The organism is Streptomyces sp. CB02959 (genome assembly GCF_002803155.1).
GTDB lineage: Bacteria > Actinomycetota > Actinomycetes > Streptomycetales > Streptomycetaceae > Streptomyces.
In genome coordinates, this window is sequence record NZ_NNBP01000046.1 from 1 (window position 1) to 55,870 (window position 55,870).

Annotated in this window: 52 protein-coding genes and 4 pseudogenes (1 of these 56 cut by a window edge); 34 read left to right on the top strand and 22 right to left on the bottom strand. The window is 71.4% G+C overall.

What is annotated here, in order from left to right; all coding sequences use genetic code 11:
* Positions 1-88: 88 nt before the first annotated feature.
* Both CG747_RS43375 and CG747_RS43380 read right to left on the bottom strand, forming a co-directional pair.
* Positions 89-964, bottom strand: a complete 876-nt coding sequence (locus CG747_RS43375; protein ID WP_100607434.1) for a universal stress protein — start codon at positions 962-964, stop codon at positions 89-91.
* A 108-nt stretch (positions 965-1,072) separates the two neighbouring features.
* A complete protein-coding gene (locus CG747_RS43380; protein ID WP_100607394.1) occupies positions 1,073-1,570 on the bottom strand; it encodes an AAA family ATPase in 498 nt (165 codons plus the stop codon).
* A 930-nt stretch (positions 1,571-2,500) separates the two neighbouring features.
* On the opposite strand from CG747_RS43380, the gene CG747_RS43385 reads away from it, so the two are divergent.
* The 7 genes from CG747_RS43385 (at position 2,501) to CG747_RS43415 (ending at position 10,422) form a co-directional block, all read left to right on the top strand.
* Positions 2,501-3,172 (top strand): CBS domain-containing protein, encoded by a 672-nt coding sequence (locus CG747_RS43385; RefSeq protein ID WP_100607395.1) that lies wholly within the window; start codon positions 2,501-2,503, stop codon positions 3,170-3,172.
* A gap of 559 nt (positions 3,173-3,731) precedes the next feature.
* On the top strand, positions 3,732-4,787 hold the full coding sequence (locus CG747_RS43390; protein ID WP_100607396.1) for an NAD-dependent epimerase/dehydratase family protein: 1,056 nt from the start codon (positions 3,732-3,734) through the stop codon (positions 4,785-4,787).
* A 117-nt stretch (positions 4,788-4,904) separates the two neighbouring features.
* Entirely contained in the window at positions 4,905-7,730 is a 2,826-nt protein-coding gene (locus tag CG747_RS43395; RefSeq protein ID WP_100607397.1) for a cation-transporting P-type ATPase, read from the top strand.
* Positions 7,727-8,386, top strand: a complete 660-nt coding sequence (locus CG747_RS43400) for a TrkA family potassium uptake protein (protein WP_100607398.1) — start codon at positions 7,727-7,729, stop codon at positions 8,384-8,386. The genes CG747_RS43395 and CG747_RS43400 overlap by 4 nt, the downstream gene beginning before the upstream one ends.
* A complete protein-coding gene (locus CG747_RS43405; RefSeq protein ID WP_100607399.1) occupies positions 8,383-9,039 on the top strand; it encodes a TrkA family potassium uptake protein in 657 nt (218 codons plus the stop codon). Before CG747_RS43400 ends, CG747_RS43405 begins: the two co-directional genes overlap by 4 nt.
* A 219-nt stretch (positions 9,040-9,258) precedes the next feature.
* Positions 9,259-9,849: a cyclic nucleotide-binding/CBS domain-containing protein gene (locus CG747_RS43410; RefSeq protein WP_257981144.1), complete on the top strand. Its 591-nt coding sequence runs from the start codon at positions 9,259-9,261 to the stop codon at positions 9,847-9,849.
* 216 nt (positions 9,850-10,065) lie between these two features.
* A complete protein-coding gene (locus CG747_RS43415) occupies positions 10,066-10,422 on the top strand; it encodes an MBL fold metallo-hydrolase RNA specificity domain-containing protein (protein ID WP_257981145.1) in 357 nt (118 codons plus the stop codon).
* Positions 10,423-10,516: 94 nt separating this feature from the next.
* Here the strand turns inward: CG747_RS43415 and CG747_RS43420 are convergent, their stop codons facing one another.
* A complete protein-coding gene (locus CG747_RS43420) occupies positions 10,517-11,920 on the bottom strand; it encodes an ArsR family transcriptional regulator (RefSeq protein WP_308303849.1) in 1,404 nt (467 codons plus the stop codon).
* A 499-nt stretch (positions 11,921-12,419) separates the two neighbouring features.
* Here CG747_RS43420 and CG747_RS43425 point away from each other — a divergent pair, with 499 nt between their 5' ends.
* Positions 12,420-12,857, top strand: a complete 438-nt coding sequence (locus CG747_RS43425) for an archease (RefSeq protein ID WP_100607401.1) — start codon at positions 12,420-12,422, stop codon at positions 12,855-12,857.
* Positions 12,858-13,190: 333 nt separating this feature from the next.
* Here the strand turns inward: CG747_RS43425 and CG747_RS43430 are convergent, their stop codons facing one another.
* Positions 13,191-14,603 (bottom strand): RtcB family protein, encoded by a 1,413-nt coding sequence (locus CG747_RS43430; protein ID WP_308303850.1) that lies wholly within the window; start codon positions 14,601-14,603, stop codon positions 13,191-13,193.
* A 468-nt stretch (positions 14,604-15,071) separates the two neighbouring features.
* Here CG747_RS43430 and CG747_RS50430 point away from each other — a divergent pair, with 468 nt between their 5' ends.
* A complete protein-coding gene (locus tag CG747_RS50430; protein WP_257981146.1) occupies positions 15,072-15,365 on the top strand; it encodes a hypothetical protein in 294 nt (97 codons plus the stop codon).
* Positions 15,366-16,375: 1,010 nt separating this feature from the next.
* The gene (locus tag CG747_RS43440; RefSeq protein WP_100607436.1) at positions 16,376-18,868 is read left to right on the top strand and encodes a DUF4118 domain-containing protein; all 2,493 of its coding nucleotides are present in this window, start codon (positions 16,376-16,378) and stop codon (positions 18,866-18,868) included.
* 120 nt (positions 18,869-18,988) lie between these two features.
* On the opposite strand, the gene CG747_RS43445 is transcribed toward CG747_RS43440, so the two are convergent.
* On the bottom strand, positions 18,989-19,702 hold the full coding sequence (locus tag CG747_RS43445) for a universal stress protein (RefSeq protein ID WP_308303851.1): 714 nt from the start codon (positions 19,700-19,702) through the stop codon (positions 18,989-18,991).
* Positions 19,675-19,899: a universal stress protein gene (locus CG747_RS50855; RefSeq protein WP_308303852.1), complete on the bottom strand. Its 225-nt coding sequence runs from the start codon at positions 19,897-19,899 to the stop codon at positions 19,675-19,677. The genes CG747_RS43445 and CG747_RS50855 overlap by 28 nt, the downstream gene beginning before the upstream one ends.
* A gap of 172 nt (positions 19,900-20,071) precedes the next feature.
* Between CG747_RS50855 and CG747_RS43450 the strand changes: the two genes are divergently transcribed.
* The 8 genes and pseudogenes from CG747_RS43450 (at position 20,072) to CG747_RS43475 (ending at position 24,844) form a co-directional block, all read left to right on the top strand.
* Entirely contained in the window at positions 20,072-20,530 is a 459-nt protein-coding gene (locus CG747_RS43450) for a pyridoxamine 5'-phosphate oxidase family protein (RefSeq protein ID WP_100607404.1), read from the top strand.
* Positions 20,531-20,776: 246 nt separating this feature from the next.
* A pseudogene (locus tag CG747_RS43455) lies at positions 20,777-21,906 on the top strand (AMP-binding protein); the annotation flags it as partial.
* 225 nt (positions 21,907-22,131) lie between these two features.
* Positions 22,132-22,428 carry a hypothetical protein gene (locus CG747_RS50860; RefSeq protein WP_308303855.1) on the top strand — a complete coding sequence of 99 codons (297 nt, stop codon included), beginning with the start codon at positions 22,132-22,134 and terminating at the stop codon, positions 22,426-22,428.
* Positions 22,429-22,520: 92 nt separating this feature from the next.
* Positions 22,521-22,937: pseudogene (locus CG747_RS50435) on the top strand (thiamine pyrophosphate-dependent enzyme); the annotation flags it as partial.
* Between the two features lie 71 nt (positions 22,938-23,008).
* On the top strand, positions 23,009-23,455 hold the full coding sequence (locus CG747_RS50440) for a thiamine pyrophosphate-dependent enzyme (RefSeq protein ID WP_257981148.1): 447 nt from the start codon (positions 23,009-23,011) through the stop codon (positions 23,453-23,455).
* A gap of 2 nt (positions 23,456-23,457) precedes the next feature.
* Positions 23,458-24,453, top strand: coding sequence for an alpha-ketoacid dehydrogenase subunit beta (locus CG747_RS43465; protein ID WP_100607405.1), 996 nt, complete (start codon positions 23,458-23,460; stop codon positions 24,451-24,453).
* A 2-nt stretch (positions 24,454-24,455) separates the two neighbouring features.
* A complete protein-coding gene (locus tag CG747_RS43470; RefSeq protein ID WP_257981149.1) occupies positions 24,456-24,731 on the top strand; it encodes a biotin/lipoyl-containing protein in 276 nt (91 codons plus the stop codon).
* A complete protein-coding gene (locus CG747_RS43475; RefSeq protein WP_100607406.1) occupies positions 24,710-24,844 on the top strand; it encodes a hypothetical protein in 135 nt (44 codons plus the stop codon). Before CG747_RS43470 ends, CG747_RS43475 begins: the two co-directional genes overlap by 22 nt.
* Positions 24,845-24,967: 123 nt before the next feature.
* Here the strand turns inward: CG747_RS43475 and CG747_RS43480 are convergent, their stop codons facing one another.
* From CG747_RS43480 to CG747_RS43490, 3 genes are all read right to left on the bottom strand, one after another.
* Positions 24,968-26,389: an MBL fold metallo-hydrolase RNA specificity domain-containing protein gene (locus CG747_RS43480; RefSeq protein WP_100607407.1), complete on the bottom strand. Its 1,422-nt coding sequence runs from the start codon at positions 26,387-26,389 to the stop codon at positions 24,968-24,970.
* An 8-nt stretch (positions 26,390-26,397) separates the two neighbouring features.
* Positions 26,398-27,258, bottom strand: a complete 861-nt coding sequence (locus tag CG747_RS43485) for a universal stress protein (protein WP_100607408.1) — start codon at positions 27,256-27,258, stop codon at positions 26,398-26,400.
* A 179-nt stretch (positions 27,259-27,437) separates the two neighbouring features.
* Complete coding sequence (locus CG747_RS43490; protein WP_100607437.1) at positions 27,438-28,229, bottom strand: slipin family protein; 792 nt, start codon at positions 28,227-28,229, stop codon at positions 27,438-27,440.
* A gap of 221 nt (positions 28,230-28,450) precedes the next feature.
* On the opposite strand from CG747_RS43490, the gene CG747_RS43495 reads away from it, so the two are divergent.
* Entirely contained in the window at positions 28,451-28,906 is a 456-nt protein-coding gene (locus CG747_RS43495) for an STAS/SEC14 domain-containing protein (RefSeq protein ID WP_100607409.1), read from the top strand.
* A gap of 178 nt (positions 28,907-29,084) precedes the next feature.
* On the opposite strand, the gene CG747_RS43500 is transcribed toward CG747_RS43495, so the two are convergent.
* Positions 29,085-29,573, bottom strand: coding sequence for a CBS domain-containing protein (locus CG747_RS43500; RefSeq protein WP_308303853.1), 489 nt, complete (start codon positions 29,571-29,573; stop codon positions 29,085-29,087).
* Between the two features lie 172 nt (positions 29,574-29,745).
* On the opposite strand from CG747_RS43500, the gene CG747_RS43505 reads away from it, so the two are divergent.
* Positions 29,746-30,636 (top strand): universal stress protein, encoded by an 891-nt coding sequence (locus CG747_RS43505; protein WP_100607438.1) that lies wholly within the window; start codon positions 29,746-29,748, stop codon positions 30,634-30,636.
* Positions 30,637-30,689: 53 nt separating this feature from the next.
* On the opposite strand, the pseudogene CG747_RS43510 reads toward CG747_RS43505, so the two are convergent.
* A pseudogene (locus tag CG747_RS43510) lies at positions 30,690-31,131 on the bottom strand (universal stress protein).
* 241 nt (positions 31,132-31,372) lie between these two features.
* Here CG747_RS43510 and CG747_RS43515 point away from each other — a divergent pair.
* Entirely contained in the window at positions 31,373-32,233 is an 861-nt protein-coding gene (locus CG747_RS43515) for a universal stress protein (protein WP_180985987.1), read from the top strand.
* A gap of 471 nt (positions 32,234-32,704) precedes the next feature.
* A complete protein-coding gene (locus CG747_RS43520; protein WP_100607411.1) occupies positions 32,705-35,023 on the top strand; it encodes a heavy metal translocating P-type ATPase in 2,319 nt (772 codons plus the stop codon).
* A gap of 117 nt (positions 35,024-35,140) precedes the next feature.
* Here CG747_RS43520 and CG747_RS43525 read toward each other — a convergent pair whose 3' ends face one another.
* Positions 35,141-36,412, bottom strand: coding sequence for an APC family permease (locus CG747_RS43525; protein ID WP_374701897.1), 1,272 nt, complete (start codon positions 36,410-36,412; stop codon positions 35,141-35,143).
* Between the two features lie 330 nt (positions 36,413-36,742).
* Positions 36,743-37,735, bottom strand: coding sequence for a nitroreductase (locus CG747_RS43530; protein WP_100607413.1), 993 nt, complete (start codon positions 37,733-37,735; stop codon positions 36,743-36,745).
* 252 nt (positions 37,736-37,987) lie between these two features.
* Between CG747_RS43530 and CG747_RS43535 the strand changes: the two genes are divergently transcribed.
* The 3 genes from CG747_RS43535 to CG747_RS43545 are packed head-to-tail and all read left to right on the top strand — an operon-like array spanning position 37,988 to position 40,334.
* Positions 37,988-38,695, top strand: a complete 708-nt coding sequence (locus CG747_RS43535; RefSeq protein WP_100607414.1) for a CBS domain-containing protein — start codon at positions 37,988-37,990, stop codon at positions 38,693-38,695.
* A complete protein-coding gene (locus CG747_RS43540) occupies positions 38,692-39,555 on the top strand; it encodes a universal stress protein (RefSeq protein ID WP_100607415.1) in 864 nt (287 codons plus the stop codon). The genes CG747_RS43535 and CG747_RS43540 overlap by 4 nt, the downstream gene beginning before the upstream one ends.
* A 50-nt stretch (positions 39,556-39,605) precedes the next feature.
* Positions 39,606-40,334 (top strand): pyridoxamine 5'-phosphate oxidase family protein, encoded by a 729-nt coding sequence (locus tag CG747_RS43545; protein ID WP_100607416.1) that lies wholly within the window; start codon positions 39,606-39,608, stop codon positions 40,332-40,334.
* Between the two features lie 33 nt (positions 40,335-40,367).
* On the opposite strand, the gene CG747_RS43550 is transcribed toward CG747_RS43545, so the two are convergent.
* The gene (locus CG747_RS43550) at positions 40,368-40,820 is read right to left on the bottom strand and encodes a CBS domain-containing protein (RefSeq protein WP_100607417.1); all 453 of its coding nucleotides are present in this window, start codon (positions 40,818-40,820) and stop codon (positions 40,368-40,370) included.
* 304 nt (positions 40,821-41,124) lie between these two features.
* On the opposite strand from CG747_RS43550, the gene CG747_RS43555 reads away from it, so the two are divergent.
* Complete coding sequence (locus CG747_RS43555) at positions 41,125-42,489, top strand: nicotinate phosphoribosyltransferase (protein WP_100607418.1); 1,365 nt, start codon at positions 41,125-41,127, stop codon at positions 42,487-42,489.
* A 34-nt stretch (positions 42,490-42,523) separates the two neighbouring features.
* Here the strand turns inward: CG747_RS43555 and CG747_RS43560 are convergent, their stop codons facing one another.
* Positions 42,524-42,985: a cyclic nucleotide-binding domain-containing protein gene (locus CG747_RS43560; protein WP_100607419.1), complete on the bottom strand. Its 462-nt coding sequence runs from the start codon at positions 42,983-42,985 to the stop codon at positions 42,524-42,526.
* Positions 42,986-43,356: 371 nt separating this feature from the next.
* Here CG747_RS43560 and CG747_RS43565 point away from each other — a divergent pair.
* From CG747_RS43565 to CG747_RS43590, 6 genes and pseudogenes are all read left to right on the top strand, one after another.
* Positions 43,357-43,572 (top strand): annotated as a pseudogene (locus tag CG747_RS43565) (DUF1918 domain-containing protein); the annotation flags it as partial.
* A gap of 22 nt (positions 43,573-43,594) precedes the next feature.
* Positions 43,595-44,446, top strand: a complete 852-nt coding sequence (locus CG747_RS43570; protein WP_100607421.1) for a universal stress protein — start codon at positions 43,595-43,597, stop codon at positions 44,444-44,446.
* A 94-nt stretch (positions 44,447-44,540) separates the two neighbouring features.
* Entirely contained in the window at positions 44,541-44,927 is a 387-nt protein-coding gene (locus CG747_RS43575) for a hypothetical protein (RefSeq protein ID WP_100607422.1), read from the top strand.
* The gene (locus CG747_RS43580) at positions 44,915-46,663 is read left to right on the top strand and encodes a V-type ATP synthase subunit A (RefSeq protein ID WP_100607423.1); all 1,749 of its coding nucleotides are present in this window, start codon (positions 44,915-44,917) and stop codon (positions 46,661-46,663) included. The genes CG747_RS43575 and CG747_RS43580 overlap by 13 nt, the downstream gene beginning before the upstream one ends.
* A complete protein-coding gene (locus CG747_RS43585) occupies positions 46,660-48,060 on the top strand; it encodes a V-type ATP synthase subunit B (RefSeq protein ID WP_100607424.1) in 1,401 nt (466 codons plus the stop codon). The genes CG747_RS43580 and CG747_RS43585 overlap by 4 nt, the downstream gene beginning before the upstream one ends.
* Positions 48,057-48,686: a V-type ATP synthase subunit D gene (locus CG747_RS43590; RefSeq protein ID WP_100607425.1), complete on the top strand. Its 630-nt coding sequence runs from the start codon at positions 48,057-48,059 to the stop codon at positions 48,684-48,686. The genes CG747_RS43585 and CG747_RS43590 overlap by 4 nt, the downstream gene beginning before the upstream one ends.
* 49 nt (positions 48,687-48,735) lie before the next feature.
* Here CG747_RS43590 and CG747_RS43595 read toward each other — a convergent pair whose 3' ends face one another.
* The 6 genes from CG747_RS43595 to CG747_RS43620 all read right to left on the bottom strand — a co-directional run bounded on the left by CG747_RS43595 (position 48,736) and on the right by CG747_RS43620 (position 54,389).
* Entirely contained in the window at positions 48,736-49,614 is an 879-nt protein-coding gene (locus CG747_RS43595) for a universal stress protein (RefSeq protein ID WP_100607426.1), read from the bottom strand.
* Positions 49,615-49,765: 151 nt separating this feature from the next.
* Entirely contained in the window at positions 49,766-51,136 is a 1,371-nt protein-coding gene (locus CG747_RS43600) for a Ni/Fe hydrogenase subunit alpha (RefSeq protein WP_100607427.1), read from the bottom strand.
* Positions 51,133-51,936 carry an oxidoreductase gene (locus CG747_RS43605; protein ID WP_257981150.1) on the bottom strand — a complete coding sequence of 268 codons (804 nt, stop codon included), beginning with the start codon at positions 51,934-51,936 and terminating at the stop codon, positions 51,133-51,135. The genes CG747_RS43600 and CG747_RS43605 overlap by 4 nt, the downstream gene beginning before the upstream one ends.
* Position 51,937: 1 nt before the next feature.
* A complete protein-coding gene (locus CG747_RS43610) occupies positions 51,938-52,738 on the bottom strand; it encodes an FAD/NAD(P)-binding protein (protein WP_100607439.1) in 801 nt (266 codons plus the stop codon).
* Between the two features lie 20 nt (positions 52,739-52,758).
* Positions 52,759-53,238 (bottom strand): Crp/Fnr family transcriptional regulator, encoded by a 480-nt coding sequence (locus CG747_RS43615; protein ID WP_257981151.1) that lies wholly within the window; start codon positions 53,236-53,238, stop codon positions 52,759-52,761.
* Positions 53,235-54,389 (bottom strand): 4Fe-4S dicluster domain-containing protein, encoded by a 1,155-nt coding sequence (locus CG747_RS43620; RefSeq protein ID WP_100607429.1) that lies wholly within the window; start codon positions 54,387-54,389, stop codon positions 53,235-53,237. Before CG747_RS43620 ends, CG747_RS43615 begins: the two co-directional genes overlap by 4 nt.
* Positions 54,390-54,561: 172 nt before the next feature.
* On the opposite strand from CG747_RS43620, the gene CG747_RS43625 reads away from it, so the two are divergent.
* Entirely contained in the window at positions 54,562-55,065 is a 504-nt protein-coding gene (locus CG747_RS43625; protein WP_100607430.1) for a hydrogenase maturation protease, read from the top strand.
* 177 nt (positions 55,066-55,242) lie between these two features.
* Positions 55,243-55,512: a dsRBD fold-containing protein gene (locus CG747_RS43630; protein WP_100607431.1), complete on the top strand. Its 270-nt coding sequence runs from the start codon at positions 55,243-55,245 to the stop codon at positions 55,510-55,512.
* Between the two features lie 167 nt (positions 55,513-55,679).
* On the opposite strand, the gene CG747_RS43635 is transcribed toward CG747_RS43630, so the two are convergent.
* Positions 55,680-55,870: the 3' portion of an Hsp20/alpha crystallin family protein gene (locus tag CG747_RS43635; RefSeq protein ID WP_100607432.1), read on the bottom strand. Its footprint extends 247 nt past the window's final position; only the last 191 of its 438 coding nucleotides appear in the window; its start codon lies off the right edge, out of view; its stop codon occupies positions 55,680-55,682.

The window sequence follows — 55,870 nt, forward strand, 5'->3', positions numbered from 1 at the left end:
CCAACGAGCTGAAGTCAGTAGAGAGCGTTGAAGTCGACGTCCGACGGATCAGAGTCAGATGTCTCGACCGTGCCTGTCCCCTCGTCGATCAGCGTGCGGCGGACGCGTACTCATGTTCACGCGCCGGTTGTCCGGGAAGCGGCACGGCGATGACGGGGCAGCGCGCGTAGTGGAGCACACCCTGGCTCACCGAACCCAGCAGCATGCCGGTGAAGCCGCCGAGCCCCCGCGTTCCCATCACCAAGCCCAGCGCATGGGCGGACGCATTGGCGAGCTCCTCCACGGGATGGCCGGTGACAACTTCGTGGTGCACTTCCACCTCGGGCCAGGACTCGGCACGGCCGGCCACGGTCTCGGCCAGCAGGCTGCGGCATTCCTGCTCCGTCGCGAGCTCTTCCAGTACGCCGAGCCGGTGCGGATGCCTTACATACAGTGCTCGCAGGACGGCGCCATGCAGGGCGGCCTCCTGGGAAGCGACGTCGACGGCGGCCGCCGAGTGCGCACTGCCGTCGACCCCGACGACGAAATAACGGGGCTGCTGAGTGAGGTGTTCGGGTTCGGGCACCACGACCACGGGACAGCGGGCGTGCGCCATCACCGGCAGCGCGACCGAAAGCGGGCCGAACACCTCCTGGACCCGGCTCAGGTGGTAGGAGCCCAGCACCACCATGGCGGCGTCCTGAGCCTCCTCCTGAAGCACCCATGCCGGCTTCCCCTCGGCCAGCAGACTGGAGAGCTCCACCCGCGGCTGCCGCGCATGGGCAAAGGCCACCGCCTCCTTGACCACTTGATCCCCGGCCTCATTCCCATAGCCGCCGGTAGGCCCTGTCACGGCGTGGACCAGCTGCAAGGGCACCTGCCGCAGGGCCGCCTCGTCCGCTGCCCAGGCCAGAGCCATCCGCTTGGAGGTATCCGGGGCGACACCGACCACGACCGGTCGGCACGGTTCTGCTGGGGCCGTCATCATCTCCCGGCTGCACCTCCAAGTCTCGCCCCCTCCAGCATGCCCCCGCCAGCAGGGGGTGTCTCGACGTGCGGTGGGTGCAGGACGTGGTCCGGGTACGGCAGGGCGCTACCACGTTCTCAGGCCGGCACCCTGCTGCTCCACATCCCCACGCAATTCCTGGTGCAGCTCCGCCGCATCGCGCTCCTCGAAGTGCGCCCGCCCGTGCAGGATGTCGGTCTCGGTCATTGGGAACGTCTCCTCGGGGGCGGTCGCCCGGCGATGGGCGACCCGGGCGCGTTGGGACTCCTCGTTCACCGGCAGGTAGACCAGGTGCAAGCAGGCGCCTTCGGCCTCCACCAGCCAGCGGATCGCGGATCGATCGTCCCGGTACCAACAGCCGTAGTCCACCACCATGTTGGTGGCCAGCTTGACCGCCTCCAAGGCGAGCCAGAGCATGCGCCCCTCCAGTACGTCGCGCTTGCCGTCCGCCTCCGCCTTGCCGAACAGGGGAATCATCCAGTCGTCGGGCGTCAGGCGCAGCACGCCGTGCTCCTCGGCGAGCTGCCGAGCTCTCGTGGTCTTTCCGGCCTCTGGCAGGCCGACCGTCAGGAACAACATGGTCACATCCAGACCGTTTCAGGGAAGCCAGGCGAGCGACACCCGTTTTTGCGTACCTGAGCATCCCGACCACCGGCGCATCCCGACTTCCAGGCCGTGACCGCATGCGGCTGAGGGCACGTGCAGGGCAGGTGGCCTGACCATCCCCGACCTTGTCAACCGGACCAGTTCATCCCTGGTGCATCGATGGTGGGTTGGAGTGCTGTTTCGAGGACGGCTCCGGCACGTAGCCGGATGGGGTATCCCGGCTGGGTGACCATGTTGGCGAAGCTCTGCCGGCTGGGTAAGAGACGACTGCCATAGCGTCCCATCCCTGGCCTGGGTCGCCCACGAGCGGGGTGGCGCCAAGGCCGTAGTGGAGAAGCTTCGCGCCGGCCGCCTTCGGGGGCCTTCAGCCCGCCCTGCGGTTCAGTTGCCGCATTGGTTCACCGACCGGCGCAGTGCCACTCTGACCTGCACGTTCCGCCGTGGGGGGCTACGACGCAGGCGCGTCGTCGTGCGTCTCCAGGCTCGGCCGAGCCGGAGATCCCCCGCAGGCACCCCGTCAAAGCTCCAGGACGCGCAGCCGCGGTGTGATGTCAGAGCGAGCGCCACAGCGGTGGCCCGGCCGCCAGCTGCTCGGCAGGGGCACCAGTCAAATGCCTTCGTGTCATGGGTCGTTGATCCGGAACAACAGCCGGATGGCACGTCGCACCAGCAGTCGGCAATCGCGAACCGTGGCTACTTTCGCCGCGGCTGTCCGTGGACCTGCAGTTCTGGCTGCCAACCCGCTCCGAGCAATCCCCGAGCTGCTCCGATCGGTGGGACCTTCGAGGGTGTGCGCCGCGTCTTCCCTGCCTGACGTGCCCGGAAGGCGTCGGCGATGCACCGGCTCCGCACCGGGCGGACAGTGAAGGGAGAACGTGCGCCCTCAGCACGTGAGGAAGGAGCGGGCACATGCTGCACCGGAAGGTCGGAGACCTCATGACGACGGCTGTGGTGAGCGTGCGGCGTGACACGGGCTTCAAGGACATCGCCCAGCATCTCGCAGAGCACGACGTCACGGCGGTCCCGGTCGTCGACAACGAGGACCGCCCGATCGGCGTGGTGTCGGAGGCGGACCTGCTGCGCAAACAGCAGAGCCAGCCGGATCCAGGCGGGCATCAGCCCGAGGCGCACCTGCCGCCCGGGGACCGCGCCAAGGCACATGCACTGACCGCCGAGGGGCTGATGACCAGCCCGGCCATCACGGCACGGCCGCAGTGGTCGGCGGTGGAGGCGGCCCGCGCCATGGCCCGCCACCGGGTCAAACGGCTGCCCGTCGTGGACGACGCCGACCGACTGGTGGGCATCATCAGCCGGTCCGACCTGCTGCACGTCTTCCTGCGGCGGGATATCACCATCGCGGAGGAGATCAGGGCCGACGTCCTGACCCGAACCCTCGGCCTGGACCCCGCCTCGGTCACGGTCCAGGTCACGGACGGACGGGTGACGCTCGGTGGGAGGGTGCCGCACAGCAGTCTCGTTCCCATCGCGATACGTCTGTGTGAAGGCGTCGACGGCGTCGTCGACATCACGAACCACCTCGGCTTCGATGTCGATGACACGCGAGGTACGCCACAGCCATAACCCCCGCCCTGCCCCGCAACCGCGGCTGTCCGGTCTGCGGTTCTACCGGCGGGGCATCCCGAGCACACGGTGCGCTGCTGCTCTGCCTGGTCGATGGGCATGCCCGAGTGGCCCGTGGGCGGGGCCGAAGGGCCCTGGTGTCTGGGCTTGCTCCGCGCGGAAGCTGAAGGAAGAGCCGGGGAGGTGAGCACGGTGATGTACTGGGACGGTGGCGGCTGGGCCTGGATGGCTTTCACCGAGGCACCAGTGACCCCTGTGCAGGGCGCTGGCTGCCGCCGGCCGTGCTGGTGAGCGCGCTGACCGCTTCTGACACCGGGGTCCCGGCGCAGCGGCCCCGTACGGAACGGAGTGCTCTTCACTCGACAGATGCTCACGGGCTGCCGACGCGACGCGTGCCGCGAGAAAGCAAGTCGCCGCACAGGTGCGGGGCTCGGACCGCCCGCGGAGACGTGCGGCCTCCGGGGCAGATCGTGCGATGCCGGCGCTGTCGTCTTACGGTGGCGGTAAGGGGGGGGTGAGCGCGAGTTTTTCACCTCACGCCGGAAGGCGGGCGGTACCCATGGCATCTTCTGGTATGCGGGTGGTGGTCGTCGGGGCCACCGGCAACGTAGGCACGAGCGTCATCCTGGCACTCGGTGCGGAGCCGGGCATCGCATCGATCCTGGGGCTGGCCCGACGGCTCCCGCGGTGGTCTCCGACGAAGACCAGGTGGGCGAGCGTGGACATCGCGGACGACAGCACGGACCTGGCCGATCACTTCGTCGGCGCCGACGCCGTCATCCACCTGGCGTGGCTGTTCCAGCCCACGCACCACCCGGCGACGACCTGGCGCACGAACGTGCGGGGCAGCACTCGGGTCTTCGAGGCCGCGGCTGCAGTCGGCGTTCCCACCCTGATCTACGCGTCCTTCGTCGGAGCCTACTCGCCCGGACCCAAGGACCGTGCCGTGGACGAGTCCTGGCCCACCGACGGTTGGCCGGAGTCGATGCTGTGCCGGGAGAAGGCGTACGTCGAGCGTGTCCTGGACGCCTTCGAACTCCAACACCCCAAGATCCGGGTGGTGCGGTTGCGGCCCGGCTTCATGCTCAAGCGCGAATCCGCAGGCGAGCAGCACCGCCTCTTCCGCGGCCCGTTGGTGCCCAAGCACCTGACCCGTCCGGAGCGCATGCCCGCGTTCCCGGACATCCCCGGCATGCGGTACCAGGCCCTGCACACCGACGATGCGGCCGGGGCATTCCGACAGGCCACCGTGCGCACGGTCCACGGCGCGTTCAACCTGGCGGCCGAACCGGTCGTGGACGCGGCCATGTTGGGAGAGATGTTCAGCGCACGCACTTTCCCGATGCCGGGCTGGCCGGCTCGGGCCGCGGTCTCCGCCGCCTGGCGCACGCATCTACTGCGCACGCCTCCGTCCCTGTTCGACGCCGTCCTGCACTTCCCGATCATGGATACGTCGCGGGCGCAGCGGGAACTGGACTGGACGCCCCGGTACACAGCCCAAGATGCGCTGCGGGAGTGGCTGGCCGGTCTGCACGAGGACGCGAGCTTGCCCACCCCACCGCTGGCCTCCTCGGCAGAGCGCTCCCGCCGGGCCGAGACTCGGGTCGGTGCTTGATCATGAAGCCGCCGGGGGCGGCGCGGTGGGCGGAGCCGCGGGCCCGGGTGGAGACGCTGGGGGCCCGCCCCGAGTACGAGCTCACCGCCGCACGGGGACCCCGGCACCGCACACGGCATGGCCCGGCTCCTGACTCCCGGTGACGGCGGCCGGGAGTCCGTCGCCGCAACCGGCCCGGCTGGCCCCCTCCTGCAGACTGTGCCGCCGGGGGAGGTCTTCGCCGCGCTGGACACCTCGCCGCGTGGGCTCACCGCGGCTGAGGTGACGGCGAGGCGGGACCGCTACGGCCCCAACGAGCTGCCGCACGCACGCCCTCGACCCCTGTGGCAGCAGTTGGCTGCGCAGTTCACGGATCTGTTCGCGGTCGTCCTGCTCGTCGCGTCGGCGATCACTTTTCTGGCCTACGGGCTGCAACAGCCCCGGGATCCGGGCACCTTCCGACTGGCCGTGGCCATTCTCGGCGTCGTGGTGCTGAACGCGGCCATCGGTTTCGGTCAGGAGTACTCCGCCGAGCGGACCGCGCAGTCGCTGCAGGCGATGGTGCCGCACACCTGCCGGGTACTGCGCGACGGGGAGCGCTGGGAGCTGCCCGCGCGTGAACTGGTGCCGGGCGACGTCGTCGTCCTGGAGGCCGGGGACGCGGTGTCGGCGGACTGCCGCCTGGTGGAGGCGCACGAGGTCTCGGTGAACAACGCGGCGCTGACGGGCGAGAGCGACGCAGTCGGCTGCAGCGGCGACCCGGTGCGGGCCGGGCCGCTGCTGGAGGCGCGTAACTGCGTTTTCATGGGCACGGATGTCGTCGCCGGGTCCGCGAAGGCCGTGGTGTTCGCCACCGGCGCGGCGACCGAGTTCGGGCGGATCTTCCGGCTCGCCGCGGCGGCGCCGAGGCAGAAGACCCCGTTGCAACGCCAGGTGGGCTCGATGGCCCGCCGGGTGGCGGGAGTGGCACTGGCGATCGGGGCAGCCCTGTTCGCGGTACGCGTACCTGCCGGGCAGCCGTTCGTGGAAACCTTCGTGTTCGCGCTCGGGGTGATGGTCGCCTTGGTGCCGGAGGGCCTGCCCGCGACGCTGTCGGTGTCGCTGGCGATCGGCGTACGGCGCATGGCGCGGCAGCATGCTCTGGTCAAGAAACTGCTGGCGGTGGAGGCACTGGGCTCCACCACGGTCGTGTGCACCGACAAGACCGGGACGCTGACGCAGGCGGAGATGACCGTCACACAGGTGTGGGCCGACGGCGCGTCGCATCCCGTCTCGGGGGTGGGCTACGCGCCGGTCGGCGAGGTCACCGATCCGGCGCCGCCCGTGCGCGAACTGCTCCGGGTGGCGGCACTCTGCTGCAACGCCCGGCTGGTCCCGCCCTCCGGGCGCGAGGGTTGGCGGGTACTCGGCGACACCACCGAGGGGGCGTTGCTCGTCGCGGCGGGCAAGGCCGGTATCGATCCGGCCGCCGAGGAGGCGGCCGCGCCGCGCGTGACGGAGTATCCGTTCGACTCGGTCCGCAAGCTGATGAGCACCGTGCACCGGGCTCCGAACGGCGAGATCTTTCGTGTGCACGTCAAAGGCGCCCCGCAAGAACTGCTCGCCCGCTGCACCGACATCGACTGGAGGGGCGAGCGGCGACCAGCAAGAGACGAACTGCGCGCCGAAGTCATCGCGGCCAACGACGAACTGGCCTCCCAAGGACTTCGGGTGCTGGCGGTAGCGTGGCGGCCGGCGACCGACCCCGGCCCCGCGCAGGACGAGGCCGAATCCGGGCTCACGCTGCTGGGCCTGGTCGGCATGCAGGACCCGCCGCGGCCGGAGGTCAGCGACGCGGTCAACGCCTGCCGGCACGCCGGAATCCGTATCGTCATGGTCACCGGCGACCACCCGCTGACGGCCGAGGCCGTCGCCCGCCGCGTGGGTATCGTGCGGCAGGCCGCCCCCACTGTCGTCACCGGTCCCCGCCTCGACGTCCTCGACGACGGCGCGTTGGACACGCTGCTCGCCGAGTCCGGGGAACTGCTGCTGTGCCGGGTCAGCCCCGAGCACAAGATGCGGGTGGTCACTGCCTTCCAGCGGCGCGGTGAGGTGGTTGCGGTGACCGGCGACGGCGCCAACGACGCGCCGGCCCTCAAGCACGCGGACATCGGTGTGGCGATGGGAGCCTCGGGAACCGATGTCGCCAGGGAGGCGGCGGTCATGGTGCTGCTGGACGACTCGTTCGCCTCCATCGCCACGGCGGTGAGGCTCGGCCGTTCCGTCTACCAGAACATCCGCAAGTTCCTGATCTACCTCTTCAGTCACAACATCGCCGAGCTCGTCCCGATCCTGGCCGCGACGTTCGCGGGATTCCCGCTCGTTCCGATCACCGCCGTGCAGATCCTCGCAATCGACCTCGGCTCGGACGTCCTGCCTGCCCTGGCTCTGGGGGCCGAGCCGCCCGAACCCGACGTCATGGACCGCCCGCCACGCTCCCGTGACGAACGGCTGTTCGCGCCCACGGTGATGGGACGCATCCTGTTCCTCGGCGGCATCCAGGCACTCGGCGTGTGCGTCGTCTTCTTCTGGCACATCCACGCCTCCGGGATCCCTTACTCGCACTTCACCGAGCACGACGCCGTCTACCGGGAGGCGATCACCAAGGTCCAGGCCGGGATTGTGGTCAGCCAGTTCTTCAACGCTCTGGCGGTGCGCACCGACCGGCAGAGCGTCTTGCGCATCGGGCTGCTGTCCAACCCCTGGCTGCTGGCCGCGGGGTGTTTCGGCATCGGCCTCATGGCAGCGATCAGCTATCTGCCCGCGCTACAGGCCGTCTTCCACACCGCCCCGCTGGCCGCTGCCGACTGGGCGGTCCTGGCGGCTTTCGGCGCGCTGCTGCTGGCCGCCGAGGAATCCCGTAAGTGGTGGCTGCGGCAACAGCGAACCGTGAGGCCCTTGGGAGGGAAGGGAGGAGAGCGATGAGAGTAATCATCGTCGGTTGCGGACGGGTAGGAGCCAGACTGGCCGCCCAACTCGCCGTCGAAGGCCACGACGTGCGGATCATCGACCGCTCGGCCAAGGCCCACAGACTGCTGCCTGCCGGCTTCCCCGGCCGGTTCCACGAAGGAAACGGCTTCAGCCGTACGGTACTTGCGGTCGCCGGAATCGAGCATGCCGACGCGTTCGTGGCCGTCACCTCCACGGACAGCAGCAACATCGTCAGCGCGCGGACCGCCAAGGAGACCTACCGGGTTCCCCTCGTGCTCGCCCGTATCTGCGACCCGGCCCACGCCGACATCTATCGCGAACTGGGCATTCCCACCGTCGCCAGTGTCCGCTGGACGGTGCATCGGATCCACCAGATGCTGCTGCACCGCCATCTCACGCCGGAGCTCTCCTTCGGCAACGGAGAAACCCTGCTGCTCCGCTCCGAGTTGCCCGCCTACCTCACCGGGCGGCGACTGACCGAGTTCGACGTCGACGGCGAGATCCGCGTCGTGGAGGTCACCCGGGCGGGCCGCTCGCTGGTGCCCGCGCACCACACCCCCGCCGAACCTGGCGACCTGGTCACCTTCGCCGTCGCAGCCACCGCCCTCGGCCGCCTGCGCGGCTTTCTCGACAAGGAGCTCGGGACGTGAAAGCCCTCATCGCCGGCGCAGGCCGACTGGGCACCCAGATCGCCCAGGTGCTCTCCGCGGCCCAGAACGAGGTCACTCTCGTCGACCGCGACGAGGACCGCATCGCCGAACTCGTAAGCCGCCTCACCATACGCCTGGAGGCCGGGGACGCCTGCCAGGCCGATTTCCTCGAGCACGCCGGAGCCCTCACCGCCGACGTCGTCATCGCCGCCACCGGCGACGATGCGGACAACCTCCTCATCAGTCTGCTCGCCAAGCGCCGGTTCGCGGTTCCGCGGGTCGCCGCCCGCGTCAACGACACAGAGAACACCTGGCTGTTCGACCACCGCTGGGGCGTCGACGTCCCCGTACCCGCCGCAACCCCACTGATCTCCCTCATCGAGGAGGCCACCGGCGCCACCGACACCGTCGCACTGCTCCGCCTCAGCAAGGCAGGCGTCAACGTCATCGAAACCGCGATCACGACACAATCCCGTGCAGCCGGACGGACCCTCGCCGATGTGGCACTCCCCGCCGGCACCGTCATCGCCACCGTCATCCGCGAAGGCCAGCCCACCGTCCCCACCCCCGAGGTACGGCTCCGCCCCGGTGACGAGCTGCTCCTTGTCTCCCACACCGCGACCGAGCAGGAAATTCACGCGGCCTTTCAATGACGACGGGAACTGGTGCCACCCGGGGACGGGCACCGACCAGACGAGCCGGGTGCCGCCGCCCGTCCGCGCGCCGACGGCAGTTCCGCCACTGGCGTCCTCCGTCCGTTGGGCGAGGTCGCGCAGCCGCTGTTCTTGGGGACGATGCCCCCTGTTGTCCACAAGGGTCAGGGTCAGCCGTTCGTCGTGACGAGGCCGCCCTGCTCCTCAGTACATACACTGGTGGACAGCGCCGACTTCCTCGTCGCCCGCACGGGACGGGCCATGACCGAACGTGCCAGGACGCCTTCGCGCATCGTGCTCGTGGGGTACACGACCGCACGTTCCGCCAGGGAGATCGTGGTCGAAACCGAAAGGAGCCGGCCGATGGACGTCTCAAAGTTGATGAGTGCTCCGGCGGTGGCCGTTCCGGTCGGGACGCACCTGCGGGAAGTGGCCCGCCAGATGGAAGAGTACGGGGTTGGTTGCCTGGTGGTCACGGACGGCGGGAGGCTGCAAGGCATCGTCACCGACCGCGACCTCGCGGTGCGCATGCTGGCCAGGGGGCTGGACGCAGAGGAGCGGGTGGATGCGGTGATGACCCTGCCCGTGATCACGGTGGATGTGACCGACGACGTTTACGACGCATACCGGGCTTTCCGCAACTCCGGGGTTCGCCGCCTGCCCGTACTGGACGGGCACCGGCCCGTCGGCATGCTGACCGTGGACGACCTGCTCATGGACGTCTTCCAGCGGGTGGGCGATCTCCTGGGACCGGTTGCCTGGAGCATGGTGGAGGGCCCAGCCGGGTCGTGCACCACGGATCAGAGCTGAGTGCCTCCTGGGCGTGCCGGCGCACGACGGCCGCGGTAGACCCGTCCACAGCGCCGGCCATGCCGGTGACCTCCGCGTCGTTCAGCCCGGAGAGGAGTACGGGCGGTTGCTGCGGGTAATGTCCGAAGCCAGCCCGTGCACCTTCGGACGGCAGATTCCGGAGGCGGTGCGCAGTCTGGCGCGCGCGTACGGTGACCGACTTGCGGGGTGGGACCGGTGACGGTCGAGTTCGGCGAGTACCTCCCCGTAGGTGCCGAGGTGGCGAACGTGCCGCACTTCTCGGCCCACGCGGACGCAGCGCAGATCGTGGACCGGCTGCGCGCCGCCTCGCCACCCCACACCACGTACCTGGTGCAGGGCGAGCCGGACGCCTCCGTCGCGCTGCGGGACCGTATCGCCCGGGAACTGGGGTGGTGCCACGAGCAGGAGAGAACGTCCTGGTCCGCTGAGCACCGGGCGAACCTTTCCACACGCTCGCCCAACCCGGCCGGAGCCGCCGGTCGTCCGGCCATGGGACGGCGAGGTGGGGGCGGCGTAGGGCAGGAGTACGCCCACTCCTTCGTACAGCCGTAGTTGGCGCTCCATCCGGACGTCTTGCGCGCCGTGGCAACGCAGTTCATGCTTCGCCGAGTCCAGCCGTATGACCCCTTGACCGCGTTACGGTCGGTCACTCGCCGTGGTAAAGCCTGTCGACGTCGACCAGGAGGACCTCTCCCCTGGCTTCCGCGGCCCGCAGTTCCGGGCCGAACCCGACCCCGCTATAACACGCCGGCGTGGCCCCGTTGACGTCCTCGCCGGCAGCCCCGAGGACGGACAGAACGTAGCGCAGCCGTTCCAGGTGATGGATGTCCATGGTCCCGTTCCAGCGGGCGAGTCCGACCGAGAGCAGGACACCGGGCCGCCCCTCGACGTTCCCTCGTACCGCCACGTCGACATGGAGAGGGGTGTGCCCCGCAGGGCCGGAGACGGTGCCGCGCACGGCTGTCTTGAATTCCCCTCCGAAGGCGTCGGGGGCGGCGTACTGGGTGGTCCAGTCCCGGCACTGCTGGGCGAAGTGCGGCGCGGCAACCGCGGTGTCGAACGTGGGGCGGACGCGTTGCCACACAGCGGCGGCGTCCTCCTGCTCGATCAAGGCGCGATGGGGCCATGCGACGGCGTGCTCGAAGGCCAGAAGCGGCTCGACAATGCGGTAGCGCGTCAGCGCGGGCCGGAACGCGTCGGACTCTGCGCGCAGGAGACCGGTGTTCCGCAGCATGGCCAGGGTGTGGGACACGTCGGGCAGCTGAGCTCCGATGCGCTCGGCGATCCTGCCGGGTGTGGAGCGGCCGGCAGCGATCGCGACCAGTACGGAGTGGGACAGCGCCCGGTCCGCGTGGTCCGCCTCCTCCTCCAGCAGATTGCGCGCCTCCCAGAACAGGGGGACGCGTGGGTTGAGGACGGTTCTGCACACCCAGGCGTCGAAGTCATTCGGGCCGGCAGGGGCGTCGCCACACACAAGGTCGCCTCGATAGGCGGGAGTTCCGCCCACGACGGCATGTACCTGGACGGCAAGCCGTGGGGATCGGATGCCCCAGAATCGCGCCGCCTCGCGGAAGCCGAAGGGCTGAACCAGGAGTTCCAGCGAGGCGAGCCGGTGCAGGGAGGACGGGCCGGAGAAGAGTCTCCGCATCAGGGATGGAGCCCCTCCGCTGAGGATGAGACGGGCCCGGTTGCGCTGACGCACCTCGTGCAGACGGCGGTATGCACCGTGAATGACGGAGGGCAGTGCCGGGCTCGGGCCCACCAGGTCAGGGAAGTCGTCGATGATCACGGGGACCGGGCGCCGGTCGCCCAGCGCCAGAAGTGCGTCCACGGCATGCTCCCAGCGCTGCCAGCGCGGTGGACGCGTCGCCCGGGTGTGCTCCGCGAAACGTTCTGCCAGGCGGTGCAGTGTCTGGGCCTCTGCTACCGCCTGCCCGTCGAAATAGAAGCCTTCGGCGGCCTTGGCGAGGGCTTGCAGCAGGAAGGTCTTGCCCTGCCGATGCTGTCCCGAGACCAGTCCGAGCGTGGCTCCGGGGCGCGGATCACTCACGAAGTCAGCCAGAGCGGCCCACTCGACCTCGCGATCGAACACCCGATCGGGTTTCGCCGGGTGGGCTCCAGCATCCGATGGCGACACGGACCGCTCCCTCGTTCGTCGACCGACGGCGTCGCGGTACGTCCAGTACACCTCCGGCGCCCGGGCCGCGCCCAGCCGACCGGCCGGCCCGTCCGGGGTACCCGAGGGTCTGTCGGCGTGGTCGCCGGGGCGTCGCGGTGCCCGGTCGGATTCCGGACTGTGGTTTCGGCGATCGATCGATCACCTCGATGTCGCCGGTCCTGGGCTGGTGGACGTGCGGCCACTCGGTCACCGCCGTACCACTCGCCGTGGGGACGCAGCGCGTGGCATGGTGCGAGGGTCGAAGATCTCATCGTTGGTTATGGCCGGCTGCTTCCGGACGCCTTCGGCCGCAGCCCGGCGACCGCCGGCCGTCTCACCGACCCGGCCGGGTCGCCGGTCCGAGGCGGACCGTCACACGAGGGAGGCGGGAATGGTTCGGCCGGAAGACCCCGCGCAGCTCGGCGGGCACCGCGACGTTCCACACACCGCGGATCTGCGGGTCGAGGCATGGGGCCCGACTCGTGAGGTGTGCCTGGCACAGGCCGTGCGGGGCGTCTGCGAGTCCTTCCTGGACCTGGCGGGCGCGGCCGGTGTGCGCCAGCGGGACGTCGTGGTGCACGGGGACACGAACGAGGACTTGCTGGTGGCCCTGTTGGAAGAGGTCATCTACTGGCTTGACGCCCACGACGAGGTTCCGGTCGAGGTGGAGCTGACCACCGTCCGCGATGGGCTGCGGGCCCGGCTGCGCATGGCGGACATCGGATCGCTTCCGGTGACGGGGGCTGCGCCGAAAGCAGCCACCCTTCACGAGCTGGCGTTCGATCGCGGGCCGGATGGTTGGCGGTGCTCGGTCACCCTCGACGTGTGACCGCCCCGTCTCCACGCCCTTGTCGGCCTTGCCTACCGCCGCTTCGGCCGGCGGCAGACCGGTCGGATCGGCCCGCTGTGCGCCTCAGTCCGCTGAGCGCCACCCGTCCGTGCGTGACCTGGACCGCGACCGAGGCGGGGTCCGGGCCGAGGGCGCGGGTCAGGACGTCGGCCCTGGTCTCCTCGGTGATGGTGGTGTCTCGCCGCACGACGCATGCGCCGTGGCGCGGTCGCCGGCCGGCAGGTGCGCCCCGGGCGGATGCCCCCGGCGGTTTGCCGGCGCGGTGGGCAACGGTTGCCTGTCGGCGGCGCAATGCGCGCGTACCGCCTGGATTCATCCTTTGACGACGCCGAGCGGGGTCAGCCGGGCGACCAGCCGGGCCAACCCGGCGCCTTCGGTGGCGGTGGCGACCGCGTCGACGTCCTTGTACGCGGCGGGGGTCTCCTCCGCGAGACCGCGCCAGGAGGACGGCCGGACGGCGATGCCTCGGGACGCGAGTGCGTCACGCACCTGCTCCCCGCGGACTTCGCGCAGTGCCCGATGGCGGCTCCACACCCGGCCGGCGCCGTGACAGGCGGAGAAGAACGCGTCGTTGGCGGGCGTGCCGACCATGACGTACGAGGCGGTGCCCATCGTGCCGGGCACGAGGACGGGCTGGCCGACCTCGGCAAGGTCCTTCGGCAGGGCCGGGTGACCGGGCGGGAGGGCGAGGGTGGCGCCCTTGCGGTGGACGCACAGCCGGCGCGGAGCGCCGTTTACCTCGTGGGTCTCGATCTTGGCCATGTTGTGGGAGACGTCGTACACCAGGTCCACGCTCACACCGGCGGTGACGGTGAACGCACGGCGTGCGGCCTCGGTGAGCAGTTGCCGGTTGGCGCGGCCGTAGTTGGCGGCGGCGGCCATCGCCCCGAGGTAGTCGCGGCCGGGTGGGGAGACGACGGGCGCGCAGGCCAGCTGCCGGTCCGGGACCTCGATGCCGTAGGCGCGCAGTGAGCCGTCCATGACCCGGACGTGATCGGTGCACACCTGGTGCCCGAGGCCGCGGGAGCCGCAGTGGATCATCACGCAGACCTGGCCGGCCCGCAGGCCGAAGGCGGTCGCCGTCCTTGCGTCGTAGACCCGGTCCACCACCTGGACTTCCAGGAAGTGGTTGCCCGAGCCGAGGCTGCCCACCTGGTGCAGCCCACGCTCCACCGCACGCTGCCCGACCTGATCCGGGTCGGCACCCGCCAGCGCTCCATGGTCCTCGCAGCGATCCAGATCGCGCGGGACGCCGTGGCCGCGTTCCACCGCGTACCGGGCACCGCCGGTGAGCAGCTTCTCCAGCTGCGCGCGTCCGGACAACTTCCACAGCCCGCCGCGTCCCATGCCGCGCGGGGTGGTGTCCCCGAGTATGTCCATCAGTTCGCCCAGGTGAGGGGCCAGCTCGGCTTGTTGTATGCCGGCGGCCAGCAGCCGGACACCGCAGGAGATGTCGAAGCCGACGCCGCCCGGCGAGACGACTCCGCCCGCGTTGACGTCCGTGGCGGCGACCCCGCCGATGGGAAAGCCGTACCCCCAGTGCACATCAGGCATGGCGAAGGAGGCACGGACGATGCCGGGCAGCGTCGCCACGTTCACCACCTGCTCCAGCGCTCTGTCACCGGCCGCCTGGGGCAGCAGCCCACGACTGGCGAAGACGACACCGGGCACGCGCATGGCACCCCGCCCGTCGATGCGGAACCGGAAGGGGCCCTCTTCAGTCACCGTGACGTCCATGCCGTGCTCGCCGAGTCTTCCTGGCCCACCTCAGGGGCCGGCTGGAGAAGTGAGCGGCTCACGCATGCCTCGCTGCCGTACTTGACCGGGACGACGTCCGTGAGAAGTACTCCTCCGCGGACGGCCCGGGTGCCAGAAGCTCAAGACGTCTCCCGCCTGTCCTCGCACGAAGTGCACGCAGCCGGCTTTCTTCCACTGTGAACCCGCTCGGAGCGCGGCGCACGACGCGTGTGCGCGCCCGTTCCACGCTCCGACGGCCCGACTCCGGTGGCGACGCGTCATCGGGCAGCGTTCCCCTGCCCGCCTTCAGAGGGGCCGGAGTTGAACCGTCGAGACCTGGGGCACGCGGGCGTGAGCAGGCGGCGGGGGCACCGTCGACCTGGACGTCCATGCCCACGCCAGGAGGCGCCGAGCCCGGCGATTCGGCCGACATGGGCGTGGCCTTGCCGGACGGCGGTGGGTCTTGAGCTGCCGCCCCTGGTCCACCAGCTGGCCACCGATGAGCGCGACTGGCCCCTGTGGGTCGCGGCCGTCGCCTTCACCGTGCTGGCGATCCGGCTGCTGCGGGCCTTCCCGCTCTCCGCCCTGATGCGGTACCGGCGCGGCGCCCGCGACCATCACGTATACGGTCTTCCACGGACCGGAACCTTCGGGATGGCCGCGCCAGTGCACCCCAGTCCGTGCACGGTACGGAATCCCATCGATCCTCTGCCGGTGATCACACCCACCGCCTGCATGGCCCGTTGCTGACCGGCAGGAGCGGACACGGCCGCTCCCACTCGGCATCAGTCGGATCAGCCCGTCCCATGCCATGGACAACGAGCGCTCCCGCCCCGAGATCGACCGGACATCCTCATCCGCACGGCCTTGTGGTGCCGTGCGGATGATGCGGCTGCCAACCGACTCGGCCCGCCCTAGCATGGAGCTCCGGGCAGGGGAAAGGAGAAGCCACCAGGACACCAACGATGCCGAAGGGGGACTCCACCGGGTCCGGGTTGTCCTCCTTTCTGAACATCGCCGGAAGCCCTGGAGACGGACAACCGCCACCCCGCCCGCGGAGTCCTGCACACGCGGCTGCACACGTGCCGTGACAGGCCGACCGTGGCCGCGCAGTTCCCGCACCACTGCCTGAGCTGCTGCGGAGCGTTTACTAGGACGACTGGGACCCCGGTGTCGTACCGATCAAGTACGACCGCCAGGGCTACATCGGCCGCTTCGTCCGCAAGGCCAAGGTCACCACTGAGGACGTCCCCGGATCGCCGCCGCGGCCACCGGCGTCGTACGCAAGCACGTCTCACCCGGGGACCTGGAAGCGGTACTGGAACAACTCCCCCACGACATCCGTGCGTTGCTTCTCCAGCAGACTGCCTGACCGACGACACGAGACAGCGCGCATCACAACAGCCAGGGCCTGCCGGCCAACCCGGCAGGCACGCCCCTCCCGCGGTGTGCGGTCAGCTGAGGCATGGAAAGTCCGAGGAGGCACTGCTGGGTACGGTCGGTCAGCGCTACGCCCAGCACAGGCGTCCCGTCGTCATCGTCCGCCCCGGGCACCCGATGGGCCCGTCCCTCCTGATCGGCAGCGAATCCACGCGGTGCCGGAGTCCCCGAGGGATTGTTCTGCTCACTCCACCGGGCCTGTGCCGTGCCGGCTCGACTGTGCGCTTCCGTCGCCCGGGTGCTGTCGGGAGGGAGGATGGAGCTGCGGGTTCCGGTTTTCCGGTCGGGTGGTGGTCCGGTACTGGAGGAGGCGGTCGGTGGTGTCTCGCGGGCGGTTGCGGGTGTATCTGGGTGCCGCGCCGGGGGTGGGGAAGTCCTACGCCATGCTGGCAGAAGGACAGCGCCGGCGGGGGCGGGGCACGGATGTGGTGATCGGACTGGTGGAACCGCACGGGCGCCGGCTGACCGCGCAGATGGCCGAAGGGCTGGAGCTGGTTCCGCGGCGCACCCTGGCATACCGGGGGCGTGAGTTCACCGAGATGGACCTGGGAGCGGTGCTGGCGCGGCGGCCGCAGGTGGCGCTGGTGGACGAGCTGGCCCACACCAATGTTCCGGGATCACGGAATGAGAAGCGCTGGCAGGACGTCGAGGAGTTGCTGGATGCCGGCATCGACGTGGTGAGCACGTTGAACATTCAGCATCTGGCGTCGTTGAACGACGTGGTGGAGCAGATCACGGGGGTTCGGCAAGCGGAGGTGATCCCGGACGAAGTGGTGCGGCGGGCCGAGCAGGTGGAGTTGGTCGACATGACGCCGGAGGCGCTGCGGCGCCGGATGGTGCACGGGAACGTGTATCCGCCCGATCGCATCGATGTGGCGTTGACGCACTACTTCCGGCCGGGCAATTTGACGGCGTTGCGCGAGCTGGCCCTGCTGTGGGTGGCCGACCGGGTCGAGGAGGGGCTGCGGCGGTATCGCGTGGAGCACGGGATCGAGACGCCGTGGGAGACGACGGAGCGGATCGTACTCGGGCTGGCGGGGGTGCAGGGCGAGGAGTCGCTGGTGCGGCGGACGGCGCGGATCGCCGAGCGGACGCCGGGGAGTGAGTTGGTCGCGGTGCACGTGGCGTGCAATGACGGCCGTGCCGGGGCGGATACGGCGGCACTGGCCGGGTCCCGTGCCCTGGTGGAGTCGCTCGGGGGCCGCTTCCACCAGGTGGTGGGAGAGGACGTTGCGGAGGGGCTGCTGCAGTTCGCGCGGGCCGAGAACGCGACGCAGATCGTGTTGGGGGGCTCCCGGCGCGGGCGGTTGCGGGGCCTGCTGGCGGGGGACCAGGTGGTGACCAAGGTGGTCCGGCAGGCCGGCCGCATCGATGTGCACATCCTGACGCACGACCGGATGGCGCGTGGGCCGGTGGTGACGTTGCCGCCGCTGACCGGTGGCCTGAGTCCGGCCCGCGTGGTGCGGGGGGTGGCACTGGCGGCGGTGCTGCTACCGGTGCTGACGTTGCTGCTTGTGTCGGTCCGCGGCTTCGGGTTGGCGGGCGAGTTGCTGCTCTACGTGCTGGCGGTCGTGGCCACTGCTCTGGTCGGCGGCGTGTATCCGGCTCTGCTGGCCGCCTTCGTCGCGGCGGGCCTCGCCGACTACTTCTTCGTACAGCCTCTGTACTCGCTGGCCTTTGCGCACGTCGGTGACGTGGTGGTCCTACTGGTGTTCGTGATCGTCGCGCTACTGGTCAGCGGCGTGGTTGAGCGGTTGGTCCACCGTGTCCGGGAGGCGGAGCGGGCCTCGGTGGAGGTCGCGACCTTGGCCGATCTGGCGACCGGGGCGTTGCGGGGGCAGGATGATCTGCCGGCGTTGCTGGAGCGGGTGCGGGAGACGTTCGGGCTTGCCGCCGTGAGCCTGTTGGAGCAGGACCGGGCGCGTGGGCGTGGTTGGTTCGTGGTTGCCAGCGCCGGGCGCGGGGCGCCGGAGCGACCGGAGGCGGCGGATGCGGAGGTAGCGGTGTCGGAGGGGGTGGTGCTGGCCGGTCGTGGGCGGCCACTCGACGCCGGAGACCGCAGAGTCTTCCGCGCGTGCGCCACGCAGGTCGCGGCGGGGCTGGAGAGCCACATGCGCCGGCAGCAGGCGACAGAGGCGGGGGAACGAACTGCTGCGGACCGGCGACGCGCGGAGGTGTTGCAGGCGGCCGCGCGCGATCTGAAACCGGAGGTCGCGATGGCACGGCGGATGGTCGAGCAACTCCGTGACGGCGAGGGGCGGCGCACCGCCGAGGAACGCGGGGCACTGTGCGACGGCGCCGAGCACGCACTGGATCGAGTCTCAGGTGTGATCGGTGATCTGCTGGATCTGAGCCGCCTGCACACAGGCGGGTTGGATGTGCTGTTGCGCCCGGTCGATGTGGACGAGGTGCTGGCCACGGTGATCGACGATCTGGGGCCGGGCGGTCATGAGGTGGTGGTGCGGTTGCCGGACGGACTGCCGGACGTGGTGACCGATGCCTCGCTGCTCACGCGCGTGATCGCAAACCTGGTGGCCCACCTGCTGCGTTGCCGGTCCACCGGCAACCCGGTACTGATCGATGCGTTGCCCGTGGACGGAAGAATGGAGATCCGGCTGACCAGCCGGAGAGCGGTCACGTCCGAGGCGGAGACGGCGCCGACCGGGCTGGTGCCGCGTCTGTGCACGGATCTCACGGAGGCGATCGGCGGCAACCTCCGGTGGGAGGGAAACGGAACCTGCGAGCTGACCGCGGTGCTGGATCTGCCGGCAGCGCGCCCGCTCAGTGGGGCAGATCGTTCAGAACGAGATTGAGCGGGTTTCGGGCGCCGTTGATGGTCCTCGACGTTCAGGGGCCCGCGCCGAAGCAGAGGTTGCGCCGCAGCCACCTGTGGTTGGGGCGAGGCGATGAACCGTCCGCGGCTGCGGTCGTGGTCAGTCGTGCGGGACGATGACGACGGGGCACGACGCGTGATGTGCGGCGGCATGCGCGACGTTACCCAGCCGCGGTGCCAGGGGGCGGTGTTGCCTACGCCGCCCGATCACCAGCAGTTCGGCGGCTGACGCCGCTTCCACGACGGCCCGGGCCGGACTTGCCAGCACCACGTTGTCGATCACTCGTACACCGGAAAACTTGTCACGCCATGGGCGAAGTACCTGTTCCAGGCGCTGCCGGATGTCTGCTGTGATCGTTTCGCGGGCGTCGGGGCCTGCGGCCCACGGCACGTACGCCTCCACCGGCAGGCTTCTCCCGTGGACGGCGTGCAGCGGCGCATCGTGCAGGGCAGCGGCCTCGAAGGCGAACTCCAGCAGGTCGTCGCAGTTCCCGTGCAGACTGATCCCCACTACCACTGCGCCTGCACCGCGAGGGGGAACCGGGCTGGAACGGGTACCGGCGCGTACCAGAGCCACCGGGCGTTCCGCCATGGCCACGATCGTCATGCTGGTGTCGCCCAGGAAGAAGCACGCGGCGTGGGAAAGTCCCCGTGATCCGAGCACCAGCAGCCGGGATCGCGTGGACGCGTCCAGCAGTGCGGCCTCGGCATCGGAGGCGACCAGGTCCTCGGCGACGGGGAGGTCGGGGTAGAGGTCGGCCACCTCCGCGTGCACGTCGTGCACGATCAACTTCGCCCAGTAGTTCTGATCCACCTCGGGGGCGTCCCCACCGCCTCCGGCGCGAGCATGGGCCAGGCATGCAGCAGGCGGAGCGTGAGCCGGCGACGGGCGGCCTCCTCGGCTGCCCAGCGGGCGGCCGCCCGGCTCTCGGCCGAGCCGTCGAGGCCCACAGTGACGACGTCGTCCATGGTGTTCGCCTCCATCTTGCCGGGAGCCCCGAGCGGTCTCACGTTCCCAGCGTGCTGTCGCCACGCCACCGACGACAGGGCCCCTCGGCCCAAACAAGCGGGGAACGGCGGCGGCAGGGCGACATACGGCCCTCGCCACAACGGCCCGAACCACCCTACGACCGAGGACCACCGGCCCTACGCCGCATCGGCGCGGTGCGCACACGATCAGGACATGGAATGGGAGAACGGCCTTCAGGAGCTGGACCGGGCAGAGTGTCTGCGGCTGCTGACGTTGGTGCCCATAGGGCGCATCGTGTACACGCACGATGCGCTACCCGCCGTCCTGCCGGTCAACTTCTCCCTGGATCAGGATCACGCGGTCGTCTTCCGGACATCGGCCCAGTCACGTGTCGCACTGGCCGTGGACAGTGCCGTCGTGGCTTTCGAAGCAGACTGGTTCGACGAGGCCACCCAGTCTGGCTGGAGCGTCGTCGTGACCGGATGTGCCCTGCGGGTCACTGACCGAGGGGAACAGGATCGGCTGCGTGCGGTCGGGCTCCGCTCGTGGGTGACCGTGCCGGCAGACGCCTTCATACGAATCGTCCCCGAGTTGGTAACGGGTCGCCTCCTGCACGGGCACCCGCACGGCGGTGACGATCGGCGCGCGGCGTCGATGGCCGACACCCCGTGAAGGCGGCGGCTTGGGCACGTCTGCCGAGCCACCCCTGCGGCCCCTACGTGGACGGGCGGGCCGTGACGATCCTGGAGAGGGCGCGAGGCTCCGGAGGAAACCGAGATGACATGGGAGACCATTCGCAAGGACGCTCCACCGAAGGTGACGCCGCATCTCGCCGACTACGCACGGGAATGCTCCGAGTTCACCTGGCTCCGGGCGCGGAGGATCCTGGACGGACTACCCGGCGGGCATGGACTGAACATGGCGCACGAGGCCGTCGATCGCCATGCGCGACCGGCGCAGGGAGACAAGGCCGCATTGCGCTGCATCGCGGCCGACGGCACCGTCACCACCGTCACGTACACCGAGTTGGCCCGCAGTACGGCGCGCTTCGCGAACGTCCTACGATCGCTGGGCGTCGGCCGCGGTGCCAGGGTGTACACGCTGCTCGGCAGGTGCCCAGAGCTGTACACGGCCGTACTGGGAACTTTGAAGAACACCAGCGTGCTCTGCCCGCTGTTCTCCGCGTTCGGTCCTGACCCGGTCCAGGAGCGGCTGCGGCTCGGCAGCGCTCGGGTGCTGGTCACCACGGCGGCACTGTATCGGCGGAAAGTCGCGGACCGCAGGTCGGAGCTTCCCGGGCTCGCGCACGTTCTCATCGTCGGGCCCGGTGCCGAGGACCTGCCCGGCACGGTGCCGTTCGACGCGCTCATGACCGCCGCGCCGGAACGGTTCACCATTCCCCCGACCTCCCCCGAGGACATGGCGCTACTGCACTTCACGAGCGGAACCACCGGTACCCCGAGGGTGCGATCCACGTCCACGAAGCCGTCGTCGCCCACCACGCCACGGCCGCCTACGCACTGGATCTGCATTCCGAGGACGTGTACTGGTGCACCGCCGACCCCGGCTGGGTCACTGGTATGTCCTACGGCATCATCGCTCCGCTTGTCCACGGCGTGACCGTGGTGGTGGACGAGGGGGACTTCGACGCCCTCCGCTGGTACCGCATTCTCAGTGAGCAGCGGGTCAGTGTCTGGTACACCGCGCCCACGGCACTGCGCATGCTCATGCGCACCACGCCGCGGCAGCGGTCCAGCACCCGGCACCCGGTGCACGACCTGCCAGCCCTGCGCTTCGTGGCATCCGTCGGAGAACCCCTCAACCCCGAGGCCGTGGTCTGGGGCCAGGACACGCTGGGCCTGCCCGTCCACGACAACTGGTGGCAGACCGAGACCGGTTGCATCATGATCGCCAACTTCGCTGCCTGCGAGATCCGGCCCGGGTCGATGGGCCGACCGCTGCCCGGTGTCCGGGCCACGGTGTTGGAACGCGGCGAGGACGGCCGCGCGCTGATAACCGACGGGCGGGTGAGGGAGGTGCAAACGCCTGACGTGACGGGTGAGTTGGCGCTCCGTCCGGGCTGGCCCTCCATGTTCCGCGGGTATCTGCACGACAAGGAGCGCTACGAGGCGACGTTCGCCGACGGTTGGTACCTCACGGGCGATCTGGCCAGGCAGGACGAGAACGGGTGGTACTGGTTCGTCGGCCGGGCCGACGACGTCATCAAGTCGGCGGGGCACCTCATCGGCCCCTTCGAGGTGGAGAGCGTGCTGATGGAACATCCCGCCGTCGCCGAGGCGGGGGTGATAGGACGGCCGGACCCCATGGCGGGGAACATCGTCAAGGCATTCGTCTCGTTGCGGGCCGACGCCGAACCGACCGCCGCGATGGAGCGCGAGTTGCTGGCCTTCGGCCGCCGACGCCTGGGCCCGGCCGTTGCTCCTCGGGAAATCACCTTCGACCAGAATCTGCCCAAGACCCGCAGCGGCAAGGTGATGCGCCGACTGCTGCGCGCCCGCGAACTCGGGCTTCCGACCGGCGACCTGTCCACGTTGGAGGGTTCGTCATGACCTCCGTCCACGGCACCCGCAAGCGCAGGACCAAGGCCGACGGGCGGGGCATCACGGCCCGGGGAGCCCACCGCGGCGAGCTGCTGCACGCCATGTTGCGTATCCGGCGTTTCGAGGAGCGGTGCGTCGAGCTGTACAGCGCAGCGAAGATCCGCGGCTTCGTCCACCTCTACATCGGGGAAGAAGCCGTCGCCGTCGGCGTCACCCACACTCTGACCGCTGAAGACGCGGTGGTCTCCACCTATCGCGAGCACGGTCACGCGCTGGCCCGCGGTCTCCCCGCCGAGGCCATCATGGCCGAGATGTACGGCAAGGCCACCGGCTGCAGCGGGGGCCGCGGCGGATCCATGCACCTCTTCGACGCCAGCCGTCGCTTCTACGGCGGCAACGCGATCGTTGCCGGCGGACTCCCACTGGCCGCGGGGCTCGCGCTCGGCGATCACATGTGCGGGCGGTTCCGGGTGACCTGTTGCTTCTTCGGCGACGGCGCCTACGCCGAGGGCGAGTTCCACGAGACGGCGAATCTGGCCGCTCTGTGGGGCCTGCCACTGCTCTTCGTATGTGAGAACACCTGTACGCCATGGGCACGGCCCTGCACCGGCACGAGGCGCAGACCGATCTTGCACTGCGCGCCGCCTCGTACGGCATGGCGGCGTGGGCGGTGGACGGCATGGACGTCGAAGCCGTCGAGCGGGCCACCGGCCGGGCCGTCGAAAGCATCCGGGGTGGCGGCGGGCCGCACTTCCTCGAAATGCGCACCTACCGCTTCCGCGCCCACTCCATGTACGACCCGGACCGCTACCGCGACAAGGGCGAGATCGAGCGGTGGAAGACGCGCGACCCGATCGAGCGACTCACCGACCGCATGCGTGAGGACGCCGAGTTGGTCGACGACGAGCTCGCCGAGATCGAACACCGGGTCACCGAAGAGATCGACGCTGCCGTCGCCGAAGCCGAACGCGCCCCCGAGGAACCGGTGGAAAGCCTCTTGCAGCACGTCACCAGCGCCCGGACGGAGGTGACGTGACCATGTCGGAGGAACGCGTCGGAGCGGCGAAGACGACATATCGGGAGGCGATGCGGGAAGCCCTCCGCGAGGCGTTGCGTTCCGACGAACGGGTCTTCCTCATGGGTGAGGACGTGGGCCGTTACAGCGGCTGCTTCGGCGTGAGTCTCGGCCTTCTGGAGGAGTTCGGACCGGAGCGGATCAGGGACACCCCTCTGTCGGAGTCCGCGTTCGTCGGAGCGGGCATCGGGGCGGCTCTCAACGGGATGCGGCCGATCGTCGAGATCATGACCGTCAACTTCAGCCTGCTCGCCCTCGACCAGATCCTCAACAACGCCGCCACGCTCCTGCACATGTCGGGCGGTCAACTACCCGTCCCGCTCGTGATCCGGATGACGACGGGGGCCGGCCGGCAGCTGGCCGCCCAGCACTCGCACAGCCTCGAAGGGTGGTACGCACACATCCCTGGCATCCGGGTGCTCGCACCGGCGACCATCGACGACGCCCGCCACATGCTCGCGCCGGCACTGACCGACCCCGACCCCGTGCTGATCTTCGAACACGGCAGCCTCTACAACGCCTCCGGCGAACTCGCGACGTCCGCCGACTCCGTGGACCTGGACCGCGCCGCGGTCCGCAGGCCCGGCACCGATGTCTCCCTGATCACCTACGGCGGCTCCCTCCCGAAAGCGCTCGCCTCGGCCGACCATCTGGCGTCCGAGGGCATCGATGCCGAAGTCCTCGACCTACGCGTCCTGCGCCCCCTCGACGGCGAGGCCGTGGCCGCCTCCGTGGCCCGCACCCACCGCGCGGTCGTGATCGACGAGGCATGGCGCAGCGGCAGCCTCGCAGCGGAGGTGTCCGCGAGGATCGCCGAGGACTCTCTCTACGAACTGGATGCACCGGTCGAGCGGGTGTGCAGCGCGGAAGTCCCCATCCCGTACGCGCGGCTGCTCGAACAGGCCGCGCTGCCGCAAACCGCCGACATCATCGCGGCCGCACACCGGGCGGTGGGTTGACGATGGCCGAGTTCACGATGCCGGCGCTGGGCGCCGACATGGACGAGGGCACCCTGCAGGAGTGGCTGGTGCACGCCGGTGACCCTGTCCACAAAGGCGACACGGTCGCGGTCGTCGAGACCGCGAAGTCCACGATCGAGGTGGAGTGCTTCGAAACGGGCAAGGTCGGGCAACTGCTCGTGTCCCCCGGTACGACCGTGCCGGTGGGCACCTCACGAACCTGGGGCCCGGCGACGCCTTCCGGGACACGTTGGGAATGGACTCGCTCGACTTCCTGAGCTTCGTCGAGATCCTCTCGGAGCGCACCGGCATACGGATCGACGATGAGGACACACCGTGTCTCACCACGTTCGCAGGCAGCACCAGGTTCCTCCTGGCCCGCGCGGAATGACCGGTCACGCCCGCTGAGGCCAGTCAGGCTGTCACGCCGGCAACCTCAACGAACCGACCGACCCGGTTTTCCGAAAGATGGCTCTGCCGACAGGGCGAAGCACAGCCGGGGCGTGGCCGGCGTTCAGCGCACCAGGACGTTCTCTCCCGAGCGTGGAAGGACCGCGTGCCAGCGCAGCTCCCGGGCGATGCGGTCCCGCAGGGCCGCGGAGGCGTCCGGCTCGCCGTGTACCAGATACGTCGTGTGCGGCGGCGGGGCGGCGCGCAGCCAGTCCACGACCTGCGCCGCGTCCGCGTGGGCCGAGAAGTGCGGAACGTTCGCCACCTCGGCGCGCACGGGGACGTATTCGCCGAACATCTTGAGTGCGCCGGCCCCGTCCACGAGGTCGCGGGCGCGGGTGCCCACGGCCGCGAAGCCCACGATCACCACGGCGTTGCGCGGATCGGGCACGCGCCTCCGCAGGTGGTGCAGAACGCGTCCGCCGGTCGCCATACCCGCCGACGAAACGATGACCGCCGGGCCCTGTGTGTGGTTGATGTCGATCGACTCCTGGACGGAGCGGGCGGCGGTGAACGGTTCGGGACTCAGCGCGGCCACCCCCACGGACGTGATGTCGGGCAGCAGTTCGGCGGCGCGGGAGTGGATGGCGTCCCGGTACACGTCAAGGGCCTTCAGCGCCATGGGACTGTCGACGTACACCGGGACCTTTTTGGGCAACGTTCCTTGGACGCGCAGGGCGGCCAGCTCGTTGAGGACGACCTCCGTGCGGTCCAGGGCGAAGGCGGGAATGACCACGGTTCCGCCACGGCGCAGCGTGCGGGCCAGCACGTGGGAGAAGCGTGCCCGACCGGCTTCGTCGTCGTGCCGGCGGTTGCCGTACGTCGACTCCACCAGCAACACGTCCGCGCCGGAGAACGGCTCGGCCGGGCGCAGGAGCGGATGCCCGGGGCGTCCGAGGTCGCCGCTGACCGCGAGGGTGTGTCCGTCTTCCAGAGTGAGGTGGACCCACGTCGAGCCGAGGATGTGGCCGGCACACCGCAGGGTCAGTGTGGTCCCGGTGGTGACCTCGATGGTGGTGTCCACGGGTACCGGATCGAAGTACTGCAGTGTGCGGTCGACGTCGGCGTCGTCGTAGAGCGGTTCGGCGACCCGGTGTTTGGACCAGCCGTGCGCGTTGGCGTGCGCTGCCGCCTCCATCTGCAGCCGGGCGCTGTCACGCAGCACGATGTCGGCCAGCCGTGCGGTGTACGTGCTGGCGAGGATCGGCCCGCGGAAGCCCTGGCGGACGAGGCGGGGCAGGTACCCGCAGTGGTCCAGGTGCGCGTGGGTGACGACGACGGCCTCGATGTCGGAGGCATCGCGGGGAAGGCTCCGCCAGTTGCGGCGACGCAGCTCGCCGAGACCTTGGAAGAGCCCGCAGTCGACGAGGATCCGTGCGTGATCGCTCTCGACGAGGAACTTGCTGCCGGTCACGGTGCCGACGCCCCCCATGAAGGTCAGCAGTGCCGGCCTCGGCCGGGGGGCGGCGGGAGGGGTGGGGAGCATGACGGGCCTCAGCCGGAGCGCCGTGCGGGGTGCGGACGCACGACGGCGAGGGGGCATTGGGAGAACTGCAGAAGTTGGTGGCTGACCGAGCCCAGCGCCAGGCCGTGAAAGCCGCCGCGGCCGCGGGAGCCGACGACCAGGAGGTCCGCCCGGTCGGAGGCACGGGCCAACGCGAGCATCGGGTCCTCCTCGAGAAGGGACTTCTCCACCTGCACTTCGGGGTGCTGCTGCGCCAGTGGGGCCAGCCACTCCTCCAGGGCCTCCCGATGTCCGCGGACCGCTTCGTCCAGGGCGCGGCCGGTCGTGAGACCGTGGGGTCCCGGGCGGGTCCAGGCGTGCACCGCGCGCAACGAAACGCCGCGCAGGGCTGCCTGCTGGAAGGCGTACGCCAGGGCGGCTTGCGAGTGGGGTGAGCCGTCCGTACCCACGACGATGCGGTGGTGGCCGGTGGTGAGGTGGTTGACGACGACCACAGGGCACGCCGCGTGCCCGACAACCTGACGCGCGACCGAGCCCAGGAGCAGGCTCCCGAAGCCGCCCATGCCCTTGGCGCCGAGCACGAGGGTGTGCGCGTGCTGCGACTCGGACAGCAGCACAGCAGGTGGAGCACCGGAGGGCAGTCCGGACGTCACTTCCAGGCCCGGATGCGCTTCCTCGGCGATCGCGGTGGCCTCGGCGACCACCCCCTTGTCGCGTTGGCCGACTTCCCAGGCGTGTCCTTCCGGGGTGCCGGCGTGTTCGTGTGCCGGGGCCAGAACGTGCACGATGTGCAGGGCACGGCCGCGTGATGCGGCCTCGTGAGCCGCCCATATCAGGGCCCGCAAACTGCGCCCGGAACCGTCGACCCCGACGACGATCGGTCGAGTCATGACCACTCCCTTGCGTGGAACGATTGGTGTGGAACGTCGGCGTTGGACCAGTAGCTGATCTGCCCGGGCACGCCCGCTCCCGCCGGAGATGGGACAAGGCTTCCGACCGGCAAGGTCCTCGCGCGTTGCCTGTGCCCCGCCGCGGCAGACGAGCGGACGTGTCTCCCGCTCCTGTGTCCTCACGCCACTGTGGTTTGCCCCACGGTCACCGGCTCGTGGTGCGGATGTCGTGCCGGCAGTGCGGCGGCGGTGTGCTGGGTTTCGTCCTCGACGAATCGAGCCACGGCGCGGGCGCTCTCCAGGAACTGGGCGGGGAAGACGATGGTGGAGTTCTTCTCCGCGGCGATCTCGGAGAGGATCTGCAGGTTGCGCAGTTGCAGGGCGACGGGGTGGGCGCTGATGACGTCGGCGGCCTCGGCGAGGCGGTCCGCGCTCAGTGCTTCTCCCTCGGCGGCGATGATCTTGGCGCGCTTCTCCCGCTCGGCCTCGGCCTGGCGTGCCATGGCACGCTGCATCGTGGGCGGCAGCTCGATGTCCTTGAGCTCGACCAGCAGGACGTAGATGCCCCAGCGCTGGGTCAGGCCGTCGAGGATGTCCTTGATCCGAGTGTTGAGCGTCTCGGTGTCGGTGAGTACCTGGTCGAGGAGGGACCTGCCGACGACGTTGCGCACGGTGGTCTGGGCGATCTGGCCGATAGCGGCCGACACGTCCTCGATCTCCACGATGGACTTCACGGGGTCGACACGGGGGAAGTAGGCGACCGCCGCAACACCGATGGAGACGTTGTCCCGGGTGATCACCTGTTGGGAAGGGATCGGCAGGGTCACCGTCCGTAGCGTGACCTTCCGCATCCGGTCCGCCAACGGGATCATGAAACGAATTCCCGGATTCCGGACGTTGCGCAGTTTCCCGAAGCGGAACACCACTCCGCGCTGATATTGACGCACGATCGCTACACCGAGGTTCGCCACGGCGCCCACCTCCTGGCTGTTCTTGCTCCACGGTGCCTGGCGTCGAGGCGCTGGCGCTTGGGCCCTACGGCCCTGTGTCCCGGGTCGAAACGACCGGATTCCGGCCCCGGCCTGGGAGGACCTCAAGGTCGACCCCGGCGCCATGCGGCTCTGCGACGGCTGCGCCGTTGTCAGCGAAGCCGGATGGATCCGCGGGACGACGCACCTTGCTGCGTTTCCTGATGCCCTGCCCCGTGCGCGTCTTCGGTGCCCGGGAGCGGGAGGTCGCCCTGCAGTGGTTGGCGTCGCTCCCCGAAGGCCCCGGCATCTCCCACCGTCTCCTGGCCGACTCCCGGGTCCTCGTGATCGAGGCCCGACAACCTCTGCGCGCACAGGACTTCGAAGCGCCGGCTGTGACCACGGACGACTGGCTGCGGACCCACGACGCGCTGGCCGGCCTCGTCATCCACGCGCGCGATTTCCCTGGTTGGGAGAACCTCAACAGCCTGGTCCGCCACGTGCAGTTCATCCACGATCACCACCGCCGCATCGAAAGGATCGCCATCGCCGCGGACAGCAAGGTCACCGCGCTGGCACCGCACCTCGCGAACCGGTTCGTCCACTCCAAGGTGCGGCACTTCGCATACGACGAACTCGACGACGCCCTCGCGTGGGCCGCCGGCCCCGGGGCACCGTAGCGTTCCCTCTTTCCACGTGCTGTCGCCGTACGGGCGGTGAGGGGCCCTCTGCGCGAGGGGTGCCGGTGGGGCGTCAGGTCGGCCCGTCTCGTCGGAGAATCCCGATGGGCATCGGGCGCGGCCGCCTGGGGCACTACGGGCCGGGACAGGGCTTGCGGGGGCAGCCGTTGAGGGTGAGTCAGGCTGTCGCGCAGACGCCCTCGACGAACCGGCCGACCTGCTTCTCCGAGAGGTGGCGGGCAAGGTCCGCCTCGCTGATCATCCCCACCAGACGGTGATCGGAAATGATAGGAAGCCTCCGGATGTGATCCCTTTTCATCGTCTGGAGGACGTGACCCGCGTCGGCTTCGACATCGATGGTGACGGGCTTGCCCTGCGCCAGTTGCCCCGCGGTCATCACCTTCGGGTCTTTGCCCTTGGCCAGGCACTTCACGACGATGTCACGATCGGTGATGATCCCGTGCAACCGGTCGTCCGGGCCGCAGATCGGCAGGGAACCGATGTTCAGCTCGCTCATCCGGCGTGCGGCGCTCTCCAGCGTCTCGTCTCCCGCACACAGGTCCCGCCGGCGTGCATGATGTCTCGCGCGGTGGTCATGGCCGTCCTCCAGGAACGGAACCCCGACCTCACCGGCCACCGCGCCCACCGGCGGGTGCTCACGCGGCAAGGCGTCTCCCCCACCAGTGTTGCGCCCGGAACACACCGGTCGCCAATCCGAAGCGGGGAGCTTGTCCGGCTCTCCCCCGCCCCCGGTGGTGGCCGCCCGTCGTGCCGCTCCTCGTCGACGGCGCCATGCTGGAAGAGGGATTGACGACACTACGCGGCCGGGAGGGATGGCCATGGTCCCCATGGGAGTCGGACGGCCGATCGTGGCCGGTGTGGCCCCGGATCCCACTCAGCGGACGGCACTGGCCTGGGCAGCGGACCAGGCGGCCCTCCGCCGGATGCCACTCCGCCTGGTCCACGCCGAGGGGGTACCCACCGGTGGTTACCGGAAGTCGGAGGTTCGGCCGTCATGGGAGGAGTGGAACCAGGCACTGCACGAAACCGGCGAGCGCGTGCTCAACAGCGCGGTCGCATTCGTCGAGGAGCGGCAACCGCAGGTGGTGCTCTCGGCGCTGCTGGCCGAGGGCGAACCGGCGTGGGTACTGCGCGAACAGGCCCGTGACGCCGCCGAGGTGGTGTTGGGCTCCCGTCACCTGGGTCCGATGGAAGGGGACTTCAGCCCGGCTTCCGTCGCGCTGCCCGTCATGACACACGCCTCCTGCCCGGTAGTCGTGGTACCCGAACCGGAACACCGCGCCCAGGACCCGGCGTTCGTCGTCGTCGGCGTCGACGGCAGCGCGCACTCCGCGGCCGCGGTGGACGTCGCCTTCCAACAGGCCGCCCTGCACGGCGCCGTCCTGCGAGCCCTGTACGTGCACAGCCCCGAACGGTTCGGCAGGGTCGACGAGCACACTGCACACGACGCGTGCCGAAGTCTCCTGTCCGAGACCGTGGCCGGCCGCACCGCGACCTACCCCGAAGTCGTGGTCCATCAGGAGGTCCTGCTCGGCCACCCCGTGGAAGAGCTGGCCAAGGCGTCGGCGCACGCCCGGTGCCTGGTGGTGGGGACCCGCGGGCGCGGCGGCTTCACCGGCATGCTGCTCGGTTCGGTCAGCCAAGGCATGCTTCACTATGCACAGTGCCCCGTCATCGCCGTACCGCAGCCCGGGAACAACACGCCCTGACGGCCTGCCGATCCCACGCTCGTTCAGCCGTCGGGCCGCTCACGTTGCGCGGTTCACCTTCGCACGACGACGACCGGGCAGGGCGCGTGCTGGGCGCAGTGCCGGCCGACCGACCCCAGCAGAGCGCCGGCGAACCCTCCGTGGCCGTGGCTGCCCACCACCAACAGATCGCCGCCCCTGGCTTGGTCCAGCGGCGGGCGTGCCGTAGGCCAGGCCGCAGCGGACCCGAGCCATCTGCTCCGGCGGCACCGCCTCCTTGACGGCGTCGTCGAGGGCACGGCTCGCCGCGCCTTTGATGTCGCCGGCCAGCTCCTGTGGTGCGTCGATCCAACCGATCGACCCGTACAGCGGCGGATACTCCCATGCCGTCACCGCGTAGACGGCACTGTCGGTCAGCTCGGCCTGGCGCACTGCCCAGCGCAGGGCCTCCTTCGAGGATTCGGAGCCGTCGACGCCCACCACGATGCGGCCCCGCTCCCTCGCACCTCCGCTCATGGCGCCCTCCACGGTCTGCCCTTCCGGCAGCAACGACATCGCCTTGCCACCTCGCCCTCAGCCTCCCTTTTCCCGGCGGCACCACGCACGGGGCCACCCGTCCACGGCACCAGGGCCGCATGGCCCCTGCGCGGCCGTTCGACCTCTGTGTGAGGGGCCACGGGTGAATGACGATGGGAGGGTGGGTGCCGCATCGCGTCCCGGCCGTCCGATCCGTGCGCCCCGTGAGGTGGTGAGCCGTATGAGTACGCCACTGGTCGTCGGCACCGACGGCTCCGACGACGCCCTGCGCGCAGTGGACTGGGCCGCCGACGAAGCAGCTCTGCGTGGTTGTCCGCTCCAGGTCCTGCACGCGTCGCTGTGGGAGCCGTACGCGGACTCGACGATGCCCGCAACCGGGAAGGCGCAGGCACGGCGGGAGGCCGCGGCCCGGGACGTGGTCGCCGGCGCCGCGGAGCGGGTGCGGCTGCGTCGGCCGGAGGTGGCCGTGTCCGCCGTGGTCCGGGAGGACGATCCGGTCTACGCGTTGGTCGACGCGAGCGATCACGCCGCGATGGTCGTGGTCGGCAGCCGAGGACACGGTCTGTCCGGCGTCGTGCTGGGTTCGGTGAGCCTGACGCTCTCGGCCCGGGCCCACTGCCCGGTGGTCGTGGTGCGGGGCGGCCGTGACGCGGGGCCCGGGCGCGGGCCGTGGGTCTTGCTCGGGCTCGCGGCAGTGGACCGGAATCCTGCGGCGGCCGACTTCGCGTTCGCGGAAGCCGCGCTGCGCGGCTGCGGGGTCACCGTCGTACACGCCACCACCCGCGCCGGTCTGTCCGCAGCGGACCAGGCCCGACGGGAGCAGGCGGTCCACGGCTGGCTCGACGAGGTCCTGGAGCGGCCCGTCGCGGGGCACCCCGAGGTGCCGGTACGCCGGGTCGTCGTCGGTGGCCGCGCGCAGGCGGCACTGCTCGGGGCCGCGAAGGGCGCGGAGTTGCTGGTACTGGGGGCCCGCCGGCGGGCGAACCCGCTCGGGCCGCAACTGGGGCGGATCAACCACTCGGTGCTCCATCAGGCACCGTGCACCGTCGCGATCGTCCCGGTGCAGCCGACCGGTGGGTGAGAGGGCGTCGGGGTACTTCTCCCACTCGGGCGGCTGTTCCGTCGTCGCCCTCTTCGCGTACGGGCGGTGAGGCGAGCCGCCACCGGATCTCCCGGAGCGGAAGGCCGTTCAGGCTCCGTCGTCGCCGGGCCCCCGCATCGCGCCGTGCACCGCGAGGGACCGGACGGCCCTGCGGTTGCGGCCCGTCCGGACCTTGGTCCGGAGCAGCCGCCGCACCGACCATGGCATGTACGCGGAATGGTCCTCCGCGGCCGGAGCGGACGTCCGGAGGGCGGCCGCTCCGGTTTGCCGGGCAGACCGAGCGGGCGCGCCCCGGCAAGGGGCCGTCCGGCACTGGCGGGCCGCCGGGCGCCGTGCTGACCTAGAAGCCGGAGGACCTGACTACTACCGGGACACGGGTTCGACGCCGGGATCGCCGCGCGGATCCCGGCAGGACCGGAGGCCGCCGTGCGGTGGGCTGAGGAGCAGGGAGTGGAGCGGGCGTCACGGACCGCGGATTCGGGGCGGCACCGGCTGGGCCCGTTGCTGCTGATCGCGACGACAGCGGCTCTGGTGGCCGGCGGGTTGGCCTGGCTGGTCGGGCGCGGGGAGCTCGCCGACGTGTGCTGGGCCATCGGCACGGTGATCGGTGTCGCCCCCGCGGTGACCTGGGTCGTCGGCGCACTGCGGCGGGGCCGGGTGGGGGTCGATCTGATCGCGGTGCTGGCCCTGGCCGGGACGCTGGTCGTCGGCGAGTACCTTGCCGGAGCGCTGATCGCGGTGATGCTGGCGACCGGACGGACGTTGGAGGCCGCCGCCGGTCGTCGGGCCTCCCGCGATCTGCAGGCCCTGTTGGAGCGGGCGCCGCGCACCGCCCGGTGCCGCCGCGGTGGGGAGATCGTCCTGGTAGACCTCGACGAGGTCGCCGTGGGCGAGGTGCTCGTGGTTGGCTCCGGTGAGGTGGTACCGGTCGACGGCGCGGTCACGGCGGGCTTGGCGGTTCTGGACGAGTCCGTGCTCAGCGGTGAACCGGAGCAGGTGGAAAGGCGATCGGGCGACGAGGTACGCAGTGGCGTGGTGAACGCCGGCGGCGTCTTCGACCTCACGGCGACGGCGACCGCACGGGACAGCACGTACGCGGGGATCGTGCGGCTGGCCCGGGAGGCGGCGGCGGAGCGGGCACCGGCGGTGCGCCTGGCGGAGCGGTACGCCTCCTGGTTCCTGCCGCTGACGCTGGGACTGGCCGGGGTCGCCTGGGCGCTGAGCGGGGAACCGGTCCGGGCGGTGGCCGTGCTGGTGGTGGCGACCCCTTGCCCGTTGCTGCTGGCGGTGCCGGTGGCCGTCGTCTCCGGCATGTCACGGGCGGCCCGACGAGGCGTGATCGTGCGGGACGGCCGGGCGCTGGAGTCCCTGGGCCGGGCCCGCACCCTGGTGATCGACAAGACCGGGACGCTGACGGCGGGCCGACCGCGGGTACGGGAGGTCGCAGCGGCACCCGATGGCCTCTCCCCCGCCGAGGTGCTGCGGCTGGCCGCCTCCGTCGACCAGGTCTCGGTGCACGTCCTCGCCATGGCGATCACCCGTGAAGCACGCGACCGCGGCCTCGGCCTGTCCCTGCCCGGCGGGGTCGTCGAGGAGCCCGGGCGCGGCGCCGCCGGCACCGTGGACGGTCGGCGGATCACCGTCGGCCGGACCGACCTGGCGTCGGCGGAGCTGCCCGGTTGGGCCCGGACCGTGGACAACTGCGCACTCCTCGACGGGGCCACGGTCGCCTGGGTCACGGTCGACGGCAGACTCAGTGGTGCCGTACTGCTCCACGATCCACTGCGCCGGGATGCGCCACACACCGTCCGGCGACTGCGGACGGCGGGACTGACCAGGCTCCTGCTGCTCACCGGGGACCGTCCCGAACCGGCCCGTCAGGTCGGGACCGTGCTGGGTCTGGACGACGTCCGGGCCGGGCAGTTGCCCGCCGACAAGGTCCGGGCCGTGCGGGAGGAGTGCGGGCACGCGGTCACCATGATGGTCGGCGACGGCGTCAACGACGCGCCGGCCTTGGCCGCCGCCGACATCGGCGTCGCCATGGGGGCGCGCGGCGCCACCTCGGCCTCCGAAGCCGCCGACATCGTGTTGAGCACCGACCGGGTCGCCCGCCTCGCCGACGCCATGGACATCGCCGTACGGGCCCGTCGGATCGCAGTGCAGAGCGCGGCGGGCGGCATGGCGCTGTCGCTGCTGGCGATGGTCGCCGCGCTGCTGGGGCTGCTGCCACCGGCTGCCGGTGCGCTCCTCCAGGAGGCCATCGACGTGGCGGCCATCCTCAATGCGCTGCGCGTCGTGCTGCCGGCGCCGGGTACCGGCGGGCCGCCCCTCGAACCAACTGCCGAACAGCTCATCCTCCGCTTCGCCGCCGAACACGAAGACCTGCGCGGCGCATTGGACGCCATCCGGGAGGCGGCGAGCCTGCTCTCCGTCGATCCGGGCCCACGTGCCCTGGCGGCCGTCCACCACGTCGACCGTCTGCTCACCGAGCGGTTGCTTCCACACGAGCACGCCGAGGAGCATCAGCTCTATCCCGCCCTGAACGAGCAGTTCGGCGGCCCGGACACCACGGAGACCATGAGTCGCGCGCACGCAGAGATCGAGCGACTGGCCCGTCGCATCGCCGCGCATCTCACCATCGCCGATGGGGCGGGTGCCCTGCTCCCGGAGCAACTGGACGACCTCCGGGCGTCGTTGTACGGCCTGCACACGGTGCTGCGGCTCCATTTCAGCCAGGAGGAGGAGAGCTACTTCTCGCTCTCGTCCTGACTGCCGCCGGTCGGCGAGGACCTCAGGAGTGGGGGATCGGGCGGCTGGGCGATGCGGCTCCGCCCGCCGCGCATGCCGACCTGAGGCCGCCCGGCTCCCGCGCGCCGTCCTGACCGATCACCCGCGTGATGGCGTACGGCGCACCGCATAGACCGCGGCTCCGACGGCCAGAACCGCGGCCCCCGCGGCGACGGAGGTCAGCGGAAGGGCGAAGGCCAGGACGAGGCAGCCGGTCAGGCCGACGGCGGGAATGATCCTGGCGGGGCGGCCTTCGGCCGGTGTGAGGGTCCATGCCGAGGCGTTGGCGATGGCGTAGTAGACAAGGACGCCGAAGGAGGAGAAGCCGATCGCGGCACGGATGTCCGCAGTCGCGGCCACGGCGGCGACCACGACGCCGACAGCGATTTCGGCCCGGTGCGGCACCTTGAACTTCGGATGCACCGCGGCGAGGTGGTGGGGCAGGTGGCGGTCGCGGGCCATGGCCAGGGTGGTGCGGGAGACGCCGAGAATCAGAGCGAGCAAAGAGCCCAGCGCGGCGACGGCTGCGCCGACCCGCACCACGGGGGTGAGTCCGCCGGCTCCTGCCGCGCGGGCGGCTTCGGCCAGCGGCGCCGCGGCCGCGGCCAGTCCGTCGGGACCCAGCACGAGCAGGACGGCGACGGCGACCACGGTGTACACGAGCAGCGTGATGCCCAGCGCGACCGGGATCGCCCGCGGGATCGTGCGCGCGGGGTCGCGGACCTCCTCGCCGAGCGTGGCGATGCGGGCGTAGCCGGCGAAGGCGAAGAACAGGAGCCCCGCGGCCTGGAGCACGCCGACGACGGTGGCGTCCGAGCCGACGTCCAGCCTGGCGGTCTCGGTCGTACCGGAGGTGAGCGCGGCGACCACCACGGCTGCCAGGACCGCCAGCACCACGGTGACGATCGCGCGCGTGAGCAGAGCGGACTTGTGCACGCCGACGTAGTTGACCGCGGTCAGCGCCAGCACTGCGGCGGCCGCGATCGCGTGTGCCTGGCCGGGCCAGACGTAGCTGCCGACGGTCAGGGCCATGGCTGCGCAGGAGGCGGTCTTGCCCACCACGAACGCCCACCCGGCCAGGTATCCCCAGAACTCGCCGAGCCGCTCGCGGCCGTAGACGTAGGTGCCGCCGGAGGCCGGGTAGCGGGCGGCGAGCCCGGCGGAGGACTTTGCGTTGCAGTAGGCGACGACTGCTGCGCAGCCGAGGCCGACCAGCAGGCCGGAACCGGCTGCCCTCGCGGCCGGGGCCAAGGAGGCGAAGATCCCGGCACCGATCATCGAGCCCAGGCCGATCACCACGGTGTCCATGACCCCCAGTCGCCGCTGGAGTTCTCCAGGTGACCTGGGTGTGGGCGAGGGCGTGCTGCTCAACTTCGGCGCTCCTTGTCTGCCTCGGCCCCTTGGTGGCCGTGTCCGCGAGCACGTGGCCTGCGGTCCGCGCAGACGATAGGGGATCGACGTGAACACGTCGGGCCGGTGGAGCCGTGAACGGCGTCCCAGGCGGGTGGGCAGACGCCGAGCCGGCCGGGAGCAGGTACGGGGCAACGAGGCAGCCGCCGGACAGGCGGCGGCTGTTGGAGGAGAGCGCCGCAGCGTCGGCGAAGGCGGCAGTGGCGTGGTGTGCCGGGAGAGGCGTGAGTGGTCGGAGAGGGCGGGGTGCGAGGCCCACAGGCGTGGGCGAACGCGTACGCGAGCCGGCGCTCAGGCTGTGATCGTCAGGACCTCGTCCACCGGTCGGCGCGGTGTGCGCGGCCCGCCGGGGCCGTAGCCGAGGCGGAGCACCATCTGTACGCAGCCGGTGCCGGAGAGCGGGTCGCGCAGCAGCCAGCGCAGGTCCGGCCATTCCAGGGCCTGGGTGGCGAAGGAGCTGACAAGCCCTTGGCGGGTGGCGAGCAGGAGGACGCGTTCCAGTGCCTGGCCGGCGCGGAGCCAGTCCGCGGGACCGTCGTGGGTGGTGCTGAGGGAGGCCAGTTGCGGCCGTTTCTCGAAGTCGGCGTAGGCGCGTCCGGGGACCGTGCGCCGGCCGGCGAAGTCACGCATCGGGGCCGCGCCGCCGCGTTTGGCCGGGCCGAAGGCATATTCCGGTATGCCGTCCGCGGGGGCGTCGGCGGAGTCGTCGTGGGTCCACCTCTGTTGTTCGACTTCCCGGCCGTCGTCCATGCGGTCGTAGCCCTCGGCGTGCAGGATGAGGTCGAGTACCGCCTCACGGTGCGGAGTGGTCAAGAAGGCCAGCTGGGCCCCCTCGCGGGCCGCGGCTTCTACGAGGGCGGCGCGCGAGTCGTCCGGAATGCGCCGCTCGGTGAAGGGGTAGCGGCTGGTGTGCCGGACGGCGATGGCGGGCTGCAGAGCGGAGAGGGCCGCGTCCAGCGGCTCGTGCGGCACGTCGAGCCGTACGGAGGCCAGGAGCGTGGGGGTGTGGGGAGCCGGCAGCAGGGTGGTCACGGTGCAGTGGCCGGCGTGCGCGGCGGCGGCCCGGAGGTTGAGAAGGGCCGCCCCGCAGCCGAGGTGGAGTCCCCGGGTGGTGGGGTCGGCCAGCGGCATCGCGCGATCCAGGTCGGCGAACAGCAGCACGGTGCGTGATGCCCGCGCGTAGTCGAAGTGCCACGGCTGGGCGTTGTGCATCGAGGGCGCGGTGGTGGCTTCCGCCACGAGTGCCTTGACGGCCGTGTCGTTGAGGGTGGGGTGGGTGAGCACCGGGGGCCTCCCGGGCGGATCGGACCATGCGCCCGGGCAGGGCGGACGGTGGAATCGGCAGGTGCCTCCAGCGTCACGGGAGTCCGTCGGAATCCTGAGGGGCCATACGGCCCCTGACGCGGACCGGTCGGACCGCATCGGGACGGCCGGCCACGTGCGGGGGCCGAGTGGCTCATATCGGCGCGACGAGCGGGCCGGTCACGCTGGGGGGTGTGGCCGCGCCGCCGGCCGCCGTGGTGGAAGGAGCCGGAGATGGAGCACCGCACGATTGGTGAGCTGATGACCCGGAAGGTCGTGAGCGTGCAGCTCGACACCCCCTTCAAGGAGATCGCGCAGACGCTCGCCGACCACGCGGTGAGCGCCGTCCCGGTGCTCGACAGCCTCGGCCGGCCGGCCGGCATCGTTTCGGAGGCCGATCTGCTGCGGAAGGCGGCCGACCGGTCCGATCTGTCCGGGCGGACGCCGCTGCCGCACCTGGAGGCGTGGGAGAAGGCGCGGGCGGAGGGCCGTACCGCCGGAGAGCTGATGTCCGCTCCGGCGGTGTGTGCCCACCCGGAATGGACGGTGGTGGAGGCGGCGCGCCTGATGGAGGTGCAGCAGCTCAAGCGGCTTCCCGTGGTCGACGAGGCGGACGCCCTGCTGGGCATCGTCAGCCGCAGCGACCTGCTGCGCGTCTTCCTGCGCAAGGACCAGGCGATCCGGGAGGAGATCACCCGGGAAGTACTGGGGCGCACCGCACGCCTCGGTGCGGCGGGGGTGACAGCTGATGTCAATCGCGGTCAGGTCGCCCTGCACGGCACGGTGGCCGACCTGCTGCTGGTGCCCGTGCTGGTGCGGATGTGCGCGAGCGTCGACGGCGTGGTGTCGGTGTCCGAGGACCTGAAGCCGGCGCCGGCCACCGGCGGCCGGGCGGACGGGACCGACGAAGAACGAGCAGGGGAAGGCCGGTCGCCGTCATGAAGAACGTCGTCACCGTCGGTGTGGACGGGACGTCGCAGGCCCTGGCGGCAGCCCGGTGGGCGGCGCACGAGGCGCGGCTGCGGCAGTCCCGGCTGCGGATCCTGACCGCCTGGCCGCCCCTCGCGGCAGGGCCGCGCGGCGCACCGTGGACGCCGGAGCCGCCGCACTGGCCGGACCGGATCATCGAAGAGGCCAGGTCGACGGTCGAGTCGACGGAGCCGGGGGTGCCCGTTGACGTGGCTCTGGTGCGCGAGCAGCCGCTGGAGGCCCTGGTCGAGGCCGCCGCGCAGGCGGATCTGCTGGTCCTGGGGTCGCGGGGGCTGGGCCCGGCGGCGCGTTTCGCGCTGGGCGAGACCGGCCTGGACCTGGTGCCGCGGATCACGATCCCGGTCGTCCTGGTCCGCTCCCGGCAGGACAGCCCCGCGGCCGAGAGCAGCAGCAGCGTCGCGGTCGGTGTCAGCCTGCACGCGCCCTGCGAAGGGCTGTTGGCCTTCGCCTTCGAGACCGCCGCCCGGCGAGCCGTCCCGCTCTGCGCCGTACACGGCAGGAACCTGCCCCCGTTCGCCTACGACCGCGGCGGCGTCGTGGAACGGGCCGCCGCGGAACAAGCCGAACTCCTCGCCCGCGAGGAGCTGTCCGAGGCGCTGCGCCCGTGGCGGGAGAAGTTCCGGGACGTGCGGGTGGAGGAGCAGGTGGTCATGGAGAGTCCGGCACCCGCCCTGCTGCACGGCGCGGCGGGCGCGCAGCTGCTGATCGTCGGCCGTCGGCATCTCGGCCGCGCGGTCCCGCGCATCGGCCATGTCGTCCACGCGGCCGTCCACCACGCCCCCTGCCCCGTGGCGATCGTGCCGCACGAGTAATCCCACCACGCCAATCGGCCGGAGCCACGGGCAGAAGGGATGCGTACACGATGACAACCGACCGAGCAACCGGATCCGGCACCGAGCCGGCACCACACCGCAGCGACCTGGGCCGACGCGCCGCACAGCGCCGCCAGCAACTGGGCCTGACCCGCGAGGAGGTCGCCACCCGGGCCGCCGCCTCGCCCGGCTACCTCCAGTACGTCGAGGAGCACGGGGCCGAACCGAGCATCGGGTTCCTGCTACGTCTGGCCGGTGCGCTCGACACCACGGTCGCCGAACTCACGGGCCGTACCGCCGACCTTCCACCAGGCTTCGGCAAGGCCGGCGCACACCCCGAGGTGCTGGCGCTCAGCCCCGACGAATGCCGGAAACTGCTCTCCACCCACGGCATCGGCAGGGTCGCCGTCACCCTCAACGACACCCCCGCCGTCTTCCCCGTCAACTACACCGTCGTCGACGACGTGATCGCCTACCGCACCCAGGCGGGCTCCGGCCCCGCCGCAGCCGCCGGGCACGAGGCCGCACTGGAGGTGGACCGCATCGACGACGCGTACAGCCAGGGCTGGAGCGTACTGGCCGTCGGGCCCGCCGAGGTCGTCACCGGCTTCTACGCGTCCCGCAAGTTCGAAGAACAGGCGTACTCGGCGCCCTGGGTGGGCAGTGGCCGATACCAGTGGATCGCCATCCGACCGGCCCGCCTCAGCGGACGACGCATCCGGGTCCCCGGAGCGCCGACGCAGCCGACCGGCAGGACCGACCGCGGCGCGGACACGTGAGCCGGTCGACCATGCCGTGGACCCCATCGAGCCTCAGCGCGTCAACCGACCTGGGGAAGCTGCCCGCCCGGAGGTTCGGCGAGGACACCACGAAACCGCGCCGAGCAGCTCGGAAAGCCGTCGGGAGACGTCCATCAGCAGGTCGTCGAGCGCCACCACACCAACTAGCCGCCCGCCGTCGAGGACCGGAAGCCGGCGGACGGACGAGCGACGCATGGTGCGGTACGCGGCATCCACGTCGTCACCCGGGCAGACCGCATGGATCGGTACCGTCATCACCTCACCGACCGGGGTATCGGCGCTCCGCTCCGCGCCCAGACCGCGCACGGCCAGGTCCCGGTCGGTGACCATGCCGAGAACCGTCTCACCGGAAACGACCGCCACACACCCGACGGTGTGCTGCTGCATCAGTCGCGCTGTCTCCCCCAAGGTGGCATCGGGAGCAACCGTGACCACCGGCGTACGCATCACATCCCGAACCCGCATGGCCGGCCTCCTCACCACGTCGAACCCACTGTCGCGCGGCAGCGCCGGCGAAACTGTGGGCCGGTCGTCCCCGCCGAGCGCCGAAAGGCCCACGGCCTCGGCCGTGGACAGGCCCAGGAACGGCTGCGGACGGCAGCGGAACGGCCTCTCGGACCGAAGAAGCTGGGCCGTCCGGTCCTGTGCCCAGGCGTTCCGAACTGATGCGCTGGGAGTCAGGCCGACGCGGACTCGCAGGTGTCCCGCCGGTGGGACTGCCCCATACCTCACCAGCGTGTTGGGCAGCAGCGTGGAAGGAACGGCCGCCATGTCCGAGACCACGACCACCGATCTGTACGAAGTGACGATGGCGCTCTCCTATCTACGTGAGCGGATGACGGAGCCGGCCACCTTCAGCTGTTTCGTCCGCCAACTGCCGCCCGACCGGGGATTCCTGGTGTGCGCCGGCGTCGAGTCGGTCCTGAGCTACCTGTCCCGGTACCGCGTCAGCCTCGATGACGCCAGGGCCTTCGCGGAGGCGTTGGGACGTCCGGTCCGCGATCTGATGCCGCTGGTGGGGACGTGTTTCACCGGTACAGTGCGCGCGGTACCCGAGGGTCGCGTGGTCCTGGCCGGGGAGCCGCTGCTGGAGGTCACCGCTCCCCTGCCGGAGGCGCAACTCGTCGAGACGTGCGTACTGAACCACCTCAGCCACCAGACCATGGTGGCCTCCAAGTGCGTCCGGTGCGTCCTCGCCGCCGACGGACATGCGATCGTGGACTTCTCGCTGCGCCGCACCCACGGGACTGCCGCCGGCTTGCAGGTGGCCCGGCTCGCCGCGCTCACCGGTTTCGCGGGCACCAGCAATGTCGCCACGGCCCGCGCCCTGAACTTCCCCGCGGTCGGCACCATGGCGCACTCCTACGTCGAGGCGTTCGAGAACGAGGAGGCTGCCTTCACCGCCTTCGCCCGGTGCCATCCCGGCCCGGTCACGCTCCTGGTGGACACCTACGACACCGTGTCGGGGGTCGCTGCCGCCGCCCGTGTCCTGCGCGCGCTGGACCGCGCCGACGGCTCGGCGGTCCGCCTGGACAGCGGTGACCTCAAGGAGTTGTCCTTCCGTGCCCGGGCCGTCCTCGATGCCGCCGGGCTCCCGCAGGTACGCATCGTGGCCAGCGGGGGCCTGGACGAGTTCGCCGTGCACGACCTCGTGTCGGCGAAGGCGCCCATCGACGTGTACGCCGTCGGGACCCGGGTGGGGGTCAGTGCGGACGCCCCGTACCTGGATACCGCGTACAAGCTCGTCGAGTACGCCGGGCGCCCGGTGATGAAGCTGTCGTCGGCGAAGGTGACGGCTCCCGGCTGTAAGCAGGTCTTCCGGCGCCGAGGCTGTGCCGATGTGATCGGCCTGGCCGACGAGCCCCCGCTGCCGGGCAGTACGCCACTGTTGCGGACGGTGCTGCGAGGCGGGGCGCGGTGCACGTCGCCGCTGCCGTTGGAAGACGCCCGGCGGCAACTCGCCGCCGAGGTGGCGCAACTTCCGGCCACCGCCCGGGAGATCAGATCGCCGGTACCAGTACAAGCCACCGTGTCCGGGCCACTCGCGACGCTGACGGGCCGGGTGCGGCGCCGGATCGAACGAGAGGTGCGCGGTCCGTCCCGGGTGGAGCGCCCGGGACGGGTGTCCGGTTGACGGAGCCCGGGCATCGCGGGCGGCACGGGTTCGTTCAGGACAGGGTTGGTTGGCGGCTCGCGCCCGCGCCGCCCGGATCGATCAGCCGGTACCGGGTGGCCAACAATCGACGGGCAACGACATCAAGAACCCGGTGGGCCACCGCCAGCCCGAGGACCGGGTCCGCTTCGCACAGCACGCGCACCTCCGTCGCGTCGAACTCGTGGGCCCGGACGAGGGTGAACGCCTCCGCGCCCATCCGCCAGCGGTACGGCGGCACCAGCCACGACCAGCCCAGCAGATCCCCCGGGCCCAGCAGATCGACGACCGCCGGCCGCCGCCCCGCCAACCGTACGTCGAGGTTCACCGAACCGGTCCGGATGATCCAGAACTGGTCGGCGGCACCGCCCTCCTCGAAGATGCGGGTACCTTCCGGAATGGTCACCTCGTGGGCGAATGCCAGCAGGTGTTCCCTCCCGTTGAGCGGAAGTCCCTTGAGCAGTGGTGTGGTGCCCATGGCCGTCCTCCTCGTCACCGGCCCCGTCCTCCGGGCGGCGCCGCCGCGGCATCGCCCGCTGGAGGCCCCCGCCGCCGAAGGCCATGAACGTGCCGGCTCGCACAGGCGAGCCGGCTTTCGTGACCGAGGAGGACCGCCCACTTCTCGCGGACCCTGAATGCGCGGTGCGCGGCCTCGCTCCGCTCCTCCGCGTCTGCCCGTCCTCCCCGTCACTTTCAGTGAAGCGCCCGGCGACTTCGAAGGAAAGTTCCGGTCGGTCCCCGACCCATGGGCCGAACGACCCTTCGGCCGGGCGAGTCGCCCCATAACCCACTGACGTCTCCTGTGACAGGTTCAGGACTGGGCACGAGTGCACAAGCGAGGTGAGGGCGGTGCAGGCACACCTGGGCGATCAGCTCGTGGTCGCGTCGCCGGCCACCGGAACCACCCGGCGGGACGGGGAAGTCGTCGGACTGCACCACGAAGACGGTACCCCTCCCTACGACGTCCGCTGGTCGGACACCGATCGGATCTCGCTCTTCTTCCCCGGCCCCGACACCCACATCCGGCACCTGAACTGCCCTGCGGGAGCCGGCCCTTCGCACACCGACGCTCCGCAGGAGGCATGACATGGGCGGCTCGGTCCTCGTCGGGCTGGACGGCACCGGCAACAGTGAGCCGGCGGTGCGCTGGGGCGCCGAGGAGGCGGCCGTCCGCAACCTCCCGCTGCACCTCCTGCACTCCTGGGTCTCCCAGCCGTGGTCGGTCTCCCTCGTACCGGAGGACGCCGACCGGCGCCGGTACGGAACCGAAGTGCTCCGGCGGGCCGAAGCCACGGCCAGGGATCTGCATCCGGGGATTCCGGTGAAGGTCGAGCAGGTCGCCGAGGAGGCCGCGGACGCGCTGGCGGAACGCAGCGGGGAGTGCACGCTGCTGGTGCTCGGATCGCGCGGGCACGACAGCATCGCCGGCTTCCTGCTGGGCTCGGTGAGCCTGCGCGTACTGGGCCGCGCGAAGTGCCCCGTGGTCACCGTCCGCGAGGAGGAGTCGTCCGTCGGCCCCGGCCCCGAGATCGTCGTCGGCGTGCAGGAGCCGGGCACAGAAGCTGACGCGGTGCTCGACTACGCGTTCACCACGGCCTCCGTACACCACGCTCGCCTGCACGCCGTACGCGCCCGAACAACCGCCACCGCAGTCGGCACCGACGCTGCCCGGCCGCAGGGCGAGGCGGAGTCCACGACGGCCGAGCGGGAGGCGCTCTCCGCAAGCCTCGCCCCATGGCGTGAGAAGTTCCCGGACGTCCGGGTGATCGAGGAGGTGCTCGACGGCCGGGCCGTGCCCTCGCTTCTGAGTGCCTGTGCGCGGGCCGGGCTGCTGGTCATCGGGCGCCGGACGCAGCGCACACCGCTGCCCCTCGGGCCGGCCGTACTCGCCGTGCTGCACCACTCACGCTGCCCGGTCGCGGTCGTGCCGCGGACGTGAGCCGCCGTGCCTCCCCGAGCGCCGTCACCCGCACCGCGGAGAGACTGGAAGCAGAACCGCACCGGCGGCACGGTCTACGGAAGGAGGATCGGCCATGGCCGGGTTGCGTGATCTCCTGATGCGCTTCCGTCCGGTCAGCACCCCGGGCCCGGCGGCCACCGGCGTACCCGCCGACCGCACCGCAGAGCTGGCCGCAGAATTGACGCCGTCGCTGGCCCGCCTGGACAGCACGGCCGCTGAAGCGGAAGCCGTTCGGGCCGCGGCACGCCGCGAGGCCGACCGCATCCGCCGGGACGCCGCCCGCCGCGCGGAGGTCATCACGGCCCGTGCAAGCGCCCGCTCCGAGCGCGTCACCGAGCACCCACTGGGCGGGGTGATCGGCGCGGCCGGCGGCCGGAGCGCGGACCTGAGCCTGGACGCCGTGGCCCTCCGCGTGCTCGATGACGCCAGTGCCGGGATCGAGTCGTTGTGGCAGCCCTGACAGCGGCGGAGCAGGCTGCTCGTCCGACTGCGGCCGCCCGCATCCTGCGGGTAGCCGGGCCGCTCGTCGAGTTGGAGGGCACGACTCGGGTCGCCATGAACGACCTGGTACTGCTCGGCCGGGCGCGAGTGCCGGCCGAGGTCGTCGCGATCACCACGTCCCGGGTCACGGTGCAGGCGTACGAGTACACCGGTGGCCTGGCACCGGGCGAGCCCGGACTTCCGCTGGGCGCACCGGTCCGCGCGCGGCTCGCTCCGGGCCTGCTCGGCGGGGTGTTCGACGGGTTGCTCCGCCCACTGGCGGCCTTCGGGGACCGGCTCGCGCCCGGCACCGGCACGGACGCGCCCCCGGTACGCCGCTGGGCGTTCGACGCGGCGGTCGCCCGGGGCCAGGAGGTGGGCGAGGGCAGCGTGATCGGGGAAGCGGGAACCGGGGACGGGCCGCGGACCCGGATCCTCGTGCCGCCGGGCTGTGCGGGTGAGGTCAGGTACGTGGCCGACTCCGCCGAGTACCCGGAGGACGCGGTGCTCGCCGTGGTCGGCGACACCGAGATCCGGTCGGTGACGCACTGGCCGGTGCGCCGGCCGCGCCCGGTGCGCGAGCGGGTCCCCGCACGCACTGCGCTGGCCACGGGACAACGCGTGATCGACCTGCTCTTCCCCGTGGCCCGGGGCAGCACCGTCGCGGTCCCCGGGGGCTTCGGCACGGGCAAGACGCTGCTGCTCCAGCAGATCGCCAAGTGGTGCGACGCCGACGTCATCGTCTATGTCGGCTGCGGTGAGCGCGGCAACGAAATGGCCGACGTCATCACGGAGTTCGCCGAGCTGACCGATCCACGGACCGGCGGGCGGCTCGCCGACCGCACCGTGATCATCGCCAATACGTCCAACATGCCGATGATGGCCCGGGAGGCGAGCATCCACACCGGTGCCACCGTCGCCGAGTTCTTCCGCGACATGGGGTACGACGTGGTGGTGATCGCCGACTCCACCTCACGCTGGGCCGAGGCCCTGCGCGAATTCGCCTCACGGTCCGGCGAACTGCCCGCTGAGGAGGGCTATCCGGCCGGTCTGGCCTCGGCTCTCGCGGCCTTCTACGAGCGGGCCGGGGCGGTGAACACGCTCGGGGCGGGTCCCGGCTCGGTGACCGTCCTCGGGGCCGTCTCCCCGCCCGGCGGCGACCTGGCCGAGCCGGTCACCGCGCACACCGAACGCTGTGTGCGCGGGCGGTGGACCCTCGACCGGGAACTGGCCTACGCGCGCCACTACCCCGCGCTGTCGTGGTCGCACTCGTTCTCCCGGGACGCCGACGTCCTCACCGCGGGCCCGGACCGGCAGGACTCCGCCGCCCGTAGGACCGCCGTCGCCGGGCTGCTGGCGGAGGCCGACCGGCTGGCGAACCTGGTCGATCTGGTCGGCGTCGGAGCGCTGCCGGCGCCGGAGCAGGTCAGCGTGCTGGCCGGCCGCCTGGTCCGGGAGGGGCTGCTCCAGCAGAGCGCCCTCTCCCCCAACGACGCGCACTGCACGCCGGCGAAGACGGCCGCGCTCGCCGACGCGGTGCTCGCCGTCATCGACCGGTGCCGTTCCCTGGTGGCATCCGGTACTCCGCCGGACATCGTCGAACAGGCCGATTTCACCGCCCTGTTGCGGGCCCGCGAGGAGGCGGCGCCCGACGACACAGCCACCGTGCGGGCCGCCCACGACGCTGTTCTCGCCGTCCTGGGAGAGCTCCGATGAGTCCCGAACGCATACCGGTCGAGTACACCTCGGTGCGGGAGCTGCGCGGTCCGCTCGTCGTGGTGACCGGGGTCAGCGGGGTCGGCTGGGACGAGTTCGGGACGATCGCACTGGCTTCGGGGGAGCAACGCCACGGCGTCGTCCTGGAGGTGCGCGACGACCTCGCGGTCGTCGAGGTTCTGGAAGGCACCGGCGGAATGGATCCGGCCGGGCTGCGGGTGGCGTTCAGCGGTTCCCCGCTGACGGTGCCCGTCGGCGCGGGCTGGCTGGGCCGGACCTGCGACGGCAAAGGGGCTCCGCGCGACGGCGGGCCGCCCGTCTTCGGCCGGACCTCCGCCCCGGTGGAAGGGGTGGCGATCAACCCCGTGCGCCGGCAACCGCCCGGCGAGCCGGTCCTCACCGGCATCGCCGCGGTGGACGCGCTCACCACCCTGGTACGCGGGCAGAAGCTCCCGGTCTTCTCCACGGCCGGGCTGCCGCACCTCGAACTCGCGGTGCAGATCGCCGCCCAGGCGACCACCGCCGGCGAACGGTTCAGCGTCGTCTTCGCCGGCATGGGTCTGACCCACGCGGACGCCTTCTTCGTCCGGGACGCGCTGGAGGAACGCGCCGCCGCCGGTGAACTGTGCCTGCTGCTCAACACCGCCGACGATCCGGTGATCGAGCGCATCCTCACGCCACGGCTGGCACTCACCGTGGCCGAGCACCTCGCGTTCGGCGACGGCCGGCACGTCCTGGTGGTCATGACGGACATGACGTCCTACGCCGAGGCGCTGCGCGAGGTCTCCGCGGCCCGTGGGGAAGTACCCGCCCGCCGGGCCTACCCCGGCTACCTCTACAGCGACCTGGCCGCACTCTACGAACGGTGCGGCCGCATCGTGGACCGGCCCGGCTCGGTGACCGTCCTGCCCGTCCTGACCATGCCCGCCGGGGACATCACCCACCCGGTCCCCGATCTCACCGGCTACATCACCGAAGGACAGATCGTCCTCTCCCCGCAGATCCACGCCGCGGGCGTGTACCCACCCGTGGACGCGCTGTCCTCCCTCTCCCGGCTGATGCGCAGCGGCGCGGGCCCCGGCCGGACCCGCGCCGACCACCTCGACGTCGCGGCCCAGCTCACCGCCGCGCTCGCCCGTGCCCGGCAGGCAGGTGAACTCGCCGAGCTCGCCGGGGAATCCGCCTTGAGCCCGGCCGATCGGAGCTACTTCGCCATGTACCCGGTGTACCTGCACGACTTCCTCAACCAAGGAACCGACCGCAGCCTGACACTGGACGAGTCCCTGGAGCGTGCCTGGCACGTCCTGCTGACCCTGCCGCACAGCGAACTGGGCATGCTGCCGGCCGCGTTGGTCAAGGCCCGGACCCACGAAGATCCTTCCGGGACCGGGGCATGACGGCCGCCGACCCTCCTCCCGTCGGCCGGGCCGCCCGCCTGCGGCTGCACCGCAGTCTCCAGGTCGCCACGCACGGGGCGGACCTGCTCGACCGGCAGCTCCACCTCCTACGGGCCGAGCTCTCGGACCTTCGGCGGGCGGAGGCGGCCGCCCGGAACGCATGGGAACGCCTGGTACGGGAGGCCGGCCTGTGGGAGTTGCGCGGCCTCCTGCTCAGCGGGGAGAACGCCCTGCGCACGGCCTCCGCCGTCCCGCCGGCGGAGGCCGCCGTGGCCTGGGAGGACACGCTGGGCGTGCGGCAACCCGGCCGCGCCACCGTCGTCCAGGGCACCGCGGCCCCGTCCACCGCCGTCCCCGGCAACACCGCGCTGACCCATGCCCGTACCTCGTACCGCGCGGCGGTCGATGCAGCCGCCCGGTACGGAGCCGCGTCCGCCGCTGTCCGACTGGTCGAAACCCGATTGCGCAGCACCACGGTCCGAGTCAGGGCACTGCGCCGGCACCGCATCCCGCGACTCCAACAGGACCTGGTGACAGTTGAGTCGGCCCTGGAGCAGTCGGAACACGAGGACGCCGTCCGGCGACGCTGGGCGGCGCGGCAAACCGGACCGAGCCCCGGGCGCTGACGCCTCGCTCCGAATCCGCCGGCCCCGACCTGTCCCCCAATCCGCACGGTCAGTCCGTACGGGCCTCCTGGGGCACAACCACCAACGGCCCCGGTGCGAAGTGGGCCAGCGAGCGGCTGGTGGAGCCGAGCACCATCCCGCGGAACCCACCCAGCCCGCGCGTCCCGACCACCAGACAGCGTGCCTCGGCGGCCAGCTCGCCCAGCTGCACCGCCGGCTGCCCTCTCACGACCCGCTCCCGGACCACGACCTGCGGGTACTTCTCCCGCCACCCGGCGAGTGCCTCCGACACGTCGACGAAGGACTCATGGACGGCGTCCGGCCAGTCACCATGGTGCGGCCGCCGTACCTGCACCGCGAGCAGGTCCGCGTCGTTCAGCGCGGCCTCCTCGAAAGCGAAGGCCACCGCCGGAGCCGAAGCCGGCGAACCGTCCACCCCCACCATCACCGGCCCGAGCGGGTCGTAGCGCGAGAGGTCCCCGACGATCAGCACCACCGGACACGGAGGGTGCCCGACGAGGGACCGCCCGACCGTGGTGAAGGTGACCGCCTCCCCCGGCTCGGACACCTGACGCGAGCCGACGACCAGCAGCACCGCGTCCTCCGCGGCCTCCCGCAGCATGGCGGTCGGCCTGCCGGCCTCCAGGCGGGTGGAGATCCGCAGGCCCGGCACCCGCTCGGCAGCGGCGTCCTTGTGGGTGTCGAGCAGGGATTGCCCGGCGGCCTTGAAATGCGAGGCCCAGACCTGGTCCGGTGCATCTCGCCGGCCTTTGGGAGCGGCTCCGGCGGGCCATTCCTGGGCGTGTACCAGGCACAGTTCCCGACCGCGCCGGGCTGCCGCGTCCGCCGCCCATTCCACCGCTCTGGCCACTGTCGGCGAGCGGGACACGCCCACCACCACCGGGTTGCGCGGGTCGTTGCTGCTCATGCTCCTTCTCCTCCCGGAGCCGGGCCGCCGAGGCGCCCTGACGGAACCTGTACGTCTGATCCTGACGCCCGCCGCGTCGGCACCGGTAGGGCCGGGTGGCACCGCGCAGGGCCTGGAGGACCCTCCGCCCGGGCCCGGGGGAACCCGGCGGTCAACCCCGCTCGACGGTCAGGTCGAGGAAGTGGGTGGAACAGGAGATGCACGGGTCGTGGCTGCGGATCACCCGTTCGCACAGCCCGGTCAGCTCGGCGTCGGTGGCCGGGCGGCCGGAGTCCAGGCGGTGCTGCACTGCACGCCGCAGGTCGTGCTCGATCGCGGCCTGGTTCTGGGCGGTCGGCGGAACCAGGGCGGCATCGGTGACGGTCCCGTCGGCGTCGAGCGTGTAGCGGTGGTAGAGCAGGCCGCGGGGTGCCTCGGTCGCGCCGTGGCCGGTGGCCGCCCGTGCCGGGACGTCGATGTGGGGGTGGGGCGGGGGTTCGTAGGCGTCGATGAGGCGCAGTGCCTCCTCGACGGCGTAGAGCACCTCGACGGCGCGCACGATGATGCTGCGGAAGGGATTGCGGCACACCGTTCCCTCGCGGGGGTCGCCGAGCCCGGCGTCGCGTGCGATGCCGAGCACATCGGGAGGCAGCCAGCGGCCGCTGATGGCATAGCGGGCGAGCGTCCCGGTCAGGTGACGGCGCTCGTCGAGGCGTGAGTGCAGGGCGGTGGAGTGCGGCTCCTGGCTCTCGACGACGTGCTCGGAGAAGGTGTGGACCGGAAAGGTACGGGTGGGCAGGGCACGGTCGCTGTCCGGCTGCAGGCCGGCAGTGCTCGGGGCGGGCATGACGGTGGGAGTGCCGGCGGCGATGGCGTAGGTGCCGGGTTCGGCCAGCGCGAGGAGGTCGTGGTCGCTGCCGACGTCGGGGAAGTCGAAGCCGGCCACCCAGCGCACGGTGGCCTCCGCGGCGTCTCGGGCACGCCGGAGCCGTTCCGCCAGGGGACGCAGTTCCTGCTTCGTGGGGACGCGGTGGAAGCCGCCCAGGCGGACGTTGACGGGGTGGATGGCGCGGCCGCCGAGCAGTTCCATCACCGCGTTGCCGGTCTGCTTGAGGGCGAGCCCGCGCTCGACGTGTCCGGGGTGGGTGCGGGCCAGGTCGATGACGCTGTCGTGGCCGAGGAAGTCCGGGGCGTGCAGGAGGTAGATGTGGAGGGTCTGGCTCTCGATCCATTCGCCGCAGTAGAGCAGCCGGCGCAGAGCGGTCAGTTGTCCGTCCACGGTGACGCCGCAGGCGTCCTCGATGGCGCGGCAGGCGCTCATCTGGTAGGCGACGGGGCAGATCCCGCAGACCCGGGAGGTGAGGTCGGGCGGCTCGGTGTGGGCGCGGCCGCGCAGGAACGCCTCGAAGAACCGCGGCGGTTCGTAGATCTTCAGGTGGGCTTCGGCGACCCGGCCCCCGTCGAGGCGCAGGCGCAGGGCGCCTTCGCCCTCGACGCGGGCGAGGGAGTCCACGCGCAGCACCTTGGTTTCCCGGTGTGTCACCGTTCGGCCTCCTTCCGCGACTCCGCGTCGAATTCGGGCGAGCCGGTGTTGAACGTGCGCAGCACCCGCACCACGTCGAGGGTGTCCATGCCGTCGCGGTGCAGCAGCGGGATGAAGGAGGGGAAGTTGATCGAGTTCGACGGTCCGAAGCAGCCGTAGCAGCCGCGGCCGTAGGCGGGGCAGAGGGCGCCGCATCCGGCGTGGGTGACCGGTCCCAGGCAGGGGGTGCCGTGCGCGACGGTGACACAGACCGTGCCGCGGCGTTTGCACTCGAAGCACACGCTGTGGGCGGGCACGTCGGGGTTCCGGCCGGCGAGATAAGCGGTGATGACCTCGACGAGCTGGCCGCGGTCGATCGGACAGCCGCGCAGCTCGAAGTCGACGGGGACGTGGGCGCTGATGGGAGTGGAGGTGGCGAGGGTGTCGACGTAGTCGGGCCGGGCGTAGACCACGGCCTGGAACTCCGCGACGTCCGCGTAGTTGCGCAGCGCCTGGACGCCGCCGGCGGTGGCACAGGCACCGATGGTGACCAACCGGCGGGAGGCGGCGCGGATGTGCTGGATCCGTTCGGCGTCCTGCGGTGTGGTGACTGAGCCCTCGACGAGGGATAGGTCGTAGGGCCCCGGCCCGGTGGCGCTGGACGCCTCCAGGAAGTAGCTGATCCGGAGCCGATCGGCGATGCCGAGGAGTTCGTCCTCGCAGTCGAGCAGGGTGAGCTGGCAGCCGTCGCACGAGGCGAACTTCCACACCGCCAACTCCGGTCGCCGGCCGCCCCCAGCAGGGGCATGAGGGGTTGCCACGTCACAACTCCCTTACCGCAAGCAGGGGTTCGGCACGCTTCCAGGAGACGACCGGGCCGTCGCGGCACAGCAGCAGCGGCCCGAGCTGGCAGTGCCCGCAGTGGCCCGTGCCGCAATGCATGGTGCGTTCCAGCGACACCTGGATCCGGTCCGGGGCGACTCCACGATGGACGAGTTCCCGGGCGGTGGCCCGCATCATCACCTCCGGTCCGCAGACGAAGGCGACAGTGGCCCGGGGGGCGAACTCGGCCCGGTTCAGGAGGGCCGTGACCACACCGACGTCCCCGCGCCAGCCCTCGTCCGGCCGGTCGACGGTGATTCCCACCCGCGCACCGGCGGCGCGCCAGGCTTCGACGTCCCGGGCGCAGAGCACGTCGCCGGGTGTGCGGGTGCCGATGAGGACGGCCGGTCGGCCGTACCGGCGGGGTGCGGCCAGTGCGGCGCGGACCAGCGGACGCAGCGGGGCGAGCCCCAGTCCCCCGGCCACGACCACAAGGTCGCTTCGGTCGGCGGCCGGCAGCTCCCAGCCGACGCCGAACGGCCCGCGCACCCCCACCGTCGCACCGGGCCGCAGACCGTGCAACGCCCGGGAGACCGCACCGACCGCGCGGATCGTGTGGGTCAGCCGGTGGCCGTCCAGGCCGCTCAGCGAGAGCGGGATGTCCCCGACCCCGAAGGCATACACCATGGCGAATTGGCCTGGGACGAACGCCGGGAGCGGATCCGCCTCCGGTTCGAGCACGAGCTCGGCGGTGTCCGGGGTCTCCTCGGTGCGCTCCGCCACCCGGTACGGACGCGGCATCAGGTCCGGACGGGTCACGGTCACGGCGCCGCTTCCCCGGCCTGCCGCGTGCCACCGGGCGGGCCGTAGAGGTCGAGCAGGCGGGTGCGGCAGGCTCGCAGCCGCCGGCCGATCGCCACCGCGGCGACGCACCGGGTGACGGCCAGTCCGAAGGCAGGGTCCGCGTCGATCTCACCGCGGACCTGCTCGGCGTCGAACTCGTAGGCCGTGACCGGGGCCCGGGTCTGCGCGCCCAGGTGCCAGCGGTAGGGCTCGAACAGCCAGGACCAGCCCAGCAGTTCACCGGGCCCGAGGGTTTCGACGACTGCCGTGCCGCGGCCCGGCTCGTACATGTCGAGGGCAACGGTCCCGGAGCGGATGGCCCAGAACCGATCGGCCGCATCGCCCTCGTCGAAGATCCGCGTTCCCGCCGGGAAGGAGACCTCTCGGCCGAGGGCGAGCAGCCGGTCACGGTGGGCCCCCGGCAACTCCTCGAAGAAGCCGGCTCGGTGTGTGGTCACGCGGTGCTCTCCCCCGGCGGGCCGCCCGCCGCGCGCTCCGCGTTCAGCGCGTGGGCCTCCTCGGTGATGTCGATGCCGACCGGGCACCACACGATGCACCGCCCGCAGCCGACGCACCCGGAGCTGTCGAACTGGTCGAACCACGTGCCGAGTTTGTGGGTGGCCCACTGCCGGTAGCGACTGCGGCCGGAGGCGCGGACCGGGCCGCCCGGCAGATGGCTGAACTCCAAGTCGAAGCAGGATTCCCAGCGCCGCCACCGCTCGGCGTGGTCGCCGGTCAGGTCCGTGACGTCCTCGGCGGAGGTACAGAAGCAGGTCGGACACGCCATGGTGCAGTTGCCGCAGGTCAGGCAGCGTGCGGCGACGTCGTTCCAGCGGTCGGCGTGCAACGTCTCGCGCATCAGCGTCCGGAGGTCCACCTCGGGCATGGAGCGGCCCATCCGGTCGGCCGCCGCGGCGACCTTCTCACCGGCTGCGGCGGCGAGCGACTCGTCGGCCGGCAGATGCGGCAACTCCGCCAGCACCGCCGCGCCCTCGTCGCTGCCGGCCCGCGCCCAGAAGCGGTGACCGCCGCCGTCGACGACCTCGGTCAGCGCCAGGTCGTAGCCGCCGTCCACGGCGGGGCCGGCGCCCATGGACGTACAGAAGCAGGTGGCTCCCGGTTCGGTGCACTCCACGGCCACCAGGAAGGCCCGTGCGCGACGAGCGCGGTACCGGCTGTCGCTGTGCGGCCCGCCGGCCAGCACCCGGTCCTGCACGGCGATCGCCCGAAGGTCGCAGGGCCGGACTCCGAGGAACGCGTACGACGGCGGTGGGGTGTCGTCCTCGGTCACGGCCCAGGCGCCGTCCGGTCCGCGGTCGGCGCTCCACTGCCGCTCGCGCTGCGGGTGCAGGTAGGTTTTCCACGACTGCGGGCCTGCACTGTGCGCGAATGCCGCACCGTCCGCGCGGGGCCGCACCCGGTAGTGGCCGGCCTCCAGCTCCACGCCCCAGCCATAGGGCAGTTCATCGCCGTCGGTGAGTTCGTCCAGCACGATCGCTCCGTCACGCGCAGTGGGACCGATGACGGTTCGGCCTCGGGCGGCGAGGACGCGGATCAGCGCCGCCATCCCTTCCACCCCGATCACCGCGGTGGTTGCCTCGCCCGTCATCGGCCGCCTTCCGGTGCAGATCGCGTCAACGCGGTCAGTATGCGACCACTCGCCTCCGCGGCTCGGCCGACAGACTGGGATGTGCTCCATACAGCGCTGCGGGTCGCCCGGACGGCCCTCCGGGCGGTGCCGGACGGCTCCGCGACGACCCGGCACGGGGAAGGCCGAGTCCATGGACCAGTACCCCGGTTCCCCCACCCGGATCGCCGTGATCGGCATCGGCAACGACCACCGCCGCGACGACGGCGTGGGCTGGGTGGTCGCCGCCGAGCTCGCCGGGCGTCGGCTCCCCCACGGCGTCACGGTCTTCCGCACCGACGGGGAGCCGACCCGGCTCATCAGCGCCTGGGAGGGCGCGCAGCGGGCGATCGTCGTGGACGCGGCCCGCTCCCACCCGCCCCGGCCGGGCCGCATCCACCGGCTCCGGCTTCCTGAGGAGCTCCCGTCAGGACCGTTCCACGGGACCAGCTCGCACGGTTTCGCCCTCGAACATGCCGTGGAGCTGGCCCACGTGCTGGGCCGACTGCCCGGGGAACTGGTCGTTTACGCCGTGGAGGCGGCAAACACCGGCCCGGGCACGGCACTGTCGCCGGCGGTCGCCGCTGCGGTCCACCCGCTCGTCGCACGGATCGAACGGGACCTCGCGGCCCGCCGTGGCCCGGATACCGGAAGCTGAGGTCGGCACCCGCACTGCCACCGCAAAGCGAGGCGACGAGGGGCCGGTCGGCTCATGGACCCGGGCGCTTCAGCCCTGTTGGGCTCCGGTGCATCGCGCCCACTCTGGCGATGATGCCGCTTGGCCCACAGCACACTCAAGCCGACGGGACCGGCCGACCACCGCAGGAGGTATGTCATGGCCAGGACCCTCGAGTGGAAGGTGCGCCTGCACCTCTTCGAAGAGGGCAGCAGCACGAAGGCGCACGTGGTCCTCGACACCGGGACCACCACCCTCACCGGGCGCGGCACCGCTCGGGGCGACCCGCGGGGCCCGAACGTGCCCGAGATCAGTGACGAACTGGCGGTCAGCCGTGCGATGAAGGACCTGGCCGGGCAACTGGCGCGCACCGCGTCCGACGACATGGAGGACATCCGGGAGTCGCTGCGGCGCTCGGTGGGAGGGTGACCACATGGCGCAGGGCCGGGAGTAGTCGCCCAGCGACAGCGCCTCGGCCCTGCCCGGCTCCTCGTTACCGTACGTGAAGGCCCGACGCCGCATCCGTACCGTCGTCCCCTCGACCGCCCTGCGATCATGGAATACGTCGCACTTTCCAGACGGCACCGCCAGTGGTCTCAGCCGGTCTGCCCCTCCCGGGTAACGGGGATCTTGGTGGTCTCGCTCTTCGTCTCCTCCAGCGGTACCCGGACGGTGAGGATGCCATCGGTGTAGTCGGCGGTCGCCCGGTCCCCGCGAGCCCCGGCAGGCAGCCGCACCGCGCGGGCGAACGAACCGTAATGGAACTCGGAGCTCTCCTTGGTTTCCG

What these genes read in the sequence shown, in the direction of transcription:
- CG747_RS43375 (WP_100607434.1), bottom strand. Translation starts at nt 964, where the DNA reads ATGACGGCCCCAGCAGAACCGTGCCGACCGGTCGTGGTCGGTGTCGCC.
- CG747_RS43385 (WP_100607395.1), top strand. Translation starts at nt 2,501, where the DNA reads ATGCTGCACCGGAAGGTCGGAGACCTCATGACGACGGCTGTGGTGAGC.
- CG747_RS43390 (WP_100607396.1), top strand. Translation starts at nt 3,732, where the DNA reads ATGGCATCTTCTGGTATGCGGGTGGTGGTCGTCGGGGCCACCGGCAAC.
- CG747_RS43395 (WP_100607397.1), top strand. Translation starts at nt 4,905, where the DNA reads ATGGCCCGGCTCCTGACTCCCGGTGACGGCGGCCGGGAGTCCGTCGCC.
- CG747_RS43400 (WP_100607398.1), top strand. Translation starts at nt 7,727, where the DNA reads ATGAGAGTAATCATCGTCGGTTGCGGACGGGTAGGAGCCAGACTGGCC.
- CG747_RS43425 (WP_100607401.1), top strand. Translation starts at nt 12,420, where the DNA reads ATGGTTCGGCCGGAAGACCCCGCGCAGCTCGGCGGGCACCGCGACGTT.
- CG747_RS43450 (WP_100607404.1), top strand. Translation starts at nt 20,072, where the DNA reads ATGGAATGGGAGAACGGCCTTCAGGAGCTGGACCGGGCAGAGTGTCTG.
- CG747_RS50860 (WP_308303855.1), top strand. Translation starts at nt 22,132, where the DNA reads ATGGAACATCCCGCCGTCGCCGAGGCGGGGGTGATAGGACGGCCGGAC.
- CG747_RS50440 (WP_257981148.1), top strand. Translation starts at nt 23,009, where the DNA reads ATGGGCACGGCCCTGCACCGGCACGAGGCGCAGACCGATCTTGCACTG.
- CG747_RS43465 (WP_100607405.1), top strand. Translation starts at nt 23,458, where the DNA reads ATGTCGGAGGAACGCGTCGGAGCGGCGAAGACGACATATCGGGAGGCG.
- CG747_RS43470 (WP_257981149.1), top strand. Translation starts at nt 24,456, where the DNA reads ATGGCCGAGTTCACGATGCCGGCGCTGGGCGCCGACATGGACGAGGGC.
- CG747_RS43475 (WP_100607406.1), top strand. Translation starts at nt 24,710, where the DNA reads ATGGACTCGCTCGACTTCCTGAGCTTCGTCGAGATCCTCTCGGAGCGC.
- CG747_RS43480 (WP_100607407.1), bottom strand. Translation starts at nt 26,389, where the DNA reads ATGCTCCCCACCCCTCCCGCCGCCCCCCGGCCGAGGCCGGCACTGCTG.
- CG747_RS43485 (WP_100607408.1), bottom strand. Translation starts at nt 27,258, where the DNA reads ATGACTCGACCGATCGTCGTCGGGGTCGACGGTTCCGGGCGCAGTTTG.
- CG747_RS43495 (WP_100607409.1), top strand. Translation starts at nt 28,451, where the DNA reads ATGCCCTGCCCCGTGCGCGTCTTCGGTGCCCGGGAGCGGGAGGTCGCC.
- CG747_RS43505 (WP_100607438.1), top strand. Translation starts at nt 29,746, where the DNA reads ATGGTCCCCATGGGAGTCGGACGGCCGATCGTGGCCGGTGTGGCCCCG.
- CG747_RS43515 (WP_180985987.1), top strand. Translation starts at nt 31,373, where the DNA reads ATGAGTACGCCACTGGTCGTCGGCACCGACGGCTCCGACGACGCCCTG.
- CG747_RS43535 (WP_100607414.1), top strand. Translation starts at nt 37,988, where the DNA reads ATGGAGCACCGCACGATTGGTGAGCTGATGACCCGGAAGGTCGTGAGC.
- CG747_RS43540 (WP_100607415.1), top strand. Translation starts at nt 38,692, where the DNA reads ATGAAGAACGTCGTCACCGTCGGTGTGGACGGGACGTCGCAGGCCCTG.
- CG747_RS43545 (WP_100607416.1), top strand. Translation starts at nt 39,606, where the DNA reads ATGACAACCGACCGAGCAACCGGATCCGGCACCGAGCCGGCACCACAC.
- CG747_RS43550 (WP_100607417.1), bottom strand. Translation starts at nt 40,820, where the DNA reads ATGCGGGTTCGGGATGTGATGCGTACGCCGGTGGTCACGGTTGCTCCC.
- CG747_RS43555 (WP_100607418.1), top strand. Translation starts at nt 41,125, where the DNA reads ATGTCCGAGACCACGACCACCGATCTGTACGAAGTGACGATGGCGCTC.
- CG747_RS43560 (WP_100607419.1), bottom strand. Translation starts at nt 42,985, where the DNA reads ATGGGCACCACACCACTGCTCAAGGGACTTCCGCTCAACGGGAGGGAA.
- CG747_RS43570 (WP_100607421.1), top strand. Translation starts at nt 43,595, where the DNA reads ATGGGCGGCTCGGTCCTCGTCGGGCTGGACGGCACCGGCAACAGTGAG.
- CG747_RS43575 (WP_100607422.1), top strand. Translation starts at nt 44,541, where the DNA reads ATGGCCGGGTTGCGTGATCTCCTGATGCGCTTCCGTCCGGTCAGCACC.
- CG747_RS43585 (WP_100607424.1), top strand. Translation starts at nt 46,660, where the DNA reads ATGAGTCCCGAACGCATACCGGTCGAGTACACCTCGGTGCGGGAGCTG.
- CG747_RS43590 (WP_100607425.1), top strand. Translation starts at nt 48,057, where the DNA reads ATGACGGCCGCCGACCCTCCTCCCGTCGGCCGGGCCGCCCGCCTGCGG.
- CG747_RS43595 (WP_100607426.1), bottom strand. Translation starts at nt 49,614, where the DNA reads ATGAGCAGCAACGACCCGCGCAACCCGGTGGTGGTGGGCGTGTCCCGC.
- CG747_RS43610 (WP_100607439.1), bottom strand. Translation starts at nt 52,738, where the DNA reads ATGCCGCGTCCGTACCGGGTGGCGGAGCGCACCGAGGAGACCCCGGAC.
- CG747_RS43620 (WP_100607429.1), bottom strand. Translation starts at nt 54,389, where the DNA reads ATGACGGGCGAGGCAACCACCGCGGTGATCGGGGTGGAAGGGATGGCG.
- CG747_RS43625 (WP_100607430.1), top strand. Translation starts at nt 54,562, where the DNA reads ATGGACCAGTACCCCGGTTCCCCCACCCGGATCGCCGTGATCGGCATC.
- CG747_RS43630 (WP_100607431.1), top strand. Translation starts at nt 55,243, where the DNA reads ATGGCCAGGACCCTCGAGTGGAAGGTGCGCCTGCACCTCTTCGAAGAG.